We start from the raw sequence: 54,124 nt of genomic DNA on the forward strand, positions 1-54,124 counted from the left end.
CAACGTGCCGTAGCGGGCGATTTCATAGTGCTCGACGGCCTGGGCTGCGGAAATCAGACCGGCATCGACGGCCGATGTGCCTTTGAATTCCTCCATGATTTCCTCGCCCTCGGCGATGATGCCCTGGATCGCTTCACAGGTCTTGCCCTGGGCACGCTTGCCGATGATTTCGAAAACCTGCTGCAGTCGCTCGACATGGCCCTCTGTTTCTTCACGGTGCTTTTCGAAACCTGCCTTCAATTCCGTCGACTGGGCAGCGCGTGCCATCTTCGGCAAGGCGCGCAATATCTGCCGTTCGGCGAAATAGATGTCCTTCAGCGTATCGTAAAACAGATCTTCCAGTGTCTTTTCCTTGGCCATTGTTCCGTTCCTTTGTTGATGGATTTGCGCCCCGCGGGCGACATTTCTTAGAAGTTGGCACCGGGCTAATTGTTCCCACGCCTTTCGGGTGGAATCGCTACATCGTCCAGGCGAAGTATCGTCAGGAATCGGGAGGATCGTTTATGAAGAAACCGGGATCAATGAAGGCGCTCGAGGATCTCGGCCGGGTGCGGCTGTCGAAAAGCTTCTTCTTCCGCGATTTTCTCCACTCCGAGATCGCCGATTTCTATCGGATCCCGAACATCCCCGACGATCCCGATCTTGCAATCGAGACAGGCCGTCGCCTGTGCGAAGAACTTCTGGAGCCGCTGGAAGCGAGTTTCGGGCGCTTGCATATTCGCTCCGGCTACCGTTCGCCAGAGGTCAACCGCTTCGGCAACGAGAACAAGCTCAACTGTTCGACCAATACAGCCACCGCTGCCCATCACATCTGGGATGTCAGAGATTTTGACGGCTGCATGGGCGCTGCCGTCTGCATCGCCATCCCGTGGATGGTCGACCGCTACAGCGATGAAAGCGACTGGCAGAGGCTTGCCTGGTGGATCCATGACCACCTGCCTTATGCCTCGCTCTGCTTCTTCCCGAAGCTATGGGCCTTCAACATCCAGTGGCACGAGCGACCGAAGCGGGTGATCCAAAGCTATGTGCGTCCGCGCGGCATCCTGACCAAGCCGGGCATGGCCAATTGGGAAGGCGATCATTCCAAATGGTATGAGGGCTTTCCGCCGCTCAGAAATTGATGCGGTAGCGGATGTGGCCGTCACTCTCGACGTAAGTATCGTAGAGCGCTCGGGCCGTCTTGTTCTGCTCGCTCGTATGCCAGTAGAGCCGCGCCCAGCCATTCTTCCTGCAGAGGTCGACGAGGTCGTCCATCAGCGCGCGGCCGACGCCCTTGCCGCGCACCTTCTCCGATACGAACAGGTCTTCGAGATAGCAGTCCTTGCCGCGAATCCATGTGCCTTCGTGCGTCAGGCAGAGTGTGAAGCCGACGACTTCGCCGTCGAGTTCTGCCACCCGCATGAAGATTGCCGACGCCGGATCGAAGACCCGGCGCCAGGTGGAATCGGTGATGTCGGCATCGACGGTGACCTCATAGAAGGCGAGATAGTCCGCCCAGAGCGCACGCCAGCGTGTCTCGTCTTCGGGTTTGGCGTTACGGATCGTCACGGTCATGCCACTATCTCGTTTCAGGCGCCTGCTTTATCGAGCAGCGCCATCGCCTCGTCGGAAAGCTCAAGCGTTGCCGATTTCACCAGGCTTTCAAGCTGGGAAAGGCTCGTAGCACTGGCGATCGGCGCCGTCACGCCCTTCTTGCGCAAGAGCCACGCAAGCGAGATTTCCGCAGGCTTGGCACCCGTCTCGGCGGCGATCTTGTCGAGGGCGGCAAGAATGCGCATGCCCTTGTCGTCGAGATACTGTGCGACACGGCCTTCGCGTGCGCGGCCCTCCGTATCCGCCTTGTTGCGGTACTTGCCCGAGAGAAAGCCGGCCGCGAGGCTGAAATACGTGATGACGCCGATGTCTTCCTTGACGCAAAGCTCGGCGAGCGGACCTTCGAAGCTCGAACGTTCGTAGAGGTTATATTCGGGCTGCAGCGCCTGATAGCGCGGCAGGCCTGCCTTGTCGGCGGCGTCGAAGGAGGCCTGCAGCAGGCTTGCATCAAAATTCGAGCAGCCGAAGGAGCGGATCTTGCCCTGTTCCTGAAGCTTAGCATAGGCGCCAAGCGATTCCTCATGAGGCGTATCGGCATCTGGCCAGTGCGAGAGATAGAGGTCGATATAATCGGTCTGCAGGCGGCGCAGTGAATCCTCGACTGCCTTCAGGATATAGTTTGCCTTCAGCGTCTTGCCCTGGCCCATGTCCGAGCCGACCTTGGTGATGATGACGGCCTTGTCGCGGGAAACCTTTCCCTTTTTCAGCCACCTGCCGATGATCTCTTCGGAATCGCCGCCCTTGTTGCCCGGCACCCAGGCGGAATAGACGTCGGCCGTATCGATGGTGTTGAGGCCAGCGTCAAAGAATGCGTCGAGAATGTCGAAGGATGTTTTTTCATCGGCCGTCCAGCCGAATACATTGCCGCCGAAGACGATCGGCGAGACCGAAAGACCTGTTTTTCCAAGCCGGCGCATTTCCATGGCGCTCTCCCAAAATGCTGAAATGATTGAAATCTGAGGAAACGGCAGAACGCCGTTCGCAGGTAACCTAGCGCGGAGTATCCTCGAAGGAAACCAAACTTCCGTGATCGCCGGTCGCGCCATTGCGCCGCATGAGAGGGCTGCATAAAGTGCGCCGATCGATTTCAGGAGGACCTTTCATGTTGCGTTTCGGTATAATTTCAACGGCCAAAATCGGCCGGGACAATGTCGTTCCCGCCATTCAGGATGCAGAAAATTGCGTCATCACCGCGATCGCCAGCCGTGATTTTACACGTGCCCGTGACATGGCGGACCGTTTCTCCGTGCCGCACGCCTTCGGTTCCTATGAGGAAATGCTGGCCTCCGACACCATCGATGCCGTCTACATCCCGTTGCCGACCGCCCAGCATGTCGAGTGGTCGATCAAGGCCGCCGATGCGGGCAAGCATGTGCTCTGCGAAAAGCCGATTGCGCTGAAGGCCTCCGACATCGATGATCTCATCGCCGCGCGCGACCGCAACAAGGTCATCATCAGCGAAGCCTTCATGGTCACCTATTCGCCGGTCTGGCGGAAGGTTCGCTCGCTGCTGCAGGATGGTACGATCGGCGAGCTTCGTCACGTGCAGGGCGCCTTCACCTACTACAATCGCGACCCCGGCAACATGCGCAATATTCCCGAGCTCGGCGGCGGTGGCCTGCCTGATATCGGCGTCTATCCCGTCATCAGCACGCGCTTCTCCACTGGCAAGGAGCCGTCCTGGATCCAGGCGATCACCGAGCGCGATGCGGAATTCGGCACGGATATCTATTCCAGCGTGAAGGCCGATTTCGGCGATTTCGAGCTGAGCTTCTACATCTCCACCCAGATGGCAGGCCGCCAGATCATGGTGTTCCACGGCACCGACGGCTATATCGAGGTCAAGTCGCCCTTCAACGCCAACCGCTGGGGGCCTGAGGAGATCGAAGTGACCAATCGTGGCCACAACGAATCCCACATCATCCGCTTCCAGGATAGCCGCCAGTACAGGTGCCAGGTGGAAGCCTTCGCCCGCGCTGCGACAGGCGAAATGGAAGAAATCGTCACATTGGAAGATTCCAAACTCAATCAGAAGGTCATCGACGCCATCTATCGCGCCAGCGAGCAGGATGGCTGGGAAGCCGTCTAGAGTTTATTCGGCTTTTTCGCGGAAGACGAAGCGGGAATAGCCGAAGAAGCTGAAGAACATCGACGCTGCGGTCGCCAGCACCATTGCAACAAGCGGCTGCAGCGCCGGTAACGACAGAAGCAGCGCCGAATAAAGCGCGTAATTGACGAGAGCTGCCGTCACGCCGACGGAACCGTAGCGAAAGCCTTCCGCCGCCAGCGACCGGCCGGATCGATCGAAAGTGAAGGTCCGATTGAAGGCCCATGTCGTCGCCATCGCGAGCGCAATGGCAATCAGCCGGGCAATGAAGGGACCGAGCGGCGTCAGGTGCAGAAGGACAGCGAGCACGCTCGCATCGACGACGAAGCCAAGCCCGCCGGCGAGCGCGAAGCGAATGAGCTTCTTCATGCCGCTTCCGTCTTTTTGCCATCAAGCGTTATGGGCAAGGTCTTCTCCCTTGCTGAGACCGGTGCCGCCAGGCTCATATAATGGATGCGTAACTGCTCGGCGCGCGCCCGTGCAACGGAGTCGAGAATGACGCCAGCCGTAAACAGCATGATGGAGATCATCGCGAGCGCTGTCGAGAGCACCCAGGTCGGCATGCGGCTAACAAGGCCGGTCGCAAAGTACTCTGCCAGCACCGGGCCCATGAAGCCGAAACTTGCCAGCATGAAAAGCGCGCTGATCGTGCCGAAGAAAGCGAAGGGCCGGGTCTCCTTCATCAGCATGGCAAACATCCAGAGAATCTTGCCGCCATCGCGGAAGGTCGAGAGCTTCGAATGCGAGCCTTCCGGCCGCCTGCCGTAATGCAGTTCCAGTTCGCTCACCGGCAGCTTCAGCCGCGACGCATGCACCGACATTTCCGTCTCGATCTCGAAGCCGCCGGAAACCGCGGGGAAGCTCTTGACGAAACGCCGTGAGAAGGCCCGATAGCCGGAAAAGATATCGGTGAAGTCAGGTCCGAAGATCGCGCGATAGAGTATATTGAACAGCCGGTTGCCGAGGGCATGCCCCTGCCGGCCGGCATCGTCATGCACGCCACGCCGTGTGCCGACCACCATGTCGGCCCGTTCCGTCAGCAGCGTCCGTACCAACTCTTCTGCGTCCTCGGGCGCATAAGTCCCATCGCCGTCGGCGATGATGTAAATGTCGGCATCGATATCGGCGAACATGCGGCGCACCACATGGCCTTTGCCTTGGCGCCGCTCGCGCACGACCTGCGCGCCGGCGAGCATGGCGTGCAGTGCCGTGCCATCGGTGGAATTGTTGTCATAGACATGGATATGTGCATCGGGCAGTGCCGCCCGGAACCCCCCGACGACAGCACCGATTGTTGCCGCCTCGTTGTAGCAGGGGAGTAGAACGGCAATATCAGGACTTTCGCTGAGCGATCGCGCCATGGGGTATACTCGTTACAAAGAAACCGAGGCGAATTTACTGCATGCGGTGTTAACAAGCCCCTATGAGGAAATGAAAGCGCCATTTCCTGTGGTTTACACTTTCTTGACAAGCCAGGGCTAAGGTTTGCCCATCACACAACGACCCGGCTATGATGATGAACGCAGTGCAGCCGATCGCCAAGGCGCAATCCGCATCCGCTGGCATTGGATTCATCGGCAGGATCCGGCAGCTGCTCACTCGTCTCCTGCCATCCGCCCTCATCTACACGATTATCCTGATCGGCATTATCACCGTCATGAAATATGCCGGCGGTCCGGTCGACTATGTCGGCCCCGATAACGACGACGGCATGCGCCTCGTGGAGATCAGAGATTTCCTGAACGGGCAGGGCTGGTTCGACCTGATGCAGTACAGGCTCGGCCTCGGCGAAGGCACGCTCATGCACTGGTCGCGGCTGATCGACTTGCCGATCGCTATCCTGATCCGCCTTTTCGGCCTTTTCCTCGGACACGATGCCGCGGAAGCCGCTGCACTCGTGGTCTGGCCCCTGTCGCTCGTTTTTCCAGCCATGCTTGCCATGGGCCTTGCCGGCCAACGTGTCGGGGGGCTTGCCGGCATGCACCTGTCTTTCTGCCTTGCTGGCATGGCAATCTATACCGGCAATCGCTTTGCGCCCGGCGCCATCGATCATCATAATGTCCAGCTCGCACTTGTCGCGACCATGACGGCGATGCTCCTTGATGAAAAGCAGCGCGCTTGGAACTATGTGGCCGCAGGTGCTGTGGCTGCATTGGCGATCGCGATCGGCGCGGAAACCACGCCCTTCGTTGCCATCTATTGCCTGGTAGTGGCGCTGCTCTGGGTCTGGGGGGGCGAGCCGTTCGCTGCCGCTACCAAGGCTTTCGGCCTCAGCCTCGCAGTCACGATCAGCATCTTCTTCTTCGCGACAATACCGCCACACCAATATTCCGTGGTGACTTGCGACAATCTTTCGCTCGGCTTCTACAGCCTGGCGGCCATCGGTGGCGGCTTGCTGCTGGTTTCCGCAGCCTTTGCCAGCCGTCTCCGCCGTGGTCTGCGTGTTGCCGTGCTTGCAGCCGTCGCCGCTATTATTTTCGGTTCGGCAATGGTCATTGCCCCGCAATGCCTGCGCAATCCACTTGCCGATCTCGATCCTATGCTGGTCGAGCTCTGGCTTCGAAACGTCTCGGAAGCGCAATCCATTCTCGCGCTCAGTCGGACAGATCCTTTTTCCATTGGCGCATTCTATGCGCCTGGCCTGTTCGCGATCACCGTCTGCATTTTCCGCTCCGTGCAGGGCGATCGCGTGCAGGTCCATCTCGTCCTTCTGGCGCTCTTGAGCGTCAGCTGGGCCGTCGCCCTGGTCCAGGTCCGGGGAGCCGTCTTCGCAAACCTGCTGTCCATCCTGCCGCTTGCCTTGCTGATCATCGACGTGCGCCGCATGTCGAACGGCGATAGCGAGAATGCCGCGGCTGCCCTCGTCTATATCGTGACGGTTCTGGCAAGTGTACCGGCGGTATGGGCCGTCGGCGGCGCACTCGTCGAAATGCAGGTCAACAAGACGAAGAATACCGTGGACACGGATAGCCTCCCCTGTTCATCGAAACAGGCGCTCGCTCCGCTTGTCGATCTGCCGGCTGGCCTGATCTCGGCGCCGTCGGAAATGGGTGTGCCGATCTTGCGCTACACCGCCAATCGTGTCCTGTCAGCGCCCTATCATCGCAACCAGGGGGGCATGCTGACCGAGATGCATATCGGTCTGGCCGAGCCACAGGAGGCGGAAGCATTTCTGAGGGGAACAGGCGTCACGGTACTTGCGTTCTGCCCGGATGATCCGCAGACCAGTGAGATCGCCAGATTGAAGCCCGACGGGCTTTATGCGCAGCTCGGCAAGGGAAATATTCCGCCCTACCTCGATCCGCTGCCGAAAGCGGCCGACAGCGGTGTCCAGTTCTTCCGTTACCGGACGACGCTGGACTGACGCCCTATCTTTCAGGAATGGGCGAGTACGCCCCGCAGACGATCGGTCGTGAAGAGACCGCCGAGATAAAGCAACAGGCCGGCATTATAACCGATGATTGTGTAGAGAAGCGCCAGGAATGACACCGCACCGCCGGAGGCGATAGCTGCGAGTGCAAAGGTTGCGCCAATCAGCATGGCGACCAGTGCAATGACGCTGGCCGAGCGCATCAGGCCAGCGGTGAGGCCCAGTGTGGTTGCTGTCAGGATGATCATGTCGTCACCTCTTCTTCAGGTCGTTTGCGAGGAGCCTAGGAGCCCTCCGCTAACAAAAGTTTATTGGCTACCCTTAATGAAAGCTGCAATTGCAGCCATGGTTACGGATGCGTTCACCTGACGGCATTTCCTCCGGCTTGCGCCGGGTACCTGTTTCGATACAAGTCAACTCTGTTACAGACTGAAAAGTTCCGTTACTTTCTCATTTACGTAAACGGAACCCTCCAGGGCAACAACTGCGTTTGAACGAAGCAGCATCAAGCTGGCAATTCGGTCGACGCCTGATCGACTGGTTGTTCGGAAAGAGGGCGAGCCGATACCTATAACGGGTGAGCAATAGCGACGATGAAAGAAGCGACCGCTCTCGCGCCTTCCATAGGCGGAGAATTTTCACTGTCACCAGCATGCTATTTTTCGGGTCGGTGTTCGCCACTCCCTACGAACGTGAATGATACTAAGATTTTTTTTGAAGCAGCGATATCCCTATTTCTTGGGTTTTCCGCCGTTTTTTGATTAAAAATTCGCCCTTCTCCGGCTCCGACCTTTCAGTTTGAGGTCGATCAAAATAGAAAGAGGAGATGAGCAATGTCTTTGACGGCGATTCGCCTACCAATCTCGCGGAATATTCGGTCTCGGAGCTCTCCGGTTCCATCAAGCGGACCGTCGAGACAGCCTTCGATCAGGTGCGTGTGCGTGGCGAGATTTCGGGCTACCGTGGCCCCCATTCGTCCGGCCATGCCTATTTCTCGCTGAAGGACGATCGGGCTCGCATCGATGCGGTCATCTGGAAGGGCACCTTTTCCCGCCTGAAGTTCCGTCCGGAAGAGGGTATGGAAGTCATCGCGACCGGCAAGGTCACGACCTTCCCGGGCTCTTCCAAATACCAGATCGTCATCGAGACCCTGGAGCCTGCCGGCGCCGGCGCGCTGATGGCCCTGATCGAGGAGCGCAAGCGGCGCCTCGGTGCCGAGGGCCTTTTCGATCCCGCGCGCAAGAAACGCCTGCCGTTCATGCCCAGGGTGATCGGCGTCGTCACCTCGCCGACCGGCGCCGTCATTCGCGATATCCTGCACCGTATCTCGGATCGGTTTCCCGTGCATGTCGTCGTCTGGCCCGTAAAGGTGCAAGGGGAAGGCTCAGGCGAGGAGGTGGCAAACGCCATCAATGGCTTCAACGTTCTGGAACCTGGCGGTGAGATTCCGCGTCCGGATGTGCTGATCGTCGCCCGCGGCGGCGGCAGCCTCGAAGATCTTTGGAGCTTCAACGACGAAATCGTCGTGCGTGCCGCGGCCGATAGCCGGATTCCCTTGATCTCTGCCGTCGGCCACGAGACGGACTGGACGCTGATCGACTACGCCGCCGATGTTCGCGCGCCAACGCCGACGGGTGCCGCCGAAATGGCCGTGCCCGTCAAAGCTGAACTCGAAGCGCAGACCGCAGGTCTCACCGCCCGCCTGCAAGGCTGCATGAACCGCCAGATGGATCAGCGTCGCCAGTCCGTCCGCGCCTTGATGCGCGCCCTGCCGTCGCTCGACCAGCTGCTGGCACTGCCCCGCCGCCGCTTTGATGAGGCGGCCACTGGCCTTGGCCGCGGGCTGGAACTCAACACCATCAATAAGCGCCGCGGTTTCGAGCGTGTCGCCTCGCATCTGCGCCCGGACGTGCTGTCCAACCGCATCACCGAGCGTCGCCAGCTTCTGAACGAGCGCATGGTCCGCGCAGAACGCACCGTCGAGCGGCTGGTCGACCGCTCGAAGTCCCGCATCGAGCGCGCCGAGGCCATCCTCGCCTCGCTGCCCGCTCGGCTGAAAACCCAGACCGACCGCAGCCGCGAGCGGCTCGGCAATCTTTCGCGCCATGCCGATACCGCGATCCGCCATCAACTGACCCGTGCGCGCGCCGAGCTCTTCGCACAGGACCGTGTACTGCAATCACTTTCCTACAAGAACGTACTGAAACGCGGTTACGCCGTCATCCGCGACGAGGAAAACAGGCCGGTCTCGCAGGCCGCTGCTCTCTCCGCCGGCATGGGCATTGCCATCGAGTTCGCCGATGGCCGCGTCGGCGCCATGACGACGGAAGGCGGCACGCCGCCGGCAGGGTCGAAGAGGCGTACTGCCAAGGCAGGCGAGCCGCCGAAGCAGGGAAGCCTGTTTTAGCGATGCGGATCCTGCTGGTGCTTGCCCATCCGTTGCAGGAGAGCTTTGCCGCTTCGGTGGCGCTGACGGCCCGCGAAGCATTGGAAGCCTCTGGCCATGTCGTCGATCTGCTTGATCTCTATGCCGAGGATTTCGATCCGCGCCTGTCGAATACCGAACGAGGCGGTTATTTCGACGTGGCTTACGACACCTCTGCCGTTGCCGGTATCGTTGATCGACTGAAGGCGGCCGATGGGCTCGTCCTCGTCTTTCCGCAGTGGTGGTTCAATTTCCCCGCCATCCTGAAGGGCTTCTTCGATCGCGTCTTTGCGCCAGGTGTGGCCTTCACCCACGATGTCGCTGGCGGCCGCATCGTGCCGCAGCTTACCAATATCAGGTTCCTCTATGCGCTGACGACGACGGGTTCGCCCTGGTGGCTGGTGCATTTCTATATGGGCAATCCCGTTCGTCGCCTGCTCAAGCGCGGCATCGCCAATTTCTGCTCCAGGAAGCTCGTTTTCCGCATGATGAGCCTCCACGATATGGACCGCGCGACGGAGGCCAGGCGCAAGGCGCATCTGGAGCGTATCCGGAAGGCGCTTGCCGCCGTCTGACTATTCGAAATCCGACAGGAATTTCTTCAGCAGCCGATCAAGCTCCGCCTTGTCCTCGGTCGTCAGATTGCGTGTCAGCCGCTGCTGATTGGCGACATGGGCATCGACCGCCTCTTCCACGGTCGCCAACCCCTTCTCGGTGAGCGCGATCAGCACGCTGCGTCGGTCCTCGGGATTGAAGAGGCGCTCCACGAAACCAGCTTTTTCCAGCTGATCGATCCGGTTCGTCATCGTGCCGGAGCTCACCATGGTCATGCCGAGCAATTCTCCAGGCGACAGCCGGTAGGGCGCGCCCGAACGGCGAAGCGTCGCCAGCACGTCGAAGGCGGAGGACGATAACCCGTGCTTGAGAAGCACTGCCTCCACCTCGCGGCCTATATGCGTCGTCAGCCGCTTCAGCCGGCCGAAGATGCCCATGGGTTCGACATCCAGCTCCGGCCGCTCGCGCCGCCATTGCGCCAGGATCCTGTCGACGTGATCTTCTTTCGTTCCGCCCATGTCGCATCGATATCAGCAGATCTCTTGACGTCAAGATAAAAGATGCTATTCTGAATTTATCTTGAAGTAGAGATTCTTGAGATGAAGACAAGTTCGCGCTATGCCGCAGATGTGCTGATGACCGGGATCGCGCCTGCCATATGGGGCAGCACCTATTTCGTCACGACGTCTTTTCTGCCGCAGGGCTATCCGCTGACGGTCGCCATGCTGCGCGCATTGCCGGCCGGCCTGCTTCTGTTGCTGATTGTCTGGAAGCTGCCCACAGGCATCTGGTGGGGCCGCGCCTTCATTCTCGGCGCTCTGAATTTCTCATTCTTCTGGGCGATGCTCTTCGTTTCAGCCTACCGGCTGCCTGGCGGCGTGGCCGCTACCGTCGGCGCCGTACAGCCGTTGATCGTCATTGCACTGTCGCGCCTCTTCCTGGGCAAGCCGATCCGCTTCCTCACAGTCGTTGCCGGTCTGATCGGGATGGGTGGGGTGGCATTTCTAGTGCTGAGCCCCAAAGCGGCTCTCGATCCTGTCGGTGTTGCCGCAGGTCTCGCCGGCGCCGTCTCCATGGCTTTGGGCACGGTGCTGACCCGCCATTGGCAGCCGCCCGTCTCCAGCCTGACCTTTACCTCATGGCAATTGACCGCGGGCGGCATTGTGCTCGTGCCAATCGCATTGTTGCTGGAGCCCGCGCTTCCCGTACCGACGGCCGCCAATATCCTCGGCATCGCCTATCTTGGCCTCATTGGTGCCGCCTTCACCTATCTGCTTTGGTTCCGCGGTCTCTCGCGCATCGAGCCTTCGGCCGCGGCATCGCTCGGTTTCCTCAGCCCTGTTGTCGCGACCCTGCTCGGCTGGCTGGCGCTCGGCCAGAACCTGACGCCAACCCAGCTCTCGGGTTTTGTCATGGTTCTGGTCAGCGTCTGGCTCAGCCAGCGCAGCCTGATGCCGAAGGCGGGCGTTGTTACGCCCATTCCCCCTGGCGCATCACCGGCACGCGCGATCCGTCAGGCCTGATGCCGTCGATATCGACCTTGTCGGAGCCGATCATCCAGTCGATATGGATCAGGCTGGAATTGCCGCCCTGCGCCTTGATCTGTTCCTGGCTCAGCGAAGCGCCGTCGAGGAAGCATTTCGAATAGCATTGGCCGAGCGCGATATGGCAGGAGGCATTCTCATCGAACAAGGTATTGTAGAAGAGGATGCCGCTTGCCGAGATAGGCGAGGAATGCGGCACCAGCGCCACTTCGCCGAGCCGGCGTGCACCTTCATCCGTATCCAGCACCTTGTTCAGCACCTCCTCGCCGCGCGAGGCCTTGGCCTCGACGATGCGGCCGCCCTCGAAGCGAACCCGGATATTGTCGATCAGCGTGCCCTGATGCGAGAGCGGCTTGGTGCTCGACACATGGCCTTCCACGCGTAGCGCATGCGGCGTGGTGAAGACTTCTTCGGTCGGGATGTTCGGATTGCAGGTAACGCCGTTCTTTGCCGTCGAGGCGCCGCCATGCCATTCATGTCCATCAGCCAGGCCGACGGTGAGGTCCGTGCCCGGTCCGGTGAAATGCAGCGAGGCAAAACGCTGGCCGTTCAGCCAGGACGAACGCTTGGCGAGATTGGCATTGTGTTCGGCCCAGGCCGCGATCGGGTCGTCGAGATCGACGCGGGACGCCGCAAAGATCGCCTTGGCGAGCTTGGCGACGGCGATCGCTTCCGGATCGTCGGGGAAGACCACCTTTGCCCAGGAGGGGTTCGGGTAAGAGACTATGTTCCAGTTGATGTCGAAGTTGGAGATCTTCTCCAGCGCCGGCTTGTAGGCCGTGGAATTGGCGCGGTTGGCGCGGCCGACCTTGCTCGGGTCCTGCTCCGACAGCAGCATCGGATTGTCGCCTGCAATTGCAAGGCGCGCCGAGCCCTTCTCATAGGCCTTCGCCATGCCGTCATAGAGCCAGCCGGAAGCCCGGTCGAAGCTCTCGTCGCTGCCATACTGATAGCGCGCCAGCGTCGTCTCCTCGTCGGAATAGAAGGTCGAAACCAAGCCAGCGCCCGCGAGATAGGCATGTTTGGTGATCAGCCGCACCAGCGGCAGTGCCACGACAGGGGCGGTGATGACGAGATCCTGCCCGTGCTGAAGCTGCAGGCCGACCTTGATGGCGACTTCCGCGAGCTTCTCGAGTTTGATGGGATCGACGGAGCTGTGGCTCTGGGGCATGAACGTCATGGGATCAACCTGCCTTTTGATATCTGCGACGGGAGGTGAAAGACTTAGACCCCTTTACGGCGAAAATGAAGTGCTCGGGCCAATTCATCTCGTCTCAGGCGATCAGGGCTGCGGCCGTCGCTTTCGATGCTTTCAGTGCGTCCTTGGGGTCCAGCCGCACCTGCAGCCCGCGCTGTCCGCCGTTGATGTAGACCAGCGGCTCCGCAAGCGCCGTCTCCTCGAGTGCTGTCGGCACGATCTTCTTCTGCCCGAACGGGCTGATGCCGCCGACATGGTATCCCGTCAGCCGCTCCGCATCGGCAGGTTTCATCATATTGGCGGATTTGCCGCGAAAGGCGCTGGCGAGCTTCTTCATGCTGACCTCGCGATCGGACGGCACGACCACGCAGACCGGCTTTCCATCGACTTCCGCCATCAGCGTCTTCAGCACGCGATGCGGCTCCTCACCCAGCGCTTCGGCGGCCTGCAGCCCGACGCGCTCGGCATTCGGATCATAGTCATAGGTATGAACCGTAAAGGCGACGCCGGCCTGTGTGAGAACCTGGGTCGCGCGGGTGGTCTTGGACATGGCTCAGCCCTTGAACGTCTGCGCGTAGTTCTCCGGCTTGAAGCCGACCAGCAGCTTGCCGCCGGTTTCCAGCACCGGCCGCTTGATCATCGACGGCTGGTCGAGCATCAGGGCGATCGCCTTTTCGCGATCGAGATCTTCGCGCGCCGCATCCGGCAGCTTGCGGAAGGTCGTACCGGCCCGGTTCAGCACCGTTTCCCAGCCCGCCTCGTCGATCCAGCGTTCCAGATGCGCCCGGTCGATGCCGACGGCCTTGTAGTCGTGAAAATCATAGGCGACGTCATGACCGTCCAGCCAGCTGCGGGCCTTCTTCATCGTGTCGCAGTTCTTGATACCGTAGATGGTAACGGCCATGCCGATGGATCTCCCTGTTTCCGAGGGAGATATCACGCCCGGCGAGCGCTGCAAACGTCGTCTGTCCCTTATCCCTCAAGCTCTTCGATGAGCGCTGGCAGGTCGGCCACCGTCTCGATGACATAATCGGCGCCAGCAGCAATAAGCTTCTCGCCGATCCGCCTGTGCAGCTCGGCCCGCACCTCCGGCGAAAGCGCATCCGCCTCTTCAGGTGTCAGGCCGGCCTCGTTGCCGGAAAGCGTCAGGCCAACGGTCACGCAGCCTGCGGCGGCACCCTCGGCAATGCCGGGCGCGGTATCGTCGACCTTCAGAACGGCGGAGGCTGGATAGACCATCAGGTCGAGGAAACACTTATACATGCCGATCGGCGTCGGTCGGCCGAGCGGCAGATCGTCGGCGCAGATGAGGTTGTCGGGCGCGTAACCCTGCTCGGCGGCGAGCGGCAACACCCATTCCATGATCGAGCGCGTATAACCCGTCGTCGAGCCGATCTTCATCTGCCGCTCGCGCAGGTATTCGATCGTCTCGATCGCGCCCGGCACCAGCGTGCAGTAATCGACCACGACAGCTTCGTTCAGCGGCACGAAGAGCTCGTAGACCTTATCGATCGCCGCTTCGTTCGGAAGCGCGCCTTGCGCCGCCTGCCAGCGGGCAGCGATATGCGGCTCGGCCAGCATCGCGGCAATATGCGCCCGCTTCGGAAGCCCCATCGGCTTGCGGGCATCGGCGATCGTCACCTCGACGCCGAATTTGCCGAAGGTTTCCACAAAGGCGCCCATCGGTGCGAAGGAGCCGAAATCGATCATCGTGCCGGCCCAGTCGAAGATCACTGCCTTGAATTGCGTCATGCTGCGCTCCCGTAAAGATCCTCGATGGTTTCCTCGCCGATGCCGAAGGCGGTCGAAGCACCGCAGCCCGCCGTGACGACGACGATGCGCAATGCGTCAGAAGGCTTGTCCGTGAAGCGCCAGCGGTCCGGGGCGGAGGCATAGGTTCCGATCCAGCGCTCGGTGATGAAGCGTCCCGGCAGATTGAGCACGGCGTCCATCTCGTCGAGGGTCAGCCGATCGACCCGCTCCAGACCGAAAGGATCGGGCGTTTCGGAGTAATGATGACTGTCGCCGACGATCAGCGAGCCGTCCTCCGATTGCGTGACGATCAGGTGGATGCCGTTTTCCCGTTCCGGCTTGAATTCCCTGTCGAGCCGTGCCTTCAGGGCCGTCGCTTCAGGCAATTCGGCATAGCCGAGATAACGCCCAAGCCCGAGATCGGACATGACGGCAGTGCTCAGCGAAACCCGCTGAGCCGGCACGATACGCATCATCTGCAGCTTGCAGCGCGTGACGTTATAGGCAGCAATCCGGTCAGCAAACAGGCTCTTGAAATCGTCGCCGGGGCAGACGACCACGATCTCCGCTTCGATCACACCGGTTGAAGTCTCGATCCGTGGCGGTTCCACGGCGTTCACCGCTGTCGAGCGGCGGAAGTCGATGCCATATTTGACTTGGAGATAGCGGGCGAGCAGCGGAATGGCCGTGCGGGATTCGACGCGCAGTTCATGCGGGCTGTAGAGCGTGAAGCGGCTCGCTTCCTGCCGCAGCGCCGGCACAAGCCGCCGCGCCTCGTCGAGCGTCAGCCTTTCGCAGCCTTCGCCCATCGGTGTGCGCAGGAAGGCGTCGATCACGGCTTCGGATTCGTCGAGCCTTGCCGCGAGCAAAAGCCCGCGTTGCAGAACGTCGATGCCGGCATCGTCGACAATCTCGGCCCAGATATCACGGGCCCGGCGTGCCTTGTCCCAGCAGTCGCCGGCCTGCTGGCCGGTCACCGTCACAAAGCCGAAATTGCGCACCGAGGCGCCATTTGCCTGTGCGTCGCGGTCGATAACGACGACCCGTTTGCCGCGCTTTGCCGCCGCCAACGCATGCGCCAGCCCGACAATACCCGCGCCGACGATCGCAATGTCGTAATGCGGCATGAAAGCTCCTTCGCAACATGTCTGCCACGGCTTGGCGGATTTTTTTGAAGCCTGTGTGACAGTTGCGCGGCGCCTTACATGCGCATGTGGAAAAGAACGCCGGTCAGTCTTCCAGCGTACCGGCCTTTCGCGTTGCCTTGCTCGGTCGGTCGGCCGCGATCTTCATCAGGTCGCCACGCCGGCGTACGAGCCGATCGGACGTGCGGGTGAGCAGCAGCCCGTCCTGTGGCGCGCGGATATCGATATCGCCTTCGGCAAAGCCCGGGCGGGTGACGATCGTGGCCAGAAGCTCTCCTTCCGAAACACGCTCGCCGATATTGCGGTGAAACAGCACGGTGCCGCCCTGCGGCGCGCGAACAATCTCGACATTGTCGAGCGGCACGGCCGGCCCGGAGAAGGAAGCATCTCCGGCCGCTTTGCCGCTGACAACACCGCGCCCGATTAGGAACTGCAGAAGACCTTCGGCGTCTTTGTCGGCCATGCCAGGATAGACATCGCGCCGGCCGCGCAGTTCCACCGTCACGGAAAGCTTGCCCGGAAGCCTTGCTTTGCGCTCGCCCGGCACCTCATATTTCCAGGCGAAGCTAACCGCTTCTTCGAAGGCTGAGCTCTCACCATCCGAAAGCAGTACCGCTTCCATATCGAGCGCGCTCGCAAGATCCGCCGCCTCTGGCCAGAAAGCTTCGTCGATATAGGCATATTGCAGCGATTCATCGTCGCAATGCAGGTCGATCACAAGATCGGCGTCGAGCGCCATATGGATCAGCTCCCGCTTCAGCCGATCGGCAGCCGGATATTTATCAAGCTCGTCAATGAGTTCTGGCTGGTCACGGACGGAGATCAGCGGAAAGTCGCGGTTGAAATTGGTCCTCGAACCGAGATCGAACCGGCCTTGCAGTTCGCCGAAATGCGATTGTGCCGCTCCGATCGGGTTTGCCTGAGGCACGAGCGTGATATCACCGGTGATCCGCCCTTCGCTTTCGGCCTCCCGTAACTTGCCGCAGAGGAAATGCGCCAGCGCCGTTCCCGGCAGTTCGTTCGCATGCAGTGCGGCCTGGATATAGACCTTGGGCGCGGCAGGATCATTTCCCTTGAAACGCATGACTGGCAACCGCCATTCGACGCCGGGAGTATCGCCGGGGATGATGACCTCTGAAACGTCCACTGTCTTGCTCCGCATTTCGTATTGGGTGGGGAGTCTTATGCGAATCCCCCTCCAAGGCGCAAGCGCGACTCAGCCGAGCAGCGGCCAACGGCCGACGACCTTGTGCTCGCTCTTTCCATAGATACTGTGGATCAGCAGGAACTCCCGGATATTCCACTGCACTGGCCGGTTAAGCTTTTCAGGCAGAACGGTCTTGCGATCGTAGAGGAGTGTCATGTGCGGCGTCAGGTGGCCGCCGAGGTTATAGGGTAATCCAGCCTCGTATAAGCCCTCCTGGATCTGGCGACGAAGATCTAGCAGCGCCTCGTTTTCCTGCCTGCTGCAGATGACGAAGGCCTGCGGCTCGCCTGGATGGCTGAAGCTCATGACCTCATCGAGCACGAGATCGAACGGCCGGGCGCGCACTGTCGCAGCAACCTGTTCTGCGCCGAACACGATATCCTGCGGCAGCCTGCGGTAGGCGCCGATACCATTCAGCGTGACATGAAGCAACTCGCGGGGCCGGGGAGGTCCGGTCAGTGAGTGGGCGTTGCGATAGGCTTGAGCGATCTCCAGCGCTTCGCAAGCCGCTTCGATGGTCGGGCGAAGCATGAAGAATAGCCGGTGGTGACGTTCCCCGACGGGCGTGGATTTCTTCCGGGGATCTGAGCCATTCGGATCGAGTGGAAAGTGAGGCATTTGAACTACGGACTGCATCGCCCGCCTCCTTGTTGCACAAGAAGGAGCTTACCGAAGTCGATCTGTTTGTAAAGAACAAAACAAGAACATTTATCGCAGAAGTTATGCTCGAAACAGAAACGGCTACCGAAAGGCAGCCGCTTGCAGGCATCGAATGAACGGGGAATGGCGTCTTAAGCCGCGCTCTTGACGACGTCAGTTGCCTTCTTCGAAGACTTGGCGCGCGCGGACTTTGGCGGCACGAGACGAAGAATGTCCTCTGCCAAAAGACGAGCATTGCCCTGCGCCTTGTCGAGGTTGCTGACGCGTGCAGGATCCATCGTATAGAGGCTGCCGCCGGAGACGAACATGTCGCGGTAGGCGGCGCGTTCGATCAGTGCCGTATCGATGACGTTCACCTGCTGCTGCGCTAGCAGTCCCTTGACGGCCAGGAGCGCACGCGTGGTGATGATCGAGCTGATGCGGGTCAGGACGACCGAATGCGGGATGCGGATATCGTGCTGGGAAGCAAGCTGCTTCATGATTTCCAGCACCTGCGCGCCGCCGACGGCATCCATGGCGCAGCCCTGCACCGGAACCATGACATGATCGGAAAAGCCGATGGCCTTCGCCATCAATGGGCTCATGCCGGCCGGCAGGTCGACGATGATATAACCGCCGCGCTTCTTTAGGTCCTTGATCTGCTGTTCGATCGTATCTTCCGCGACATTGGAGATCACGGCGAATTCGGCTGCTTCACCGGACAGACGGTGCCAGCGGCTGGCCCACTGCTGCGGATCGGCATCCAGAACGGAAACGCGATGGCCACGGCGAGGCAGTTCTGTGGCAAGAACGAGAGCGACCGTCGTCTTGCCGGCGCCCCCTTTCGTATTCGCAAATGTAATGATTGGCATCGATTACCTCGGGTTGATGAGTTGACGGCGGTCATCCCTGGGAGAGGCCCGTCTCGGGCTTTAAGGAACAGCGGCTTTCGCAGTGATGAGATGAAAAGGTCAAACAGCAACCTTGCGTGGCGCTGTTTTTCCTTGCTTTCCGAGGTTGATTTTTTTGGGGTGCAATTCTTAGCCGACCAGTGGCAGCGAGCCGCGGTGCTTACCGAACTTTAGGGCGTTAAAATCACTCAGCAGCCTGGCGTGGCTATATTTTGTGGCAACGCGTCTACGATAAAAATAGTCAGTGACCTTTGGTGTGTGATGATGTCTGCAAGTGATGAAGAGGAAATTGAACTTTTGCATTGCTTGTTGAAGCGTTTCGAAACGCCACCAGCAATTTTGATTAGCGATGCCAAATGCTGGAGCATATGCTCGGGCGCGCAGTTGAACTGACTTCTATCTACCCGCCTTCGATAACCTTCCGATATTGGACCGAGCTGGATGGCTCCATTCGAATTGCTACGGAGTGCCTGGATTTACGGCGTCTTTACTTCGTGATCGAGGATTTTTCGAATTGGCTCACTGATCTCTCGATAGAAATCAACCTATATCAAAATTGAGATCGCCAAATTCATCGAAATGATAGCGCGCCCCCCTCACTCCCACTCGATCGTGCCCGGCGGTTTGCTCGTCACATCGTAGACCACGCGGTTGATACCGCGGACTTCGTTGATGATGCGGGTGGCGGCGCGGCCGAGGAATTCCATGTCGTAATGGTAGAAATCCGCCGTCATGCCGTCGACGGAGGTCACGGCGCGGAGCGCGCAGACGAATTCGTAGGTGCGGCCGTCGCCCATGACGCCGACGGTCTGGACGGGCAGCAGCACGGCGAAAGCCTGCCAGATCGCGTCATAGAGACCGGCCTTGCGGATCTCGTCGAGATAAATCGCATCGGCCTCACGCAGGATCTCGAGCTTCTCGCGGGTGATGCCGCCTGGGCAGCGGATGGCAAGGCCTGGACCCGGGAAGGGATGGCGGCCGATAAAGCTGTCCGGCAGGCCGAGTTCCTTGCCGAGCGTGCGTACTTCATCCTTGAAGAGTTCGCGCAGCGGCTCGACGAGCTGCATCTTCATGCGCTCCGGCAGGCCGCCGACATTGTGGTGCGACTTGATGGTGACCGACGGGCCGCCGGTGAAGGAAACGGACTCGATCACATCAGGATAGAGCGTGCCCTGGCCGAGGAAATCGGCGCCGCCGAGCTTCCTGGCTTCGTCCTCGAACGTCTCGATGAAGAGGCGGCCGATGATCTTGCGCTTGGTTTCCGGGTCGGAAACGCCTTCCAGTTCGCCGATGAAGCGGTCGGCGGCGTCGACATGGATCAGGTGCAGATTGTAGTGCTCGCGGAACATGGCGACGACGCCTGCGGCCTCGTCCTTGCGCATAAGGCCGTGGTCGACGAGGATGCAGGTCAGCTGGTCGCCGACGGCTTCGTGAATGAGCAAGGCTGCAACCGAGGAATCCACGCCGCCTGATAGCGCGCAGATGACGCGCTTGTCGCCGACTTGCTTGCGGATGTCCTCGACGGCCTTCTGGCGGTAGGCGGACATGGTCCAGTCGCCCTGGATGCCGGCGATGTTATGGATGAAATTCGCGATCAGCTTGGCGCCATCGGGCGTATGCACGACCTCCGGATGGAACTGCACGCCGTAATATTTGCGTTTCTCGTCGGCGATGAAGGCGTAAGGCGCGTTGGACGAGGTTGCGACAACCTCGAAGCCCTCGGGCAGTTTCGTCACGCGGTCGCCGTGGCTCATCCACACCTGATGGCGCGAACCCTTGGACCAGAGGCCTTCGAACAAGGCGCAGTCCTCATCGACCTCGAGGAAGGCACGGCCGAATTCGCGGTGATGACCGCTTTCCACCATGCCGCCGAGCTGCATGCACATCGTCTGCTGGCCATAGCAGATGCCGAAGACCGGGAGGCCGCTGTCGAAGATGATCTGCGGTGCCCGGGGCGAGCCTTCATCGACCGTCGAGGCCGGGCTGCCGGACAGGATCACGGCTTTCGGCTGAAGGCGCCTGAAGCCCTCTTCAGCGGACTGGAAGGGAACGATCTCGCAATAGACACCGGTTTCGCGCACGCGTCGTGCGATGAGCTGGGTCACCTGGCTGCCGAAATCGACGATGAGAACACTATCGGGATGTGCTGTCTGGGTCATGGCGAGCCTTTAATGAAAAGCGCCTCTTCTTGCAATGCGGGAAATCGGCCGCAGCGGGCTTTTATTGTCCCGATTGTCTCTGTTTTGCGGAGCTAGAACCAGAAAACGCCATCCTCCAGAGCGGTAAACAGGCTGTCGACGGCGTAGGAAAGCTTGCGGTCGACGATATGCAGATATTCGGTCCAGCCGGAAATGTGCTGCAGCTCCACCGCGCCGTCGGAAATGCCGCGAAGGCCGATCAGTGGCAGTTTATAGCCCTGGCAGGCGCGCAGCACGGCATAGGTCTCCATGTCGACCATGTCGGCTGCGATATTGGCGTAGGCGGAACCCGAGACGACGTTGCCGCCGGTGGAAAGGGTGGCCTCGGGAATACCGGGAATGCGCAGCGGCAGTTCGAGATCGGCCGGCAGGTCAAGAAAAGGCGTCTTGCCCTTTTCGAAGCCGAGCGGTGAGGCGTCCATGTCACGATAGGAGACGGCGGTGACCTGATAGACTTCGGTCTGCTGCAGGCGCGCCGAACCGGCAGAGCCGAGCGAGACGACGAGATCGGGCAGATCGTCGGACGCATCGAGACGGGAGAGCGACTTGGAGATCGCGATTGCAGCCTCGACAGGGCCGACGCCGGTCATCAGCGGCTCGATGCGCGAGCGCAGGAAGGGGCCATATTCGGCCTCCGCGGCCATGACGAACAGGATGGACTTGCCTGCGACCGACTTCAGTTCGAATTTCATCCCGTAATTCCCTCTCTTCCGCGAATGACCATCATCGTCCCGGTCATGGACGCGATGAGCTTGGCCGGCCCGTCGCTGATCGCATAACCTCGCCCATCGGCGACGATGATGTTGGAGCCGGGCTTGGTGATCTCGCCTCTGAAGAGGAAACGCTCGCCGCGCCCCGGCGACATGAGGTTGACCTTGAACTCGATCGTGAGGATCGAGGCATCGGCATCGATAACGCTGTAGGCAGCAAAACCGCAGGCCGAATCGAGCGCCGCGGAAATGATACCCGCGTGCAAAATGCCGTGCTGCTGTGTCAGTTTGACGTCGAAGGGAAGTTCGATTTCCACCATGCCGTGCTCGACGCGCGTCAGCTCCGCGCCGATCGTATGCATGGCCGCCTGGCGGGAAAAATTCTGGCGGATCCGTTCCCGGAAATCGCCCCTGTCGGTGTCGTTCATCGCAGTCCCTCTCACCGCCGCGAAAGTGGCATGGCCGGGCGGATTCGACAAGATTGCAATCCAGCTCACGATGTTTTTGTCTCAAGCTACGGCTTTTCGATCACGTGGCCTGTCGGATGTTTGTCCGCACAATTTCTTGCGGTTGAGAATCGCTTTTGCTTATTTTGCCACGGGATCTCTTCTGAATGACGCTCAATAGGATTATGATCAATTAAACCTGAGGGCGAGTTAATGAAAACGTTTCCTCAATCTGTGAGCGATTACGAGGCGTGGCTGGCAAACGAGCTGCATGGCGAGTTCGTGCGGGACGATATCGACGAAAAACACCGGAAGATGTGCGAGGACGCCTTCGTCTTCTTGCGCGCCACCTACTGGCGTTGGGCGGAAATCATCTACGACGTCAGGCCGGAGCTCGCCGACATGCCGCAAGTGCTGTCGATCGGCGACACGCATCTGGAGAATTTCGGCACCTGGCGGGATATTGAGGGGCGGCTCGTCTGGGGCGCCAATGATTTCGATGACGCGGCGATCATGCCCTACGGGCTGGATCTCGTGCGGCTGGTGGCGAGCGCCGTTCTGGCTCAGCCGGACGACGGGATTTCCGGCAGGGCAATCGCTGAGCTCCTCCTCGCCGGCTATGTGCGCGGCCTCGATCACCCGGCTCCGATCATCCTGGAGCGCGATCATCCTTGGCTCCGCGACAAGCTTTTGCTTTCGGAAGATGAGCGGAAAGATTTCTGGAAAAAATGCGACAAGCGTAAGCCCGGCAAAAAGCCGGCACCCGGCCGTTTTGTCGAGGCCTTGAAAAATGCTCTGCCGAAAGTTTCGGGAAGTGTCACGCCGGTGCCGGTGACGAAGGGGACGGGAAGTCTCGGGCGGCCGCGGTTCGTCGCCTATGTGAAGGAGTGGCGCGGCGGACCCGTGCTGCGTGAAGCCAAGGCGCTTGTGCCCTCCGCCTGGTCGCTGGGAAGGTCTGGGGATCACGTCATCAGAACCGGGGTCATCGCCGCCGGGCGGATACGCAGCCCCGATCCCCATTTCATGGTGACCGGTCGCATTCTCGTTCGCAGGCTTTCGCCGAACAGCCGCAAGATCGAAATCAAGACCGATGCGAACACCCTGTTGAACGGTTCAATGTTAGAATTGATGGGCTTCGAGATCGCCAACTGTCATTCGGATGACGCGGCAAGTGCTGCGGCAATTCGCAATGACCTGCGTTCGCGCGGCGAGGACTGGCTCTACGAGGCGGCACGGGCAGCCGCGGAAGCCACTGAAAGGGAGTGGAAGGCTTACCGCAGCAAAGCTTGTTGAGCGATGCGCACGATATGCTGGTCCCATGCGACGTCGCTATGGGTCGAAAGGAAGTCGCCGTCATAGGATGAAACGGCAAAGCCACTGGGAGCAGGTGCAATGCCGGCGGCATCGGGAATGCTCTCCTCGCGCAGCACCTCGCCCGTTTTCGCATCGATGGTGACGGACGCACCGGCGATCGGCGAGGTGACGCCGACGAGCCCGTCCTTCCGGTTGACCGCGATCGCACCGACATAGTTGGCAAGCCGCCGTGTCGTCTCCTCAGGCAGATCGATGAAAACAAGATCCTCGCCCTTGGCGAAATGGCCGACGAGCGGCGGCAGATCCTTGCGGTGCCCCTCGTACTGGCAGGCAAACCAGATGCGGCCGCTGGCATCGATATCGACATGCCGCGTCGAGACCGACGACCATTGCGACGGCAGGGCATGTTTTTCGATCAGTGCGCCTGTCGCCGCATCGATGAGCGCCAGCGACGGCTGCATATTGCCGAGATTGAGCTTGGTACGGCCGAAGTCCGGATGGGTCTCGATGCCGCCATTGGCAACGATCAACATGCGGCCGTCATCGGAAACCCTCATGTCGTGCGGTCCGACGCCATAGGTTTCATATTCGCCGATGCGGACGAAACGGTTCGTCGCATCGTAGAGGCCAATCATGCCCCTGTTGTTGTCGAAGTCGTTCTCGCTGGCATAGAGCAGCCGCCCATCCGGCGAAAAGGCACCGTGGCCGTAAAAATGCCGGCCTTCCGGCGAGGTGATGACGATGGGTTCGCCCTTATTCCAGGGATCGAAGATCATGGCGAAAGTGCCGGGCCGGCGGGCGAAGGCGACTGTGCGCCCAGTTGTACTGCTATGGGCCATGCCGTGGGCACGGGCGGGAAGCACCACCTGATCGACGATCTCGCCGCGCTCAGTAACCGTTGCCACAGCGAAGGAGCCGTTGGCGGCCCGGATGCCGGAGGCATAGACGGCATCGGCGCGGTCGAGCGCTAACAGCGCCTGCGGTTTCAGCGCGGCCAGGAAGCCGATGCCGGCGGCCTTGATGAAGCCGCGTCGGTCGATGGCGGCGCTGCGCCACATCGGCTCAGTCTCCGTCCGAAAAGGAGAAGCCCGCCGAAAGGCCGATCGCGGCGCCATACTGGTCGCTGATCGTGGTGATGAGGTCGCGGCTTTCGGAAAGCAGTGTATCGAGCTTGGCTTTTTCCGCATCGCTGACGGCGACTTCGATATCCGGGTTCAGCTTGGAGACGCTGTCGATGATCGTCTTGAGCTTGGTGTCGATCGCATCGGCAACCTGTTTCTTCTCTGGCGGAAGCAACTCGGCCATGCCGGCTTTCTGCCAGAGCGTCCGGATGCCCTCGAGATTGGCGGCCATGGACTTCCAGGTATTCTTCGAACGCCAGTAGATCGCCATGCGCGGGCGGGCAGGCGTATCCTTGCCCTTGTAGAACTGCTCCAGCCGCTGGTCGCGGACATTTTCAGCACCATGGACGAGGATACCGAGAAGGGCGGTGACGGCCTCCTTGTTATCCATGAAATCGTCGCTCTGCGGTCCGGGATGCTTCCAGCTCGCCTGCACACCGTCAGGCTTCTCCCAGGCCGCGACGACTTCGCCAGCCTCGCGCTGGATATTGCCGGCGACCGCCTGGCCGTAGAGGCAGCGGAAGCCGCCCTTCTGGTTGATCAGGTCGTCGGAACCGTTGCCGTAAAGCACATATTCCAGCGCGGTCAGTCCCTGTAAGGCCACACTCTTGCCGGCGATGGCATCGACGGTCGCGTCCTTCGGATCGGCCTTGGCGATCAGCGCCTGAACCTGCTTGAGGCCAACACCCTTGCGGTCGGGATAGAAGAGGATGTGCTCGAAGAGATTGTCGTGGATGACAGGGCCGGTCTGCACGATCTCGATCGTCGACCAGTAGCGGATCGTATCGTCGAAGGCGGACTTGGCGCGATCGAGCGTCTGCTGCGTACCGGAAGCGCAAAGGTCGTTCATGGCGGTCGTCAGGCGTGCGGCCGATTGCTGCATGTTGCGGTAGCCGGGACGAATGACCTCATCGACGGCACGCTGCATGACCGATGGCACGGCATCCTCATTGAGCCCTGACGCGGACGGCGCGGCGCCCTGGGCGGCAGCCGATGTGGCAAGGCCGGTCAAGGCGAGGCAAAGGAGGGTGTGCCAGGGACGCATCAGAGTGACTCCAGGAATGTAATCAGGGCCTCTCTATCGTCTTTTGACAGCGAGGAGAATGCGTTGCGGGCTTTTTCAGCTTCGCCGCCGTGCCAGAGAATTGCTTCGGTGAGATTTCTGGCGCGGCCGTCGTGCAGGAAGAAGCTGTGTCCGCTGACAGTCCGGGTCAGTCCTATACCCCATAGCGGTGGCGTGCGCCATTCACGTCCGCTTGCAAGTCCCACTTGCTGTCCGTCGGCCAGATCGCCGCCCATGTCGTGTAGCAGGAAATCGGAATAGGGCCAGATGAGCTGGAAGGCTTGCGCCTTCCCGGCCGTATCGCGTCGGGTGACGAACTTCGGAACATGGCAGGAAATGCAGCCCGAGTCGTAGAAAAGTTGCTTGCCGCGCAACGTATCGGCGAAGCTTGCCTTGCGGCGCGCCGGTACGGCAAGGTTCTCCGAATAGAAGGTGACGAGATCGAGCACCGGCCCGGGCGCCTCCTCGTTACCAAGCCGTTTCTGCACGCCATCAGGCATGGCGAGGCACTTTGTCTCAGCGGCGGTGCAGTCGCCATGTGCATCAGGTGCATCCGGTGTCGAAATGCCGATATCGTTGGAGAAGGCATCGGCGCTCTGGTCGCGCACATTGGCGTTCTGCGCCTTCCAGCCGAAACGACCGAGCGTGATCTCGCCGGTGCGATGGTCGCGTACGATGGCGGCCTTGCCGGATATGCCGTCGTGATCGAGATCATCGGGATCGGCATGCGCGAGAATATCCGCTGCGGGAATTGCCTCGATCAGCCCGAGGCCGATCATCGCCGGGGCGACACGCGCTGAGATCGTCGTTGCCGGGTCGAGCGACCCGTAGGCGAGATTCTTGGCGGAATAAGCGGGTTTACGCAGGCTGACCGTCTCCCCGCCCGCAAGCGTGACGGTCTCCTCGATATAGGTGACAGCGACCTTGCCTTCGGCGGCAAGCCCTGGAACCGCAAGATCCTGAAGTTGGTGGCCGTAAACAGGATCGGGGAAATTGATGACATCGGCGTCGGCGATTGCTTTTTCTTCCTCCGCGGTCTTCGCTGCACGGGCAATACGCAGGACCATCGAGGTAGCGCTTGGACCACCCTCCGGCGGTTTGCCGCGACCGTCATTGGCGTGGCAGCTCATGCAGGAACGGGCGTTGAAGAGCGGGCCGAGCCCATCGGAGGCTTGCGTAGAGGATGGCGCGGAAACCCAGAGCTTGCGGAAGAGCGCATTGCCAAGCCGGAAATTCTGTTCTTCCTCGAAAGGGATATTGGCAGAGATATGCGAGAAGCTGTCTTCGTTAACCGGATCGATGGATGTTGCCGCACCTGCCTGCATGGCCTCGTAGGGCTCTGCCTTGCTGAAATCATGCGCCGGCCTGACAATATCGGCGACGCGCTTCAAATCGGCATCGGAAATATCGGTCCGTCTGGTCGGAAGATCGAAGGCGCTCGCGATCGCAACGGGAAGCCCGGCAAGCGAGGCGCAGAAAGCTGCGCTGACAAGGAGACGGCGGGCCGGTTTATGCGACATTTCAAGGGTCCGGGCCGCTCCGGTTTCAAAGCGGCCCGCCTTTTTGCTTATTTGAAGACAGCGTTAGGATTATCCAGGCTGTCGGAACCTTCAAGCTCGACGGTGCCGAGGTCAAGTGCGGCAATAACGCGCTGGACCGACTTCGTCTGGTCGATGAGACCGTCGATCGCAGCCTGGACAACAGCGTTGCCTTCCTTGTTGCCCTCACCGATCATCTGGTCGTACTTCTCGACCGTCTCGCCGCGCTTGGCCATGGCGTGCATGGCATCCAGCGTTTTGTTGAGCTTGCCGGTCATCTCGGCGTCGAGAGCCTTATCCTTGGCGGCAACGAGATCGTGCAGCGACGGGCCGGTCATCTTGGTGCCGTCGACACGCGTATATTCGCCCGTATAGGCGGCGGCGATGCCGATCGCATCGTTCAGGTGCGAGTTGTAGGTGTTGTCGGAGAAGCAATCGTGCTCTTCTTCCGGATCGTGCAGCAACAGGCCGAGCTTCATGCGTTCGCCGGCGAGCTCGCCGTAGGAGAGCGAACCCATGCCCGTCAGGATGGCGACGAGGCCAGCCTTCGGATCGGCTTCGACATGCTTTGCGGCTTCGCCATCCGGCGCCCAATTGTCGGTCATTTCCTGCAGATCGGAAACGAGCAGCGTGGAGGCGGACTTCAGATATTCGGCGCGGCGGTCGCAATTGCCATGCGTGCAATTCTTCAGGTCGTAGTCGGTAGCAGGACGTTCACCCGCGCCCGGACCCGTGCCATGCAGATCCTGGCCCCAGAGCAGGAATTCGATGGCATGGTAGCCGGTCGCGACATTGGCTTCGATACCGCCGGCCTCGGCCAGAGTGCCGGAGAGGAATTCCGGCGTCAGCTTGGAAGCATCGACATCCTTGCCGTCGATCTTGATCGTCTTGTTGGCGATGACATTGGCGACATAGAGAGAGTTCTCGTCGCTTTCCGTGCCGTAGGAGGGATCCACGTAATCGATCAGGCCTTCATCGAGCGGCCACGCGTTGACCTTGCCTTCCCAGTCGTCGACAATAGGGTTGCCGAAACGGTAGACTTCGGTCTGCTGGTAGGGAACACGCGCCTTGATCCATGCGTCCTTGGCAGCCTTCAGCGTCTCATCATCGGGCGTCTTCAGAAACGCGTCGATGGCCGCGTCGAGCGCCTTGGCTGTCGTCAGCGAGTCTTCGTACTTGGCATGAGCGATTTCGGCATAGTGTTTCACGACAGCGGCTGCGTCGGTTGCCGCATGCGCGGGAAGGGCGAGCAGGGCGGCGGGGGCAATCGCCAGTGCAACTGCTCGGAATGTGCGGTTGAGCTTCATAATCCTCTCCTGTGACGGATTTCCGTCTGAATCCGGCTTTCGTCTCTTCGCCCAAAAGCAAACTGGTGTCAAACACTCTAGTTTGGAATGGTTTTAAGGATGAATTTCCGCGAACATTCTGTCTGTTTGAAAAGCATTTGCTTGAAAATTCGGCATGAAGCGCGCTATTTATCGCGCACTCTGCTCAATCCTTCATCTGACCTGCCGAATACTCCCTCATCCGACCGGCCTTCATGCGTCATCACATCAAGCATTTCATTCATCGCCACGAGCCGAAGGGCGCATTCCATGCGCACCTCAAGTCTGGAATTGGCGCCGTTATAGGCATGGTTTCAGTCGGTACACTTGCCATCACGACGGGCATTCCGCTGCTGATCGCGCCCTTCGGCGCAACGGCGGTGCTGATCTTCGGACAACCGAAGAGCCCCCTTGCCCAACCGGCCAATGTCATCGGCGGCTATGTCCTTGCTGCCGCAGTCGGTGCCGCAGCCGCTTTTTTCTTTCCGGGTCTATGGTGGGTCGCGGCAATCGCCGTCGGCATCGCGATCGCAGCCATGCTGGCGCTGAGGGTCACGCATCCGCCGGCAGGTGCCGTGCCGCTTGTTGCTCTCGGCTCGCATCTCGGCGGCTTGACGCTGTTTGCGGTCGTGCTGCTCGGTGGCGTTCTGCTGGTTGCGATCGCCGTCGTGCACCATCTCATCCCACCGCGGCATCAATATCCGCTGCGGGCGCCGTCGCCGTAAGGCTCAGCCTATCCTTTTGAGGCGGCAGAAAAAGAAGCCGTCGGTATCCGTCGAGGCCGGCGTCAGCGTGATCGTCTTACCGTCGGAAGAGCGCGGGCGTGTGCTCTCCTTGCCGAATAGGCTATCCCAGGCAGGCAGAGCACCGACGATTTCGAAGTCGCCGTGGTCGGCGGCAAAGCGCCGCACTTGCTCTTCGTTCTCCTGCGGCAGCACCGAGCAGGTAACGTAGATGAGTTCGCCGCCGGGGCGCACGAAGCCGCTTGCCTGTTTCAGCGCGTCCTGCTGCTGGGCCGTGCGTTCGTCGAGGTTCTTGACGGTCAGCCGCCATTTCGTATCCGGCCGACGGCGCCACGTGCCCGTGCCGGTGCAGGGCGCATCGACCAGCACCTTGTCGCAGCGGTCGCGCAGGCCGGAGAGGCCTCTGATATCGTCATGGACCTGAACGTTGCGTGTGCCGGCGCGCTTCAGCCGCTCGATGATCGGCGCAAGCCGCTTGCGGTCGGCATCATAGGCATGGACCTGGCCCTTGTTGTGCATGGCGGCCGCCATGGCGAGCGTCTTGCCGCCGCCGCCGGCGCAGTAATCCAGCACCTGATCGCCATCCCTAGGCAACACGAGATCGGCAACGATCTGCGATCCCTCGTCCTGAACCTCGAACCAACCTTTCTGGAACGAAAGTTCGGCCGTCACGTTGGGCAAGCGTGAGGCACCCTCGCCGGCGGGAATCCGGATGCCGTAGCGTGCGATCTTCGCTTCATTGGCGCCGGCGCGTTCCAGCGCCTTGGCAGCCTTTTCGCGGGTGGCTTTCAGGATATTGGCGCGCAGATCAAGCGTCGGGCGTCCGGCGAGCGCCTGCGCCTCGGAGAGCCATTCGCCGCCGAAGGCCTGTTCGAAGGAGGATTGCACCCATTCTGGAATATCGCCCTGCACATGCGGGGCTGCGTCGGAAAGAGAGCGGCTCGTAAAGGCCGCGAGTGAGTCGGCCGAAAGCGGCGCCGGCGCGAACTTGTCGTCGACAAGTTCCGCGGCCAGCTTTTCCGGCGTGAAACCCCATTGGCGGAACATGACGGCATGGGCAATGGCAACGGCGCTGTCGTCGTCCATCAGATAGGCATGGGAGAGCCGCATGCGCAGCGCGTCATAGACGATGTTGCCGATCGCCGCCCGGTCGCCGGAGCCGGCGAAACGGTGGGCGAGGCCCCAGTCCTTCAACGCATCGGCGACAGGCCTTTTACGGGCATCGATATCAGCCAGAACCGAAATCGCCCCTTCGAGGCGGCCGCCCAAACGCATTCAAACTTCTCCTGTTGCCTTGGCTGGTGAACGATCCGCGCAAAATGAGCACTAGGAAACCTAAGTGACTGGGTGGATTGTTCACAAGTCTCAACCGCGTGGTTACCCGCGATTGACGGCAAGAGCAAGCGCCGCATCCGGCGCAGGGATTGTGCGGAGGACTTGGGCCTCAGCTGATGACTTCGTAGCAGACCTTCGCAGTGCCCGAGGAGACCATGCCGATATTCTGTGCAGCAGCGCGCGACAGATCGAGCACGCGACCACGGATAAACGGACCACGATCATTGATGCGAACGACGACGCTGCGGCCGTTGTTGCGGTTGGTGACCTTCACCTTGGTGCCGAACGCCAGAGAGCGATGTGCGGCAGTATAGATGGCCGGGTTCATGCGTTCCCCGGAAGCAGTTTTGGAGCGAAGTGCGTACCACGAAGCACCGCCACATCCGTTGGCAGCAAACCCTTCCGCTGGAAGGACGAAAGAACAGGCTGCAATGGCTGCGGTGGTGATTAGAGAACGGCAGATTTTCTTCAAAACGGATTGTCCCTCAACTATTGAACTTGCGCCTTCGCAGGCGGTGGGGCTTCAATCCGGGGAAAAGTGGCGAAAAAGTGCCAATGACGATCACGGAACATTACGGTCTGTAATATTTGTGATTTCGATAACATTGCGGTAGCAGGACACCGCTTTGTCCAGCTGTGGAAAAAACCTAATAAAATCAGCTAAAATCCGAATGATTTTTTCGGAAAAAGGGTAAACAGTTGATAGCCGCTGGAAATCACAAAAATTTTTTTCTCCGATTGCCATATTCGACGCCACATTTGCGCAAATTTAGGGGCCGTTAACCATAATACAGAGCGAAATTCAGTTCCTCAAAATTAGAAAGTAGGAAATTTCTACTCTTTATGGGCTATAACCCACTCACCCGAATGGGAGGGTTTCTTCAACCTCTCCAATGACCATTTTGCCAGAGTTGGGCGAGCGACATCGGGTAGTTCGGGAAGGCAAAACGGAAGCCCGCAGCCTTCAATTTGGCGTTCGAAACCCGCTTGTTCTCACCATAGAAAGAGCGGGCCATAGCCGTCATCTCTGCCGTCTCGAAAGCCTGTTCCGGCGGGGGCTCGACGCCCATCAGGCGAGCCGCTTCGACGATGACTTCCTGTGGTGGGCCGGGCTGATCGTCGGTGACATTGTAGATGCCGCCGAGCGCGTGTTCCGACAGAAAGCGGGTGGAAGCGCCGATGTCCTCAACGCGGATGCGGTTGAAGACTTGCTCCTTCTTTATGATACGACGCGCCGTACCGCGATCGAGGTTGACGAAAGCGTTGCGTCCTGGCCCGTAAATGCCCGAGAGACGCAATATCGCAGCCGGCACGCCGCGGGCGCGACCGAGCGCAAGCCAGGCCTCCTCCGCTTCCAACCGCTCCTTCGAGCGGCCGGAGATCGGAACGCAAACGGTTTCTTCCGTCACCCAGCCGCCCTTATGGTCGCCATAGACGCCGACGGTGGAGAGATAGCCGATCCATTGCAGGTCAGGCAGACGTGCCGCGCCATCCTGACCAAGCAATGCAAGCAGCGGATCGGTGTCGCGCGGCGCAATCGACTGCACGAGATGAGTAACGTCTGCCATGGCAGCCTGCATCTCGGCGCTCAAGGTCTCGCCGTCAAAAAGGAAGGCTTCGATCCCGGCTTTCCGCAGTTCTTCGGCTTTTTCCGGAGAACGGGTCGTGCCGGAGGCGCGCACGCCGCTCTCGCCAAAGGCCTTGGCGATCGCTGTACCGGAATAACCGCAGCCAAAGATCATCACATGCATCAGCTCACTCCCGCCATTCGCCACTCGCCGAGGACATCCTCGTCCGACTCACTTTCCCTTTGTGCGGCAAAGGCGTCGAATTCGCCAGCCTTCATGAGCCGCGATAGCGCCCAGACTGCCATGCCGCGCACGGCAGGCGAGGCATCGGTGGTCAGAATGCGACATTGCTCGATGAGGCCGCGCTCGCCGGAATTGCCGGCGGCGATCAGCACATTGCGGATGAAGCGGTCGCGGCCGATGCGCTTGACCGGCGAGCCGCTGAAGAAGCTGCGAAAGGTCGGATCGTCAAGCGTGAGAAGGAAGGCGATGGACGGCTCCTTCAGATCTTCGCGTGCCTTCAGCTTCATTTCCGAGGCTTCGCTTGCGAACTTGTTCCACGGGCAGGCAGCAAGACAATCGTCGCAGCCGTAGATGCGATTGCCGATCAGCGGCCGGAATTCAGGATCGATCGGTCCCTTGTGCTCGATGGTCAGATACGAGATGCAGCGGCGCGCATCGATCTGGTAGGGCGCCGGAAAGGCGGCGGTCGGGCAGGCATCGAGGCAGGCGCGGCAGGAGCCGCAATGATCCGTCTCGGGCAAATCTATATTGAGATCGGCGGTCGTGAACATCGAGCCGAGGAAAAGCCACGAGCCATGCTCGCGGCTGAGAAGATTGGTGTGTTTACCCTGCCAGCCAAGCCCGGCTGCGGCCGCCAGCGGCTTTTCCATGACCGGCGCGGTATCGACGAAGACCTTCACATCTGCGCCCGCCCTGGCGGCAAAACGTGTGGCGATCTCCTTCAGCCGGCCTTTGATGACATCATGGTAATCGCGATTGCGGGCATAGACGGAGATCGCCGCCTTGTCCTTCTTGTCGAGAATGCCGCGTGGATCGTCCTCAGGCCCGTAATTGAGGCCGAAGACCGCGACCGAGCGCACATCGCTCCAGAGCGTGCGTGGATCGCCACGGCGCTCTCGCGTCTCGGCCATCCACTCCATCGTCCCATGCCGGCCGGCATCGATGAATTGACCGAGCCGCTCCTTTGCGTCAGGAATCGAATCCGGACGGGTGATGCGACAGAGATCAAAGCCGAGAGCGAGTGATTCCGCCTTCAGGAAGGTGGTCAAATTGTCGCGGCGCTTGCGCTCTTTTATATCATCGGTTTTCGCTTCGGGCATGAAAAGCCCTCGTCAGAAATCCAGGTCGGCATAATGGGAAACCGGCGTCAGGCCTCGCACGCGTTCAGTCAGAAGCGGGCGGAAGGAGGGGCGCGATTTCAGCCGCTGGTACCAGTCCTTGGCAAGCGGTGATTCCGACCAGTCGATCTCACCGAGATAATCAAGGATCGAGATAGAGGCGGCGGCGGCAAGATCGGCATAGCTCATCCGGTCGCCGGCCAGCCATTGGCGCGAGCCTGCAAGCCATGTGAGATAACGCATATGCTGGCGGATATTGGCGCGCGCCGTACGCAACATCTTGGAATCCGGGGCGCCGCCGCCCTGGTCGGCCGTCATTTGCAGCTTGTAGACGCGCTCGCGCGCCAGCGGCTTGGTGACGTCGTTTTCCATCTTCTGCATGAACCATTCCGTCAGGCGGCGGATTTCCGCGCGCTGGAATGGGTCCTCGGCGAGCAGTCGGCGGTCGCGCTTCAGCACGCCATGCGTCTCGTCGAGATATTCGGAAATGACGGTCGCGCCACAGAGCGCCCGCATGCTGTCATCGACATAGACAGGCAGCGTGCCCGCCGGATTGAGCGCCAGGAAGTCGCGGCGCTTCTCCCAGGTCTGTTCCTCGATCAGCTCCGCCTGATAGCCGTACTCCGCCAGAATGAGCCTGACGAAGCGAGATGCGGACGACATGGGATGATGATAAAGCGTGGGCATCGATACTCGGACTTTTGATTGTGGTGCATGGGTTCAAGGGCGCGCCACTTATACCGCCCTAGTCATGACTCATTAGTTGAAGCTATAGGAGCTTGGCCTCGCCAATACAAGCGAATCGGGCCTCCCCTGCCTGACGAGGGACAAAACATGGCTGCCTGAATCATCGCAACTCCCCGCTCGCCTTTTCTTGCCTCCCGCTCTGGCGAATGATGATTGTGCAGTGCAATATAAACCTGACCGCCATTCCAGTCCGACCGAACCCCAAACCGGAGACACTTTATGGACTATATAAGCTCTATAATCCTGGGTATTATAGAAGGGATCACCGAGTTCCTGCCGATTTCGAGCACCGGCCATCTGATCATTGCGGAACAGTGGCTCGGCGCACGCTCAGATACATTCAACATCGTCATTCAGGCCGGCGCCATCCTCGCCGTCACGATTATCTACTGGCGTCGCCTGCTGGATCTGCTGCTCGGCTGGCGCGATCCTGCGAACCGCGATTACGCCCTCAAGCTGATTGCCGCATTCTTGATCACCGCGGTTCTCGGCCTTATCGTTAAGAAAATGGGTTTCGAGCTGCCTGAGACAGCAACGCCGGTTGCATGGGCGCTGATCATTGGCGGTATCTGGATGATCTTTGCCGAATGGGCTGCCGCCCGCCGCCCGCCGAGCTCTCACATCACCTGGCTCGTTGCCATTCTGGTCGGTATCGCCCAGGTCGTTGCCGGTGTCTTCCCCGGAACGTCCCGCTCTGGCGCTACGATCTTCGTCGCCATGCTGGCCGGCACGGGCAACCGCGCTGCGGCAACCGAATTCGCCTTCCTCGTCGGCATTCCGACGATGTATGCAGCAAGCGCCTTCTCGCTTCTAGAAACCTTCAGGGATGGCGGTGCGGCAAACGAAGATTGGACCGCGCTCGGCATTGCCTTCGTCGTTTCGACGATCGTTGCCTTCATCGCCGTCAAGTGGTTGCTGGCCTACATCAGGAGCAACCGTTTTACGGTCTTCGCGGTCTATCGCATCATTTTGGGTGTTGTGCTGCTCGGCATGGCGATGACCGGCATGATCGCCTGAATCGCGAAACTTGCGAGCGATCGAATATGTTTCGCTCGCACCGAGATAAAAACTAAAGCCGGTTCGAAAGGACCGGCTTTCTGTTAGTGGGTAATGGAGGCCGTCGAGCAGGGATCGACGCCGTAGGCCGGCGAGCAACCGCCCTTCACCGCTGCGACGGAGCCCGGCGCAATGAAGGAGCCTGCGAGGATGACCAGTGCCGCACACGCAAAAAGAAGCGCGATTGACTTACCCATTAGAAATAGCCTTTCACAGTGATTGCCGCACGCCTGCGAGGCGCTTGAGTCTGTCTGAAGACGCGCGGGGGTGTTTAGTCAGTGGAATAGCAAATAGCAATAAATGTTCCTGCTAAATTTGGTGTTAACTCCACTAAATTTCCTATGCGTCTTTTATGCAACGTAACCCACTATGAAACGCGCCATAACACGCTGGGCTTGCGCCAGATTTGCATCTCACGAAAAGAAAAACGCCGCCCGTGAAACTTCACGAGCGGCGCTTGAACTGTCGACTATCTATTATCAGGCAGCCTTGCCGGAGCCGGTGTACTGGCCGTGCGGGCGGTACTGCACAAGGTAGGATTCGAGCACCGAAGTCGCCATCGTCGGCGTTATGCCGAGGCCCTTGAGCGTGCGGCCTTCAGCTTCGGCTTCCTTCGAAACGACATTGTCATGCTTCAGCAGCTTAACCTGATCCGGTGTGATCGGCGGTGTGATGAACGGCACCAGCGAAGCTATGCTGCCGATCAGCGATGCGATGCCGAAGGGAAGGGAAATGAGCGGGTTCTTGCGAGCCGTGACCTTCAGCATGGTCTCAAGACATTCACGGAAGCTCAGGACTTCAGGGCCGCCGAGCTCATAGATCTTTCCACCTTCGATCTTGCCGTCGACGGCGCGGGCAACGGCCTCGGCGACATCTTCGACGTAAACCGGCTGGAACTTCGTCTTGCCGCCGCCGACGAGCGGCAACACCGGGAACATGCGCGCCATGTTGGCGAACTTGTTGAAGAAGCTGTCTTCCGGGCCGAAGACGATAGACGGACGGAAGATCACTGCGTCCGTCTTAATAGACAGGATGGCTGCTTCCGCGCGGCCCTTGGTGCGGCCGTAACTGGACTGCGAGCCGGAGTTTGCGCCAATAGCCGAGAGGTGAGTGAGCGTCGCACCGGCATTGCGGGCGGCTTCAGCCACCGCACGGCCGCCAAATTCCTGCACGGCATCGAACGTGTTGCGGCCGCTCTCGAAGAGGATGCCGACGCAATTGATCACGTGGTCGGCACCTTCGACGGCGCGGTCGATCGAATTGCGGTAGCGCAGGTTGGCCTGAACGAAGGAGATCTGGCCGACATTGCCGAGCGGCTGCAGGAAGCCCGCGAGATCGGGGCGGCGAACGGCGACACGGATACGGTAGCCGCGCTTGGCCAGCACACGCACGACGTGTCTGCCGATGAAGCCGGACCCTCCGAACACGGTGACGAGCGGCGGCAGGTTGGCAAGGGTCATGGCAGGCTCCTCGAAAGGCTTTGGAATGCTGTGGTGGATTTCGTCTTAGCCGAATCCCGGCGCGACGAAAAGGGCCATCGCGCCGTAGTTCTTACCCGTTCGAAACTGGTTCAGATGCCTTCGACGACGACCATTTCGGCATCGGCCACCTCATGGCGGATTTTTGCGGCGATCTGGTATTCCGGCGAATTATAGCAGTCGACGGCATGCTGCATCGAGGGAAATTCGATGACGACGTTACGGGCGCGCGCCTTGCCTTCAAGCTCGGTGATTGCGCCGCCGCGGGCGAGAAAGTTCGCACCGTATTTTTCAAAGGCTGGCTTTGCAGCCGCGACATAATCCTTGTAGCGCTCGAGGTCGCGCACATCGACGCGGGCGATCCAGTATCCCTTGGCCATTGTTGTCCCTTTCAGCACATGTGTCAGCGGTTTGCCGGCCAGAGCGCGGCGACCATTTCATTGAGGATTGCACGCGCTGCTTCCCGCGGCTCTGGTGCCTTGACGATCGGGCGGGCGACGACGAGATGGGTGGACCCGGCCTTCAGTGCATCCTTAGGCGTCATGACCCGCTTCTGGTCGCCCTTTTCGGCGCCCGTCGGGCGGATGCCGGGTGTAACGATCGCCATATCAGGCCCGACGATCTCGCTAACAGCCGCGGATTCCTCGGCGGAGCAGACGATGCCGCCCATACCGGCAGCGCGCGCCTGTTCGGCGCGGCGCGCGACCAGTGCCTGCGGATCATATTGATAACCGGCCTCGACGAGGTCCTCGGCATCCATCGAGGTCAGCACGGTCACGCCCAGCAGGCAGAGGCCGGAGCCTTTCGCCGCCTCGACCGCGGCCCTCATCGCTTTCGGATAGGCATGCAGCGTCAGCATCGACATGCCCATCTTGGCGATGTTTTCGACGCCGGATGCGACCGTGTTGTCGATGTCGAGCAGTTTCATGTCCAGGAAGATCTTCTTGCCGCTGGCGGCAAGGTCGCGGGCAAATTCCAGCCCGCCGGCAAAGACGAGCTGGTAGCCGATCTTGTAGAAGAGAATGTCGTCGCCGAGCGTGGAAACCAATCTTTCCGCTTCGCCAATCGTTGGAACATCCAGCCCCACGATCAACCGCTCGCGTGCGTCCATCTCAATTCATCCCCGCCAGTCTTCGATGGGTGTCCAGTCGCATGATAAGCGGCGATCTGCAAGGCCGAAAGCATAGAGATTGCCACCGCCGCCCGGCTGATCTCCGTCGCGCGCTATCGGCGTGCCCATCAGATGGCACTTGAGCAGCGTTCCGACGCCGCCATGGCCAACGAAGGCAATCGGTGCATTTTGATCATGCGAAGAGAGGATCGCTTCGACCGCCGAGACGATGCGGGCTTGCGCATCGACAGCTCGTTCCCAGCCCCTGAAGCTCTCCTGCGGATGGGCGAAGAACCAGTTGGCAGCCTCTTCGAACTTGTCCGGCGGCAGGAAGCCGGTAGCAGTACGATCATTCTCGTGCATGCCATGCACGATCTCGATTTTCGCACCCGAAGCTTCGGCAAGGATTTCCGCAGTCTCGATCGCTTTCGTCTCGTCGCTGGAGACGATGCGGGTCAGCCGATTCGCCCAGTCGCTCGACGCAGCCTTGCGGGCACGTTCGGCACCGATGTCGGAAAGACCCCATTTGGGAACGGGAACCTGGGGGGCGATCTTGACCTGCGGGTGAGTGATATAAAGTCCAAACATTTATCCGCGCCGATAGATCCAGAGTTGGGCTGGAGGAATATTGCGCACGATGAAATCAAAATGATGAATGCTGTAGCGATCGGGATTGGCGACGATTGGCGACACCGCACCATAGGAGATCTGCACGAATGGCCGGCCCGCCGGCATGCGGTCGAGCAGGTTTTCGAGAAGCGAGATGCGCGCCTGCATCGGGAAGTTCAGGAGCGGTATGCATGAGATGGCGCAATCGAACCTCTGATCCCGAAGTGAGCCGAGCGTCCTGTCGAGATCGAAAGCATCGCCGTTGATGAAGGTCACGCCTGGATAGAGGCGAAGGAGATGCTGGTAAAAGTCTGTCGAATATTCGATGGCGACGAGCTTTTCCGGTTTCACGCCATGGGCAAGGATCGCCTTGGTGATGGCTCCGGTGCCAGGGCCGAGCTCGAGGACAGGCAGGTCCGAATGCGGATCTGCGACACTTGCCATCTTGCGGGCGGTGATCGAGGAGGTTGGAATGATGGAGCCGACAGTCTTCGGCCCCTGCATCATGCCCTTGAAGAAGCGGATCTCCTCGTCAAACTTCTTGCCGAGCCGTTCCTTGAGCCGCAATGCCATACAATCCTCCCGTACCTGCCGTTCAACTTTCCCTTAATTGCAGGAGGGTGATGCAAAAACAAGAGGCCATGTCGCGATCAGAAAAGTTTCGACAATAAATGCGACGCGCGCTTAGACGCGCATCGGCATCAACACGTAGAGGGCGTCGTCACCGGCGGTGTCGCGCACGAGTGTCGGTGAACCGGCGTCCGCCAGCAGGAAGATCGCTTCGTCGCCGGAAAGCTGCGCGGTGATATCGAGCAGATACTTGGCGTTGAAGCCGATTTCCATCGGATCCGTATCGTAGCCGACGGCGACTTCTTCCGTAGCGCTGCCGGAATCCGGGTTGTTGACGGTGAGCAGCAGCTGACCATCGGAGAGCGCGAGCTTCACGGCGCGGCCGCGCTCGGAGGAAATCGTCGAGACGCGGTCAACGGCCTGGGCGAAGCTCGTGCAGTCGACGCGCATTTCCTTGTCGTTGTTGGTCGGAATGACGCGCTGATAGTCCGGGAAGGTGCCGTCGATCAGCTTCGAGGTCATGACGATGGAGCCGATGGTGATGCGGATCTTGGCGTCGGAGACTTCGACGGTGACGATCGCATCCGGCACATCGACGAGCTTCTGCAATTCTCCGACCGTCTTGCGCGGAATGATGATACCCGGCATGCCTTCCGAGCCGGAAGGCGCATCCACATCGGCGCGGGCCAGACGGTGGCCGTCGGTCGCGACGGCGCGCAGCTTCAGGTCGCCATCGCTTTCGATCGTGTGGAAGAAGATGCCGTTCAGATAATAGCGGGTTTCTTCGGTGGAGATCGCAAACTGTGTCCGGTCGATCAGCATCTTCAGGTCGCTTGCCTTCAGCTTGAAGGAATGCGTGAAGGTACCGGCCGTCAGGTCAGGGAAATCGGATTCCGGCAGGCACTGCAGCGAGAACTTCGAGCGGCCCGACTGAACGTTCATCGAGCCCCCGTCCTGCGTGGTCGCGAGCAGGACTTCCGCGCCATCGGGAAGCTTGCGCACGATATCGTAAAGGAGATGGGCGGGAACGGTGGTGGCACCCGCCTGCTCGACATTGGCAGGCGTCGCTTCGGTAATTTCGAGATCGAGGTCGGTCGCCTTCATGTCGAGGCTCTGGCCGTCCGCCTTCAAAAGCACGTTGGACAGGATCGGGATCGTGTTGCGGCGTTCGACCACGCGATGCACGTGGTTCAGCGACTTCAAAAGGTTTGACCGCTCAATAGTAATACGCATGGGATGCTACCGCTTTCGACCTTTATTGTCCGGGCGCCTGCAAGCGCCGCGTCACTGCTTTCCCCTTTGGGAGAGGGGAGTGGACGGGCAAAATGGCAGAACTTTGCTGGCGATTGCAAGAGGTATGGCTGTCCACAGGCCTGCAAATGCCGTTTTGCAGTGCAATGCTCACAGAAATTGCGCCCCTTGTCGAAGTGACACCGCTCGCCCATAAAGGGCAGAGCCCGGCGGGACGAAAGTGAGTGACATGACGGAAGAGACGACAGCGGAAACCGGCGCCCGGCGCGGCTTTCGCCTGCACAATATTGCGGTGCCGGCGCGCCCGCTCGAATCGGCTCTCTATCTCGTCGCCACACCGATCGGCAATCTCGGTGACATCACGCTGCGGGCGCTGGAAACGCTCGCCGGTGCCGATGTCCTGGCCTGCGAAGATACCCGCGTTACCCGCGTTTTGCTTGATCGTTACGGCATCCAGAACCGCCCCTTCGCCTATCATGAGCACAATGCCGATGAGGCCGGGCCGCGATTGCTGCAGGCGCTCGAAGCCGGCAAGTCGGTGGCGCTTGTCTCCGATGCCGGCACGCCGCTCGTTTCCGACCCCGGCTATCGGCTGGCGCAGCAGGCGATCGAGATGGGCTACCGCGTTATCCCCATTCCCGGTGCTTCGGCGCCGCTTGCCGCCCTCGTCGGTTCAGGCCTGCCGAACGATGCCTTTCTCTTTGCCGGCTTCCTGCCGACCAAGGACAAGGCGCGCCGCGATCGGCTCGCGGAATTTTTAGCCGCACCAGCCACGTTGATTTTCTTTGAATCACCCCATCGCATTGGCGCGACGCTGCTGGCCGCTGCCGATGTGCTCGGCGCCGAACGCGAGGCGTCGGTCTGCCGCGAACTGACGAAGACCTATGAGGAATTCCGCCGTGGCACGCTTGCCGAGCTCGCAGCCCACTATGAAGAACATGACAATGTGAAGGGCGAGATCGTGCTGGTGATCGGCCCGCCGAAAAAGCGGGCCGCTACCGAAGCCGACGTTGACGCGGTTCTCGCCGATCTCTCAAAAGACCTGCCGACTGCGAAGGCCGCAACCGAGGCTGCTCGCTTGACTGGTCTGCCGCGCAAGGTGCTCTACCAGAAGCTCCTCGACATGAAGGCGGAAAATGGCTGACGGCGAGGCGACGCTCCGCAGAAGAAAGGCGCTGCGCCGCGGCTGGACGGCGGAATATATTGCCGCCATTTTCCTGATGCTGAAAGGCTACCGTATTCTCGCCCTGCGGCACCGGACAAAGCTCGGCGAGATCGATATTATCGCCCGCAAGGGGGATCTGGCCGTCTTTGTCGAGGTCAAGGCGCGCGTCGACGAAATGGGCGCGGTGGATGCCGTCACCTATGGCTCACAAAAGCGTATCCGGGCCGCAAGTGATCTCTGGCTTGCCCGTCAGCGGGACTATGCCCAGCTCTCACAGCGCTATGATATCGTTGCGATATTGCCGGGGAAGCTGCCCCGTCATTTCCCGGACGCTTTCTAGGGAGGCGCTAAATTCCGCAGGCGCCTAAAACTGGCGAACAAGCTTTCGTTAAAGTTTTAGCGTCTGCTTGAACGGGCTTTTATGACTCTTTTGCTATCCACAGCGCAGCTAGGGGTAGCAACTGGGGGTAATTCATGGCCTGGAAGATGATGCTTGCAACAGCCGCAGCGACGGCTGCGCGGTCGGTGCCTTATGCCGCGTTGAAGCCATCAGGCAAATCTTTCGTCGCGCAGGCAAGCGACCGGATGGTGCTGAAGCCGACGCCGATCAATCCGGATTGGATCATCAGCGGCAATCCGCAGGCGCGCACGGCGGAACACTCCCGCGGCCATGACGAGGCCTCGCTAACGGCGATCTGGGATTGCACATCAGGTGAATTCCGCTGGCGTTTCGGATGGGACGAGACGGTGATGATCCTCGAAGGCGAGGTGCACGTCACCACCGAAGACGGCCTAGAGCGTACACTGCAGGCGGGCGATGTCGCTTTCTTCGCCGGCGGCACCTGGGCGAACTGGCGGGTCGACAATTACGTCCGTAAGGTCGCCTTCCTGCGTAAGCCTTTCCCAAAGCCGCTCGCCATCGCCTACCGCCTGCGCAACCTCTTGCGCAACAGCGGCGGTACCGGCATCGCCGCCTGACAATAGCGCCCGCGGAAACATCCGAAGCCATTGATTGCCGTTGCGTTTGATGCCTGACCGACCTACATCTGGGCGGCATCAGCTCAAGGGACGGAAATGGCCAAGATTAAGAACGTAGCGGTCCAGATGGACCATGTCTCCGGCATCAATATCGCAGGTGATTCCACTTTCGCCATGAGCCTCGAAGCGCAGGCGCGTGGCTACAATCTCTTCCACTACACACCCGAACGCCTGAGCTTCCGCGACGGCAAGCTCTATGCTTCCGTCGAGCCGATGGTGCTGCGCGACGTCAAGGGTGACTACTATGAGCTCGGTGCGCCCGAACGCGTCGACCTCTCGACCATGGATGTCGTTCTGCTGCGCCAGGACCCGCCCTTCGACATGGCCTACATCACCGCGACGCATCTGCTCGAACGAATCCATCCGAAGACGCTCGTCGTCAACGATCCGGCCTGGGTGCGCAACTCGCCGGAAAAGATCTTCGTCACCGAATTTTCCGACCTGATGCCGAAGACACTGATCACCAAGGATCCGGGCGAGATCCGCCGCTTCCGCGACGAGATGGGCGACATCATCCTGAAGCCGCTCTACGGCAATGGTGGCGCCGGCGTCTTCCATTCCACCAGGGATGACCGCAACCTGTCCTCACTGCTTGAAATGTTCGGCCAGCTCTTCCGCGAGCCTTTCATCGCCCAGCAATACCTGCCTGACGTGCGCAAGGGCGACAAGCGCATCATCCTCGTCGACGGCGAATTTGCCGGCGCCATCAATCGCGTCCCCGCCGAGCATGACAGCCGCTCCAATATGCATGTCGGCGGTCGCGCCGAGCCGACCGAACTGACGGCGCGCGAAAAGGAAATCTGCGAGCGCATCGGCCCCGCTTTGCGCGAACGCGGCTTCCTGCTCGTCGGCATCGACGTGATCGGCGACTACATGACCGAAATCAACGTGACCTCGCCGACCGGCATCCGCGAGGTGAAGAAGTTCGGCGGCGCCGATATCGCAAGCCTGTTATGGGATGCCATCGAGCGCAAGCGCAGCTAGGGTAATTTTAGCAAAACCGTGCAGCGGTTATGCGCCCGGAGTTGTGTAGAAACAATGAGATAGAGAATTTCCGCGATTCGATGAAAACGGAAATGCGCTAAGTGTTCCGCCTTTGATCGCCTTCGTTCCGGCTTTACAACCGATCGCAATCTGATTGCAGCGGGTAGCTGAATTCGTTCGCTTATCGTTCTTGTTTTATTCCAAATTCCATGCCAGATTGTGACCGCCTTCATAGGTGGGGTGTAGAGGTTTCGGGGCAGGGCATGGTCGCACGCGTCAGCACGGTTGCGTTTCAGGGCATTGAAGGTGTGCCGGTCGAGGTCCAGGTCATGGTCGCTCCCGGCAAGATGGGAATCCAGATTGTCGGCCTGCCGGACAAGGCGGTTGCGGAAAGCCGCGAGCGGGTGCAGGCGGCCTTGCATGCCTCCGGCCTGGCGCTGCCGGCAAAACGCGTGACGGTCAATCTTGCGCCAGCCGATCTTCCCAAAGAGGGCAGCCATTTCGATTTGCCCATCGCTCTCGGCCTGATGGCCGCACTCGGTGCCATTCCGGCGGACGCTTTGTCCGACTATGTCGTTGTCGGTGAACTCAACCTCGACGGCACGATTGCCGCGATCGCCGGTGCGCTGCCGGCTGCAATCGGCGCCAATGCGACCGGAAAGGGCCTGATCTGCCCGGCTGAAAGCGGCTCGGAGGCCGCGTGGGCGGGTTCCGGGGTCGACATTCTGGCGCCGCGCAGCCTGATCGCACTCGCCAATCATTTCCGCGGCACGCAGATACTCTCACGCCCGGAGCCATCCATTCGCCCGAATGCAGCCAACCTTCCCGATCTCGCCGAGATCAAGGGGCAGGAAAGTGCCAAGCGGGCGCTGGAAGTGGCGGCCGCCGGCGGCCACAATCTGCTGATGGTCGGACCACCCGGCTCCGGCAAGTCGATGCTGGCGTCGAGGCTGCCCTCCATCCTGCCGCCGCTTTCGGCTGCGGAATTGCTGGAGGTCTCGATGATCCATTCCATCGCCGGCCAGCTTTCCGGCGGCAAGCTCTCGGACCGCAGGCCGTTTCGCACGCCGCACCATTCGGCGACCATGGCAGCCCTCATCGGCGGCGGCTTGCGCGCCCGGCCGGGCGAGGCTTCGCTTGCCCATCACGGCGTGCTTTTCCTCGATGAGTTTCCGGAATTTACGCCGCAGGCGCTCGATGCCCTGCGTCAGCCTCTGGAAAGCGGTGAATGCGTCATCGCACGCGCCAATCACCGGGTCTCCTATCCGGCGCGGATCCAGCTCATCGCAGCCATGAATCCTTGCCGTTGCGGCATGGCGGGCGAGCCCGGCCACACCTGTGCCCGAGGGCCGCGCTGCATGACGGATTATCAGGCCCGCATTTCCGGCCCGCTGATGGACCGCATCGATATCCGCATCGACGTACCGGCCGTTTCCGCCGCCGACCTCATCCGGCCGGCGGTGGCTGAAGCGAGTGCCGATGTCGCTCGGCGCGTTGCCCGCGCCCGTGACATCCAACGCGAACGCTATGCCGCTGCAGGTGCTACCGGTATTTCCACCAATGCCGGATGCTCCACCTCGATGATCGAGAAGTTCGCCGAGCCGGATGCGGCGGGATTGCAGTTGCTGCGCGATGCCGCCGACAAGATGAAGTTTTCGGCACGCGGCTATCACCGGGTGTTGAAGGTCGCCCGCACGCTTGCCGATCTCGACGGTGAGGAAACCGTGGGTCGGATCCATCTTGCGGAAGCGATCTCTTACCGCGTCGCCGGCGCGCGGCTGACAGCGGCGGCGTGAGGTTGGGTGATTAGTGAACGGTGATTAGTGAGTAGCGGCTCACAATCGGTGATTGGCCGGCCAAAGTGATTTGCGGCAGGCACTGAAGGCAGCCTCATTCATACTCACTACTCACGAATTCCCATCTCAGCTTCCCAACCCTTCAAACAACGCCGTCGAAAGATACCGCTCGGCAAAGGATGGGATGATGACGACGATGTTCTTGCCGGCATTTTCTGGACGGCGACCGACCTCGATTGCGGCCGTGAGCGCCGCACCTGAGGAAATACCGACGGGCACGCCTTCGAGCCTGGCGACGAGCCGCGCCAGCTGGAAGGCCTCGTCATTGCTGACCGTCACGACCTCGTCGTAGATGCTGGTATCGAGGATCTTCGGCGCGAAGCCGGCGCCGATACCCTGGATCTTGTGCGGGCCGGGCGTACCGCCTGACAGTACCGGTGAATCGCTGGGCTCGACCGCGACGACCCGGATATCCGGCTTGTGGCTCTTCAGCACTTGGCCGACGCCGGTGATCGTGCCGCCGGTGCCGATGCCGGCAACGAAGATATCGACCGTGCCATCGGTGTCGTTCCAGATTTCCTCGGCTGTCGTCTTACGGTGGATTTCCGGGTTGGCCGGGTTCTCGAACTGCTGCGGGATGACGGCATCGGGCAGCGAAGCGGCGAGTTCTTCGGCCTTGGCGATCGCCCCCTTCATGCCCTTCGGCCCCTCTGTCAGCACCAGCTCGGCACCGAGCAGCGCCAGCATCTTGCGGCGCTCGACAGACATCGTCTCCGGCATGGTGAGGATCAGCCGGTATCCCTTGGCAGCGGCGGCGAAGGCAAGCGCAATACCGGTATTGCCCGAGGTCGGTTCGATCAGCACGGTCTTGCCGGGCGAGATCTTGCCCTGCGTTTCCAGGCTCTCGATCATCGCGACGCCGATGCGGTCCTTCACCGAGGCGATCGGATTGAAGAACTCCAGCTTGGCGAGGATATTGGCAACCACGCCCTTTTCCTTGGCGAGCTTGTCGAGGCGAACGAGCGGCGTGTCGCCGATTGTATCGGTGATGGAGGAATAGATGCGGCCGCGGCCCGGTTTGTGCGACATGGGTGCTCTCCCTTTGAAATCCATTCTGAAATCTGCGGAGAGAATAGGGTCAAACTGGTGATGAGACCAGAGCGGCTTCATCCGTCGCTCGCTTAAGCCGGAGAAAAAATCCTTTGAAAACCGTCCGTTGCCGAATGTTTATTTCAGGCTGCACGAGTGGCGATGAAGGCTGCCGTGCCCGCCAGGATGCTGGCGGCGACGCGGTTCAGCGCCTGCAGTGCGCGTGGCCGCTTCAGCATCGTGCGGGCGCGCGATGCCAGCATCATGTAGGGAATGAGCACGATCATCAGCACTACGAAGGTGACGGCGAGCAGCATGAGATAGTCGCGCATGCCGATGCCGCCGAGATCGATCAGCGTCGGCACCAGCGCCACGTAGAACAGCATGGTCTTTGGATTGCCGAGCGTCACCAGCAGGCCGGATAGGAACGACATGCCGGCACTGCTGGATTTCTTCGCGGCGATATCCTGCGGCAGCAAGCCGGCGGTCCAAAGCTTCCAGGCGATATAGCCAAGATAGAGCGCGCCGGCGATTTTGATGACCAGGAAGATCTCCGTGAACGTCTGTGCCACGAAGGCGAGTCCAAGGATAACGGCGGTCAGGTAGCTCATGTCACCGAGCACGAGACCGAGGCCCATGAAGAAAGTCTCGCGGAAATTCGAGCCGAGCGCACGTGCGACGATCGCCGTGATCCCAGGGCCGGGAATGGCGGCGGCGATGAACAAGGCGCCGGCATACGCGATCAGGACGGTAAGACTCATCTTCAATCCACTGGCTTAAGGTAGTCTCTCTATAAGCGCGCGAAGGCGGCTCCATCAATCGCCTGACGCTGATCTGTCCATCACCATAAAGAATAGGTCGGCTGAACCATGATCTACTTGGAAACCGATCCGGCCTTGCTATTTTCCCCTTGCAAGCGGCCGCAGACACGGCCCGCCGCGGCTTCGCTGATGCCGTCGGAGCAGAAGGTTTTCATCACCAAGGAGAGAATACATGTCGCCTACCTCAGCCGAAGCCCGCAGACGTTTGCCGCTCAAGACCCCTTCCGACCTGCCGACCAACGCGATTACCGATATCTCGGCTGCGCTGACCGCGCTGCTCGCCGATGTATTTACGCTTTATGTGAAGACCAAGAACTTCCACTGGCACATGTCCGGGCCGCATTTCCGCGATTATCATCTGCTGCTCGACGAGCAGGCAGAACAGATTTTCGACATGACGGATGAGGTTGCCGAACGCGCCCGCAAGATCGGCGGCACGACGCTGCGTTCGATCGGCCAAATCGCCCGCCAGCAGCGTATCCCGGACAATGATGCGGACTATGTCTCTCCTGAGGACATGCTGTCGGAGCTGCGTGAAGACAACCTTCACCTCGTCTCCATCCTGCGTCAAGTGCATGAAGTCTGCGACGAACATAATGACGTTGCGACCGCCAGTCTGATCGAGAACTGGATCGACCAAAGCGAACGCCGCACCTGGTTCCTGTTCGAAACGACGCGCCAATCAAAGTAACGAGTAGGGCGAAGTAACAGCCTAGCTTCTTGTCGCCGGCAGGCGAACGAGCCTGCCCGGCGACCAGCCGAGATTCATACCGGCGGCGGCAAGCAGAATGACCGCCGCCCCGGCGATCTGCATCGGCTGCAATGCATGGCCGAAGGCGAAGCGGTCGACCAGGATGGCGGCGACCGGATAGATGAAGGACAGAGCGCCTGTCAGATGCGTCGGCAGCTTCTGGATTGCACCATAGAGCAGCACATACATGAGACCGGTGTGGATGACGCCGACGGTGATCAGGATCAGCCATGCTCCCATATCGACGGGCAGGTTCGTAAAATCGGTCATCGGCGCCAGCATGACGATGCCGGTCGAAACCTGGATCAGTGCGATCAGATGCGGCGGTGTACCTCGCAGCCATTTGGCGGCAAGTGCGGCCAGCGCATAGAAGAAAGCAGCACCCAGCGCCATTAGGATACCGAAACCATAGCTGCCGGAGACGGCATCGGCTTGCGGCTTCGTCTCGACGATAGCAGCCATGCCGGCGAAGGAAAGCCCGAGCCAGAAGAGCTTGGTGCCCGTGATTTTCTCGCCAAGAAAGAGCGCGCCGAGTGCAAGCAGCATGAAGGGCTGGGTGTTGTAGACCGTCGTCGCGATCGAGATCGAGGCGTGCGAATAGGAGGCGAAAAGCAGCAGCCAGTTGGAAACGATGGCGATGCCGCCGAAGATGGCGATGCCGAGCGAACGCAGGCTGATGACGCCGGGCCTCAGCAACCCAAGGGCGGTGCAGATGACAAGCAGGGTCAGGGCGCCGAAAAAGCAGCGCCAGAAGACGACGCCGCTGACGGGTTGGCCGGACATGACGACGAACCATCCGATCGTTCCCGAGATCAGCATCGCTGCCGTCATCTCCGCTGTGCCTCTTCTGATATCGCCTTGCATAGCCATCTCCGTTCGTTAGCGGAAATTGTATTGCGGCATCGCAGCATTTTCTATAAGATAAGAAAGGGAAAGGCTGGATAAACCTAATCTTGTTAGGAGTTTTTGCCATGTTGGCTAACGAGATGCAGGCAGTCGATGATATTGACCGCGCAATGATAGAGGCGCTGGCAGGAAATTCGCGTATTTCTCTAAAAGAGCTCGCTCAGGCTGTAGGCCTTTCCTCGCCGAGCGCAGCGGAGCGCCTGCGGCGGCTCGAGGAACGTGGGGTCGTGACGCTTTTCACCATCCATCTCGATCCGGCGGCGATTGGCTATCCCCTTCAAGCCATTGTGCGGGTGCGCCCCCTGCCCGGCCAGCTCCACATCGTCGAGCGCATCATCCAGGACACGCCCGAATTCATTGAATGCGACAAGGTCACGGGAGACGATTGTTTCATTGCCCGCCTCGTCGTCCGCTCTATGGGGGAGCTCGACAGCATTCTCGACAAGGTGGCCGAGCGGGCGGAAACCAATACGTCGATGATCAAGTCCTCGCCGGTCAAGCGCCGGCTTCCCCCGCTGATACGGAAAAAATAGCCTCAGAAATCCGCCATTGGCGAGAGCATTGCGGGGTGATCGAGGCTCACGACTTCCATCCCGCGCAGCATCAGCCGCGTTCCACCTTCGTAAGGCAATGCCCTGCCGGACCAGCCGAGCCTGTCCGGACGAAAGAGCGTTTCGACTGTCGTTGCCTCTACGCCGAGACCGGCAAGGATTGCGGCAAGCGGAGGGATTTCGGTCGCAATCACATCGAGAAGAACGAAGTGACCGGCTGCGGGCATCTTCCAGGCGATGACGGCCTTGCTCTCTTCCAGATAGCTAAGGCGGACATCGGGATCGAACTGCGTGTTGATGAGGAACATCGCCGGGCTGCTGGCGACGGCGAGCGTCTCCGAAATCGGCTTGCGGTTCGCCAGCAAGTCCTGAAGCAGAGCAAGATCACCGGCATCGCGCGGCTGCAGCGGTCGCGATGCTGCGGAGCCTGCAGGGGCGGGTGCAGGGCCGGCATATTTATGAAGAGGCAGCGAACGGAAACCGTAGGGCTCGTAGAGATCAGGCTTGTCCGTATAGAGGATGATCGCTTCGAAGCCCTGCGCCTCGCACCAGCCGAGAGCCTTGTGCGTCACATCGCGGTACAGGCCGCGGCCACGCCACGGCGGACGGACCGCGCCGGATTGAAGTCCGGCCGCGTTGACCAACCTGCCATTGAGGACGAAAGGCATGGCGAAAGCCGAGAGATTGGCGGCAAGCACGCCTCCCTCGGTAAACCAGCCGAAGGGCATGCTGGTCGGATCCGCGCCGCCGAGTTCGCGCAGCGGATCGATATCGATGCCGAATGTATCGTCGAGGAGGGAGACGAGAGCGGCCCAGCCCGCCGGATCGCTGAAATAGTCCTGTCGGAATCTGAGGCCGGTCGTCTCAGTGGCGCTCATACGCCGGTCGAGCCGAAGCCGCCGGCGCCGCGCGCGGTTTCGGTCGCCTCGGAGACTTCGGCGATGCGAGCCTGGATGAACGGCGCAATTACCATCTGCGCGATGCGCATGCCGCGCGTGATGGTGAAATCCTCCTCGCCATGATTGACGAGAATGACCTTCACTTCGCCGCGATAATCGCTGTCGACCGTGCCGGGCGCATTGAGGCAGGTGACGCCGTTCTTGGCCGCGAGGCCGGAACGCGGGCGAACCTGGCCCTCGAAACCTTCAGGGATTTCGAAGACGAAGCCGGTCGGAACGAGCGCGCGTTTGCCGGGCGCCAGCACCAGCGGTTTGTCCTCGTCGATGGCCGCGCGCAGGTCCATGCCGGCTGCACCGCGCGTTTCATAGGCGGGCAGATCGAGGCCATGGCCGTTCGGCAAACGGATCAGATTGAGGGTTGGGCGAGTATCGGTGTGAAGGATCATGCGGCATTACTTCGCGCCTCGTGTCGCAAGGTCAATTGCAATGGCGCGCTTTAATCGCTAGATACGCGGCAATTCCACAGGATTCACACTATGGCCGAAAGTCTCGCCGAGGCGGTCTCCCGCCGCCGCACATTCGCTATTATCGCTCACCCGGACGCGGGCAAGACGACGCTCACCGAAAAGTTGCTGCTGTTCGGCGGCGCCATCCAGCTTGCCGGTGAAGTGAAGGCGAAGAAGGACCGCATGCAGACCCGCTCGGACTGGATGAAGATCGAGCGCGAGCGCGGTATCTCGGTCGTCACCTCGGTCATGACCTTCGAATATGAAGGTAATGTCTTCAATATTCTCGATACGCCCGGTCACGAAGACTTCGCCGACGATACCTACCGCACGCTGACGGCGGTCGACGCCGCCGTCATGGTCATCGACGCCGCCAAGGGTATCGAGCCGCGCACGTTGAAGCTCTTCGAAGTCTGCCGCATGCGCGACATTCCGATCATCACCTTCATCAACAAGATGGACCGCGAAAGCCGGGATCCCTTCGAGATCCTGGATGAGGTCGAGGAGAAGCTGGCGCTGGACACGGCCCCGGTCACCTGGCCGATCGGCCGCTCCAAGACCTTCTGCGGCTCCTATCATCTCAAGGAAAACACGGTGCGCGGCTCCGATACGGAAGTCGAGGTCACCGCCGTCAACGGTCCGCAGAGTGTCGCCGGCCGGCTGCCGGAAAACGAGCGCGATGCCTTCATCGAAGAGGTCGAGCTGGCGATCGAAGCCTGCCGTCCCTTCGACCGGAAAGCCTTCCTCGAAGGCCATATGACGCCGGTCTTCTTCGGTTCGGCGCTGCGCAATTTCGGTGTGCGCGACCTTATTAACGCGCTCGGCGAGTTCGCGCCGCCACCGCGCGACCAGACGGCCGATATCCGCACCGTGCATGCCGCCGAAGACAAGATGACGGCCTTCGTCTTCAAGATCCAGGCGAACATGGACCCCAATCATCGCGACCGTATCGCCTTTGCCCGCATCTGCTCCGGCAAGCTGGAGCGCGGCATGAAGGCGCGCCTTGCGCGCACCGGCAAGCAGCTTGGTCTCACCGCGCCGCAATTCTTCTTCGCCTCGCAGCGCCAGCTCGCCGATACGGCTTTTGCCGGTGACGTGGTCGGCATTCCGAACCACGGCACGCTGCGTATCGGCGATACGCTGACGGAAGGCGAAAGCCTGGTTTTCCAGGGCGTGCCGAACTTCTCGCCGGAAATCCTGCGCCGCGTGCGTCTGGAAGATGCCATGAAGGCCAAGAAGCTGAAGGAAGCCCTGCAGCAGATGGCTGAAGAAGGCGTGGTCCAGCTCTTCCAGCCAGAGGATGGGTCGCCCGCCATCGTCGGCGTCGTCGGCGCGCTGCAACTCGACGTGCTGAAGGAACGCCTGATGGCCGAATACGGCCTGCCGGTCTCCTTCGAAATGTCGCGCTTCTCCGTCTGCCGATGGATTTCGTCCGACCAGGCTGCCGAACTCGACAAATTCCTGACCGTCAAGCGCGGTGATATCGCCCGCGATCTGGATGGCGACCCGGTCTTTCTGGCGCAGGATGGTTTCTCGCTGCGCTACGAGGCGGAGCGCTATCCGGCGATCAAGATGGTGGCGATCAAGGAATATCACGCGGCCAAGGCCGCCTGATCACCCGCCAGCCGTTCGGCGAGGAACTCGACGAACGCCCGCACGGACGGTAATTGTCCGCGCCGATGCGGCATGAGGATCGTCGTGCTGATGCTGCCCGCCGTCCAGCCGGGCAGAAGGCGCACCAGCCGGCCATCGCCCAGCGCGTCGTGGCAGACGGAGGTAGGCGGAATGGTAATGCCCTGCTGGCGCCGTCAAACGGGTGAGGCGGCCAGATCACCGAGGAAATCGTCGCACCAGCGCGAGACATCGTGCCTCAGAAGGTGGTCCATCATCCGCCGCCAGCGGTCGCGGCGCTCATCGAGCGGCATATTGAGCCCGCGCGCTAGAGCATTGGACGTGCCGACAATGTCGTAGGGATTGACGAGCAGGGCGCCGTTCAGTTCGCGCGCCGCGCCGGCAAAGCGGGAAAGAACCAGCACGCCCGGATCGTCGGGGTTTTGTGCGGCAACATATTCCTTGGCGACGAGGTTCATGCCGTCGCGCAGCGGCGTAACGAGGCCGACCTTGGCGAGCCGGTAGAGGCCGGCGAGCACCGGTCGGCTGACGGAGCGGTTGATATAGCGGATCGGCACCCAGTCGACCGTGCCGAGCGCGCCGTTGACGCGGCCGGCCTGTTCGGCGACCATCCGCTGCATCGCTTCATATTCCGGCACTTCCGAGCGGGATTTCGGGGTTATCTGCAGGTAGGTCACCTTGCGCCGATGCGCCGGATTGTTGGTGACGAAATGCTCGAACGCATCGATGCGCTGGGTGATGCCTTTTGAATAATCCAGCCGGTCCACGCCGATGATCAGGCTGCGATCCTCGATGCTATGGCGGGCCTTCAACACCATGCTATGGCTGTCGGCTCTCTTTGCAAATTCAGCGAAGGCGGCAGTCTCGATGCCGATCGGATAGGCCCCGCCGCGGAACAGGCGCTCGCCGGCGGTAAAACGCCCTTCGCCGATCATGTCGCCCATCCCCTCGCGGCGCAGGCAGCCTGCGAAGTTTTCCAGATCGTGATCGGTCTGGAAGCCAACGACGTCATAGGCAGCAAGCCCTCTCATGATTTCCTCGTGAACGGGCATGGCAAAGAGCACGTCTGCCGGCGGCCAGGGAATGTGCAGAAAAAAACCGATCCTGTTCCTCAGCCCCATCTGCCGAAGCTCGGCGGCGAGTGGAATGAGATGATAATCGTGGACCCAGATGACGTCGTCCGGCTCGATCAACGGCGCTAGCCGATGAGCGAAGAAGCGGTTGACGCGGAAATAGCCGGCCATCTCCGTGCGCCCGTATTCCGCAAGGTCCAGCCGGTAATGACAGATCGGCCAGAGCATGCGGTTGGCGAAGCCGAAGTAATATTCGTCGACATCCTTGGATGTCAGGTCAGTGAGCGCATAAGTAATGTTGCCGCGTTCCTCGATTGAAAGCGGACCGGGTTCACTCTCGTCGCTGATCTTTCCCGACCAGCCCATCCAGATGCCGCCGCGTTTCTCAAGTGCGGCTTCCAGCGCAACGGCAAGCCCACCAGCGGACGCGGCCCCTTTTTTCTCCGGAACAGGGACGCGGTTGGAGACGACGACAAGGCGGCTCATGACAAATTCCTTTCATTAGAAATAACTGCAATTCAGTCAGCTGGCAAAATGCGCGATGATTTTACGGACCGCTTCCGCGGAAGGCAGGGTGCCGCGCGCGGCAGTCCCTGCAGATGGTGGCCCGACGCGGACGGAATATCCGCCGAGCTGGTTCGCCACGCCGAACATCGCCTCGTCTGTCAGGTCATCGCCGATAGCGATCGGATGACGGCCATTGAATGGCGGAGTTGCGAGAAAGCTCTCCAATGCATCGCCCTTGTTGGCTCTGGCCGGACGGATTTCGAGAACCATCTTGCCGCGCTGCAGCGTCCAGTCCGGTCCCGCGCGGTTCATGAAACGCTGCATCACCTCCGCAAGTTCCGCCTGCCGCGCCGGCGCAAGGCGGAAATGGGCGGCGACGGCCGCGCCCTTGTCCTCGATGAGAATGCCGGTCCAGC

58 protein-coding genes and 1 pseudogene (2 of these 59 running past the window's edge) are annotated in these 54,124 nt (G+C 60.6%); 17 read left to right on the forward strand and 42 right to left on the reverse strand.

The annotated features are described in order from the left end of the window. Nucleotides 1-360: the 5' portion of a ferritin-like domain-containing protein gene (locus tag ACK9YZ_RS22215; RefSeq protein ID WP_416065195.1), read on the reverse strand. The gene continues 141 nt to the left of window position 1, outside the view; the window shows 360 of its 501 coding nt (coding positions 1-360); it begins with the start codon at nt 358-360; its stop codon lies beyond the left edge, outside the window. Between the two features lie 143 nt (nt 361-503). Here ACK9YZ_RS22215 and ACK9YZ_RS22220 point away from each other — a divergent pair, with 143 nt between their 5' ends. Then, nucleotides 504-1,121: a hypothetical protein gene (locus ACK9YZ_RS22220; protein ID WP_416065196.1), complete on the forward strand. Its 618-nt coding sequence runs from the start codon at nt 504-506 to the stop codon at nt 1,119-1,121. On the opposite strand, the gene ACK9YZ_RS22225 is transcribed toward ACK9YZ_RS22220, so the two are convergent. Further along, nucleotides 1,111-1,554 (reverse strand): GNAT family N-acetyltransferase, encoded by a 444-nt coding sequence (locus tag ACK9YZ_RS22225; protein ID WP_416065197.1) that lies wholly within the window; start codon nt 1,552-1,554, stop codon nt 1,111-1,113. The two genes, ACK9YZ_RS22220 and ACK9YZ_RS22225, sit on opposite strands and share 11 nt — an antisense overlap. A 14-nt stretch (nt 1,555-1,568) precedes the next feature. After that, nucleotides 1,569-2,516 carry an aldo/keto reductase gene (locus ACK9YZ_RS22230; RefSeq protein ID WP_216756729.1) on the reverse strand — a complete coding sequence of 316 codons (948 nt, stop codon included), beginning with the start codon at nt 2,514-2,516 and terminating at the stop codon, nt 1,569-1,571. Nucleotides 2,517-2,695: 179 nt separating this feature from the next. Between ACK9YZ_RS22230 and ACK9YZ_RS22235 the strand changes: the two genes are divergently transcribed. Further along, entirely contained in the window at nt 2,696-3,682 is a 987-nt protein-coding gene (locus ACK9YZ_RS22235) for a Gfo/Idh/MocA family protein (protein WP_416065198.1), read from the forward strand. Nucleotides 3,683-3,685: 3 nt separating this feature from the next. Here the strand turns inward: ACK9YZ_RS22235 and ACK9YZ_RS22240 are convergent, their stop codons facing one another. Together ACK9YZ_RS22240 and ACK9YZ_RS22245 are read right to left on the reverse strand one after the other, a co-directional pair. Continuing rightward, nucleotides 3,686-4,069: a GtrA family protein gene (locus ACK9YZ_RS22240; protein WP_216756732.1), complete on the reverse strand. Its 384-nt coding sequence runs from the start codon at nt 4,067-4,069 to the stop codon at nt 3,686-3,688. After that, on the reverse strand, nt 4,066-5,061 hold the full coding sequence (locus tag ACK9YZ_RS22245) for a glycosyltransferase (protein ID WP_416065199.1): 996 nt from the start codon (nt 5,059-5,061) through the stop codon (nt 4,066-4,068). The genes ACK9YZ_RS22240 and ACK9YZ_RS22245 overlap by 4 nt, the downstream gene beginning before the upstream one ends. A 155-nt stretch (nt 5,062-5,216) precedes the next feature. On the opposite strand from ACK9YZ_RS22245, the gene ACK9YZ_RS22250 reads away from it, so the two are divergent. Further along, a complete protein-coding gene (locus ACK9YZ_RS22250) occupies nt 5,217-7,064 on the forward strand; it encodes a hypothetical protein (protein WP_416066790.1) in 1,848 nt (615 codons plus the stop codon). 11 nt (nt 7,065-7,075) lie between these two features. On the opposite strand, the gene ACK9YZ_RS22255 is transcribed toward ACK9YZ_RS22250, so the two are convergent. Further along, on the reverse strand, nt 7,076-7,318 hold the full coding sequence (locus tag ACK9YZ_RS22255) for a hypothetical protein (RefSeq protein WP_216756735.1): 243 nt from the start codon (nt 7,316-7,318) through the stop codon (nt 7,076-7,078). Nucleotides 7,319-7,896: 578 nt separating this feature from the next. On the opposite strand from ACK9YZ_RS22255, the gene xseA reads away from it, so the two are divergent. Both xseA and ACK9YZ_RS22265 read left to right on the forward strand, forming a co-directional pair. After that, a complete protein-coding gene (xseA, locus tag ACK9YZ_RS22260; protein WP_416065200.1) occupies nt 7,897-9,477 on the forward strand; it encodes an exodeoxyribonuclease VII large subunit in 1,581 nt (526 codons plus the stop codon). A gap of 2 nt (nt 9,478-9,479) precedes the next feature. Beyond that, nucleotides 9,480-10,070, forward strand: a complete 591-nt coding sequence (locus tag ACK9YZ_RS22265; RefSeq protein WP_416065201.1) for an NAD(P)H-dependent oxidoreductase — start codon at nt 9,480-9,482, stop codon at nt 10,068-10,070. Here the strand turns inward: ACK9YZ_RS22265 and ACK9YZ_RS22270 are convergent, their stop codons facing one another. Next, nucleotides 10,071-10,568: a MarR family winged helix-turn-helix transcriptional regulator gene (locus ACK9YZ_RS22270; protein WP_416065202.1), complete on the reverse strand. Its 498-nt coding sequence runs from the start codon at nt 10,566-10,568 to the stop codon at nt 10,071-10,073. A gap of 81 nt (nt 10,569-10,649) precedes the next feature. Between ACK9YZ_RS22270 and ACK9YZ_RS22275 the strand changes: the two genes are divergently transcribed. After that, nucleotides 10,650-11,573, forward strand: coding sequence for an EamA family transporter (locus tag ACK9YZ_RS22275; protein ID WP_416065203.1), 924 nt, complete (start codon nt 10,650-10,652; stop codon nt 11,571-11,573). Here the strand turns inward: ACK9YZ_RS22275 and ACK9YZ_RS22280 are convergent. The 11 genes from ACK9YZ_RS22280 to ACK9YZ_RS22330 all read right to left on the reverse strand — a co-directional run bounded on the left by ACK9YZ_RS22280 (nt 11,521) and on the right by ACK9YZ_RS22330 (nt 21,782). Next, entirely contained in the window at nt 11,521-12,774 is a 1,254-nt protein-coding gene (locus tag ACK9YZ_RS22280) for an aminopeptidase (protein ID WP_416065204.1), read from the reverse strand. The genes ACK9YZ_RS22275 and ACK9YZ_RS22280 overlap by 53 nt on opposite strands. 94 nt (nt 12,775-12,868) lie before the next feature. After that, nucleotides 12,869-13,342 (reverse strand): Cys-tRNA(Pro) deacylase, encoded by a 474-nt coding sequence (gene ybaK / locus ACK9YZ_RS22285; protein ID WP_416065205.1) that lies wholly within the window; start codon nt 13,340-13,342, stop codon nt 12,869-12,871. Nucleotides 13,343-13,345: 3 nt separating this feature from the next. Further along, nucleotides 13,346-13,696 carry an ArsC family reductase gene (locus tag ACK9YZ_RS22290; RefSeq protein ID WP_216756749.1) on the reverse strand — a complete coding sequence of 117 codons (351 nt, stop codon included), beginning with the start codon at nt 13,694-13,696 and terminating at the stop codon, nt 13,346-13,348. A 68-nt stretch (nt 13,697-13,764) separates the two neighbouring features. After that, a complete protein-coding gene (phnX, locus tag ACK9YZ_RS22295) occupies nt 13,765-14,544 on the reverse strand; it encodes a phosphonoacetaldehyde hydrolase (protein WP_416065206.1) in 780 nt (259 codons plus the stop codon). Further along, nucleotides 14,541-15,671, reverse strand: coding sequence for a TIGR03364 family FAD-dependent oxidoreductase (locus ACK9YZ_RS22300; protein ID WP_416065207.1), 1,131 nt, complete (start codon nt 15,669-15,671; stop codon nt 14,541-14,543). The genes phnX and ACK9YZ_RS22300 overlap by 4 nt, the downstream gene beginning before the upstream one ends. A 103-nt stretch (nt 15,672-15,774) precedes the next feature. After that, entirely contained in the window at nt 15,775-16,836 is a 1,062-nt protein-coding gene (locus ACK9YZ_RS22305; protein WP_416065208.1) for a succinylglutamate desuccinylase/aspartoacylase family protein, read from the reverse strand. Between the two features lie 69 nt (nt 16,837-16,905). Beyond that, nucleotides 16,906-17,532, reverse strand: a complete 627-nt coding sequence (locus tag ACK9YZ_RS22310; protein ID WP_416065209.1) for a 2'-5' RNA ligase family protein — start codon at nt 17,530-17,532, stop codon at nt 16,906-16,908. A gap of 155 nt (nt 17,533-17,687) precedes the next feature. Then, nucleotides 17,688-18,407, reverse strand: coding sequence for an AAA family ATPase (locus ACK9YZ_RS22315; RefSeq protein ID WP_416065210.1), 720 nt, complete (start codon nt 18,405-18,407; stop codon nt 17,688-17,690). A gap of 635 nt (nt 18,408-19,042) precedes the next feature. Continuing rightward, nucleotides 19,043-20,605, reverse strand: coding sequence for a glutamine-hydrolyzing GMP synthase (gene guaA / locus ACK9YZ_RS22320; RefSeq protein ID WP_216756757.1), 1,563 nt, complete (start codon nt 20,603-20,605; stop codon nt 19,043-19,045). Between the two features lie 92 nt (nt 20,606-20,697). Then, a complete protein-coding gene (locus ACK9YZ_RS22325; RefSeq protein ID WP_216756758.1) occupies nt 20,698-21,336 on the reverse strand; it encodes a 5'-methylthioadenosine/S-adenosylhomocysteine nucleosidase in 639 nt (212 codons plus the stop codon). Next, the gene (locus tag ACK9YZ_RS22330) at nt 21,333-21,782 is read right to left on the reverse strand and encodes a PaaI family thioesterase (protein ID WP_183802656.1); all 450 of its coding nucleotides are present in this window, start codon (nt 21,780-21,782) and stop codon (nt 21,333-21,335) included. The genes ACK9YZ_RS22325 and ACK9YZ_RS22330 overlap by 4 nt, the downstream gene beginning before the upstream one ends. Before the next feature lie 231 nt (nt 21,783-22,013). On the opposite strand from ACK9YZ_RS22330, the gene ACK9YZ_RS22335 reads away from it, so the two are divergent. Beyond that, on the forward strand, nt 22,014-23,093 hold the full coding sequence (locus tag ACK9YZ_RS22335) for a DUF2252 family protein (RefSeq protein ID WP_416065211.1): 1,080 nt from the start codon (nt 22,014-22,016) through the stop codon (nt 23,091-23,093). Here ACK9YZ_RS22335 and ACK9YZ_RS22340 read toward each other — a convergent pair. Genes ACK9YZ_RS22340 through ACK9YZ_RS22355 form a run of 4 tightly spaced genes read right to left on the reverse strand, consistent with a single transcriptional unit; the run spans nt 23,072 to nt 28,143 of the window. After that, nucleotides 23,072-24,172, reverse strand: a complete 1,101-nt coding sequence (locus ACK9YZ_RS22340) for a DUF1513 domain-containing protein (protein WP_416065212.1) — start codon at nt 24,170-24,172, stop codon at nt 23,072-23,074. The genes ACK9YZ_RS22335 and ACK9YZ_RS22340 overlap by 22 nt on opposite strands. A 4-nt stretch (nt 24,173-24,176) precedes the next feature. Continuing rightward, nucleotides 24,177-25,280, reverse strand: a complete 1,104-nt coding sequence (locus ACK9YZ_RS22345; protein ID WP_416065213.1) for an imelysin family protein — start codon at nt 25,278-25,280, stop codon at nt 24,177-24,179. Then, nucleotides 25,280-26,818, reverse strand: a complete 1,539-nt coding sequence (locus tag ACK9YZ_RS22350) for a di-heme oxidoredictase family protein (RefSeq protein WP_416065214.1) — start codon at nt 26,816-26,818, stop codon at nt 25,280-25,282. Before ACK9YZ_RS22350 ends, ACK9YZ_RS22345 begins: the two co-directional genes overlap by 1 nt. Nucleotides 26,819-26,865: 47 nt before the next feature. Then, nucleotides 26,866-28,143 carry an imelysin family protein gene (locus tag ACK9YZ_RS22355; protein ID WP_216756763.1) on the reverse strand — a complete coding sequence of 426 codons (1,278 nt, stop codon included), beginning with the start codon at nt 28,141-28,143 and terminating at the stop codon, nt 26,866-26,868. A 233-nt stretch (nt 28,144-28,376) separates the two neighbouring features. Between ACK9YZ_RS22355 and ACK9YZ_RS22360 the strand changes: the two genes are divergently transcribed. Next, nucleotides 28,377-28,886, forward strand: coding sequence for an HPP family protein (locus ACK9YZ_RS22360; protein WP_416065215.1), 510 nt, complete (start codon nt 28,377-28,379; stop codon nt 28,884-28,886). Between the two features lie 3 nt (nt 28,887-28,889). Here ACK9YZ_RS22360 and ACK9YZ_RS22365 read toward each other — a convergent pair whose 3' ends face one another. The 5 genes from ACK9YZ_RS22365 to ACK9YZ_RS22385 all read right to left on the reverse strand — a co-directional run bounded on the left by ACK9YZ_RS22365 (nt 28,890) and on the right by ACK9YZ_RS22385 (nt 33,855). Beyond that, nucleotides 28,890-30,179, reverse strand: a complete 1,290-nt coding sequence (locus ACK9YZ_RS22365; protein WP_416065216.1) for an RsmB/NOP family class I SAM-dependent RNA methyltransferase — start codon at nt 30,177-30,179, stop codon at nt 28,890-28,892. A gap of 169 nt (nt 30,180-30,348) precedes the next feature. After that, a complete protein-coding gene (locus tag ACK9YZ_RS22370; RefSeq protein ID WP_183727787.1) occupies nt 30,349-30,711 on the reverse strand; it encodes a septal ring lytic transglycosylase RlpA family protein in 363 nt (120 codons plus the stop codon). 409 nt (nt 30,712-31,120) lie between these two features. Further along, nucleotides 31,121-31,990 (reverse strand): SDR family oxidoreductase, encoded by an 870-nt coding sequence (locus ACK9YZ_RS22375; RefSeq protein WP_416065217.1) that lies wholly within the window; start codon nt 31,988-31,990, stop codon nt 31,121-31,123. Beyond that, nucleotides 31,990-33,150 carry a tRNA epoxyqueuosine(34) reductase QueG gene (gene queG / locus ACK9YZ_RS22380; RefSeq protein WP_416065218.1) on the reverse strand — a complete coding sequence of 387 codons (1,161 nt, stop codon included), beginning with the start codon at nt 33,148-33,150 and terminating at the stop codon, nt 31,990-31,992. Before queG ends, ACK9YZ_RS22375 begins: the two co-directional genes overlap by 1 nt. Nucleotides 33,151-33,162: 12 nt before the next feature. After that, the gene (locus tag ACK9YZ_RS22385; protein ID WP_113298271.1) at nt 33,163-33,855 is read right to left on the reverse strand and encodes a glutathione S-transferase family protein; all 693 of its coding nucleotides are present in this window, start codon (nt 33,853-33,855) and stop codon (nt 33,163-33,165) included. A 279-nt stretch (nt 33,856-34,134) separates the two neighbouring features. Here ACK9YZ_RS22385 and ACK9YZ_RS22390 point away from each other — a divergent pair, with 279 nt between their 5' ends. Further along, nucleotides 34,135-34,932, forward strand: a complete 798-nt coding sequence (locus ACK9YZ_RS22390; protein WP_416065219.1) for an undecaprenyl-diphosphate phosphatase — start codon at nt 34,135-34,137, stop codon at nt 34,930-34,932. Nucleotides 34,933-35,015: 83 nt separating this feature from the next. Here ACK9YZ_RS22390 and ACK9YZ_RS22395 read toward each other — a convergent pair whose 3' ends face one another. The 7 genes from ACK9YZ_RS22395 to dnaN form a co-directional block, all read right to left on the reverse strand. Then, nucleotides 35,016-35,168 (reverse strand): hypothetical protein, encoded by a 153-nt coding sequence (locus ACK9YZ_RS22395; RefSeq protein ID WP_165911864.1) that lies wholly within the window; start codon nt 35,166-35,168, stop codon nt 35,016-35,018. Nucleotides 35,169-35,450: 282 nt separating this feature from the next. Beyond that, entirely contained in the window at nt 35,451-36,431 is a 981-nt protein-coding gene (locus ACK9YZ_RS22400) for a complex I NDUFA9 subunit family protein (RefSeq protein ID WP_216756769.1), read from the reverse strand. 110 nt (nt 36,432-36,541) lie between these two features. After that, nucleotides 36,542-36,829 (reverse strand): DUF1330 domain-containing protein, encoded by a 288-nt coding sequence (locus tag ACK9YZ_RS22405; RefSeq protein WP_113307715.1) that lies wholly within the window; start codon nt 36,827-36,829, stop codon nt 36,542-36,544. Nucleotides 36,830-36,852: 23 nt separating this feature from the next. Continuing rightward, nucleotides 36,853-37,560 (reverse strand): orotidine-5'-phosphate decarboxylase, encoded by a 708-nt coding sequence (gene pyrF / locus ACK9YZ_RS22410; protein WP_416065220.1) that lies wholly within the window; start codon nt 37,558-37,560, stop codon nt 36,853-36,855. A gap of 6 nt (nt 37,561-37,566) precedes the next feature. After that, nucleotides 37,567-38,148: a histidine phosphatase family protein gene (locus ACK9YZ_RS22415; protein WP_416065221.1), complete on the reverse strand. Its 582-nt coding sequence runs from the start codon at nt 38,146-38,148 to the stop codon at nt 37,567-37,569. Continuing rightward, nucleotides 38,149-38,742, reverse strand: coding sequence for a phospholipid N-methyltransferase PmtA (gene pmtA, locus ACK9YZ_RS22420; RefSeq protein ID WP_183727802.1), 594 nt, complete (start codon nt 38,740-38,742; stop codon nt 38,149-38,151). It abuts the gene before it with no gap. 111 nt (nt 38,743-38,853) lie between these two features. After that, nucleotides 38,854-39,972, reverse strand: coding sequence for a DNA polymerase III subunit beta (gene dnaN / locus ACK9YZ_RS22425; RefSeq protein ID WP_416065222.1), 1,119 nt, complete (start codon nt 39,970-39,972; stop codon nt 38,854-38,856). A 247-nt stretch (nt 39,973-40,219) separates the two neighbouring features. On the opposite strand from dnaN, the gene rsmI reads away from it, so the two are divergent. The 5 genes from rsmI (at nt 40,220) to ACK9YZ_RS22450 (ending at nt 44,973) form a co-directional block, all read left to right on the forward strand. Further along, nucleotides 40,220-41,134, forward strand: a complete 915-nt coding sequence (gene rsmI, locus ACK9YZ_RS22430; protein ID WP_416066791.1) for a 16S rRNA (cytidine(1402)-2'-O)-methyltransferase — start codon at nt 40,220-40,222, stop codon at nt 41,132-41,134. Then, nucleotides 41,127-41,495, forward strand: a complete 369-nt coding sequence (locus tag ACK9YZ_RS22435; protein WP_416065223.1) for a YraN family protein — start codon at nt 41,127-41,129, stop codon at nt 41,493-41,495. The genes rsmI and ACK9YZ_RS22435 overlap by 8 nt, the downstream gene beginning before the upstream one ends. Before the next feature lie 134 nt (nt 41,496-41,629). Next, nucleotides 41,630-42,133, forward strand: coding sequence for a cupin domain-containing protein (locus ACK9YZ_RS22440; protein WP_183727810.1), 504 nt, complete (start codon nt 41,630-41,632; stop codon nt 42,131-42,133). Nucleotides 42,134-42,229: 96 nt separating this feature from the next. Next, the gene (gene gshB, locus ACK9YZ_RS22445) at nt 42,230-43,177 is read left to right on the forward strand and encodes a glutathione synthase (protein WP_416065224.1); all 948 of its coding nucleotides are present in this window, start codon (nt 42,230-42,232) and stop codon (nt 43,175-43,177) included. 263 nt (nt 43,178-43,440) lie between these two features. Next, nucleotides 43,441-44,973 (forward strand): YifB family Mg chelatase-like AAA ATPase, encoded by a 1,533-nt coding sequence (locus ACK9YZ_RS22450; protein WP_216756776.1) that lies wholly within the window; start codon nt 43,441-43,443, stop codon nt 44,971-44,973. 126 nt (nt 44,974-45,099) lie between these two features. Here the strand turns inward: ACK9YZ_RS22450 and cysK are convergent, their stop codons facing one another. Together cysK and ACK9YZ_RS22460 are read right to left on the reverse strand one after the other, a co-directional pair. After that, on the reverse strand, nt 45,100-46,062 hold the full coding sequence (gene cysK / locus ACK9YZ_RS22455; RefSeq protein ID WP_216756777.1) for a cysteine synthase A: 963 nt from the start codon (nt 46,060-46,062) through the stop codon (nt 45,100-45,102). 143 nt (nt 46,063-46,205) lie between these two features. Beyond that, nucleotides 46,206-46,823: a LysE family translocator gene (locus ACK9YZ_RS22460; protein ID WP_416065225.1), complete on the reverse strand. Its 618-nt coding sequence runs from the start codon at nt 46,821-46,823 to the stop codon at nt 46,206-46,208. Between the two features lie 232 nt (nt 46,824-47,055). On the opposite strand from ACK9YZ_RS22460, the gene ACK9YZ_RS22465 reads away from it, so the two are divergent. Then, the gene (locus ACK9YZ_RS22465) at nt 47,056-47,574 is read left to right on the forward strand and encodes a Dps family protein (RefSeq protein WP_416065226.1); all 519 of its coding nucleotides are present in this window, start codon (nt 47,056-47,058) and stop codon (nt 47,572-47,574) included. 21 nt (nt 47,575-47,595) lie between these two features. On the opposite strand, the gene ACK9YZ_RS22470 is transcribed toward ACK9YZ_RS22465, so the two are convergent. After that, a complete protein-coding gene (locus tag ACK9YZ_RS22470) occupies nt 47,596-48,498 on the reverse strand; it encodes a DMT family transporter (RefSeq protein WP_416065227.1) in 903 nt (300 codons plus the stop codon). Between the two features lie 107 nt (nt 48,499-48,605). Here ACK9YZ_RS22470 and ACK9YZ_RS22475 point away from each other — a divergent pair, with 107 nt between their 5' ends. After that, a complete protein-coding gene (locus tag ACK9YZ_RS22475) occupies nt 48,606-49,073 on the forward strand; it encodes an Lrp/AsnC family transcriptional regulator (RefSeq protein WP_416065228.1) in 468 nt (155 codons plus the stop codon). Nucleotides 49,074-49,075: 2 nt separating this feature from the next. On the opposite strand, the gene ACK9YZ_RS22480 is transcribed toward ACK9YZ_RS22475, so the two are convergent. Both ACK9YZ_RS22480 and dut read right to left on the reverse strand, forming a co-directional pair. Then, nucleotides 49,076-49,969, reverse strand: a complete 894-nt coding sequence (locus tag ACK9YZ_RS22480; protein WP_416065229.1) for a GNAT family N-acetyltransferase — start codon at nt 49,967-49,969, stop codon at nt 49,076-49,078. Next, nucleotides 49,966-50,436 (reverse strand): dUTP diphosphatase, encoded by a 471-nt coding sequence (gene dut, locus ACK9YZ_RS22485; RefSeq protein ID WP_416065230.1) that lies wholly within the window; start codon nt 50,434-50,436, stop codon nt 49,966-49,968. The genes ACK9YZ_RS22480 and dut overlap by 4 nt, the downstream gene beginning before the upstream one ends. A gap of 90 nt (nt 50,437-50,526) precedes the next feature. Between dut and ACK9YZ_RS22490 the strand changes: the two genes are divergently transcribed. Then, the gene (locus ACK9YZ_RS22490; protein WP_216756783.1) at nt 50,527-52,110 is read left to right on the forward strand and encodes a peptide chain release factor 3; all 1,584 of its coding nucleotides are present in this window, start codon (nt 50,527-50,529) and stop codon (nt 52,108-52,110) included. Here the strand turns inward: ACK9YZ_RS22490 and ACK9YZ_RS22495 are convergent. The 3 genes and pseudogenes from ACK9YZ_RS22495 to otsB all read right to left on the reverse strand — a co-directional run. Continuing rightward, a pseudogene (locus tag ACK9YZ_RS22495) lies at nt 52,089-52,292 on the reverse strand (LysR substrate-binding domain-containing protein); the annotation flags it as partial. The gene ACK9YZ_RS22490 and the pseudogene ACK9YZ_RS22495 overlap by 22 nt on opposite strands. 12 nt (nt 52,293-52,304) lie before the next feature. Next, a complete protein-coding gene (otsA, locus tag ACK9YZ_RS22500) occupies nt 52,305-53,687 on the reverse strand; it encodes an alpha,alpha-trehalose-phosphate synthase (UDP-forming) (protein WP_416065231.1) in 1,383 nt (460 codons plus the stop codon). Between the two features lie 36 nt (nt 53,688-53,723). Next, nucleotides 53,724-54,124: the 3' portion of a trehalose-phosphatase gene (gene otsB / locus ACK9YZ_RS22505; protein WP_416065232.1), read on the reverse strand. 400 nt of this gene lie beyond the right edge of the window; 401 of the gene's 801 nt are visible here — the last part of the coding sequence; its start codon lies off the right edge, out of view; the stop codon is at nt 53,724-53,726.

It is taken from the genome of Rhizobium sp. ZK1 (assembly GCF_047782645.1).
GTDB lineage: Bacteria > Pseudomonadota > Alphaproteobacteria > Rhizobiales > Rhizobiaceae > Rhizobium.

Excerpts from the sequence above, each read along its gene's own strand:
- ACK9YZ_RS22220 (WP_416065196.1), top strand. The coding sequence starts at position 504 with ATGAAGAAACCGGGATCAATGAAGGCGCTCGAGGATCTCGGCCGGGTG.
- ACK9YZ_RS22225 (WP_416065197.1), bottom strand. The coding sequence starts at position 1,554 with ATGACCGTGACGATCCGTAACGCCAAACCCGAAGACGAGACACGCTGG.
- ACK9YZ_RS22230 (WP_216756729.1), bottom strand. The coding sequence starts at position 2,516 with ATGGAAATGCGCCGGCTTGGAAAAACAGGTCTTTCGGTCTCGCCGATC.
- ACK9YZ_RS22235 (WP_416065198.1), top strand. The coding sequence starts at position 2,696 with ATGTTGCGTTTCGGTATAATTTCAACGGCCAAAATCGGCCGGGACAAT.
- ACK9YZ_RS22240 (WP_216756732.1), bottom strand. The coding sequence starts at position 4,069 with ATGAAGAAGCTCATTCGCTTCGCGCTCGCCGGCGGGCTTGGCTTCGTC.
- ACK9YZ_RS22245 (WP_416065199.1), bottom strand. The coding sequence starts at position 5,061 with ATGGCGCGATCGCTCAGCGAAAGTCCTGATATTGCCGTTCTACTCCCC.
- ACK9YZ_RS22250 (WP_416066790.1), top strand. The coding sequence starts at position 5,217 with ATGAACGCAGTGCAGCCGATCGCCAAGGCGCAATCCGCATCCGCTGGC.
- ACK9YZ_RS22255 (WP_216756735.1), bottom strand. The coding sequence starts at position 7,318 with ATGATCATCCTGACAGCAACCACACTGGGCCTCACCGCTGGCCTGATG.
- xseA (WP_416065200.1), top strand. The coding sequence starts at position 7,897 with ATGAGCAATGTCTTTGACGGCGATTCGCCTACCAATCTCGCGGAATAT.
- ACK9YZ_RS22265 (WP_416065201.1), top strand. The coding sequence starts at position 9,480 with ATGCGGATCCTGCTGGTGCTTGCCCATCCGTTGCAGGAGAGCTTTGCC.
- ACK9YZ_RS22270 (WP_416065202.1), bottom strand. The coding sequence starts at position 10,568 with ATGGGCGGAACGAAAGAAGATCACGTCGACAGGATCCTGGCGCAATGG.
- ACK9YZ_RS22275 (WP_416065203.1), top strand. The coding sequence starts at position 10,650 with ATGAAGACAAGTTCGCGCTATGCCGCAGATGTGCTGATGACCGGGATC.
- ACK9YZ_RS22280 (WP_416065204.1), bottom strand. The coding sequence starts at position 12,774 with ATGACGTTCATGCCCCAGAGCCACAGCTCCGTCGATCCCATCAAACTC.
- ybaK (WP_416065205.1), bottom strand. The coding sequence starts at position 13,342 with ATGTCCAAGACCACCCGCGCGACCCAGGTTCTCACACAGGCCGGCGTC.
- ACK9YZ_RS22290 (WP_216756749.1), bottom strand. The coding sequence starts at position 13,696 with ATGGCCGTTACCATCTACGGTATCAAGAACTGCGACACGATGAAGAAG.
- phnX (WP_416065206.1), bottom strand. The coding sequence starts at position 14,544 with ATGACGCAATTCAAGGCAGTGATCTTCGACTGGGCCGGCACGATGATC.
- ACK9YZ_RS22300 (WP_416065207.1), bottom strand. The coding sequence starts at position 15,671 with ATGCCGCATTACGACATTGCGATCGTCGGCGCGGGTATTGTCGGGCTG.
- ACK9YZ_RS22310 (WP_416065209.1), bottom strand. The coding sequence starts at position 17,532 with ATGCAGTCCGTAGTTCAAATGCCTCACTTTCCACTCGATCCGAATGGC.
- ACK9YZ_RS22315 (WP_416065210.1), bottom strand. The coding sequence starts at position 18,407 with ATGCCAATCATTACATTTGCGAATACGAAAGGGGGCGCCGGCAAGACG.
- guaA (WP_216756757.1), bottom strand. The coding sequence starts at position 20,605 with ATGACCCAGACAGCACATCCCGATAGTGTTCTCATCGTCGATTTCGGC.
- ACK9YZ_RS22325 (WP_216756758.1), bottom strand. The coding sequence starts at position 21,336 with ATGAAATTCGAACTGAAGTCGGTCGCAGGCAAGTCCATCCTGTTCGTC.
- ACK9YZ_RS22330 (WP_183802656.1), bottom strand. The coding sequence starts at position 21,782 with ATGAACGACACCGACAGGGGCGATTTCCGGGAACGGATCCGCCAGAAT.
- ACK9YZ_RS22335 (WP_416065211.1), top strand. The coding sequence starts at position 22,014 with ATGAAAACGTTTCCTCAATCTGTGAGCGATTACGAGGCGTGGCTGGCA.
- ACK9YZ_RS22340 (WP_416065212.1), bottom strand. The coding sequence starts at position 24,172 with ATGTGGCGCAGCGCCGCCATCGACCGACGCGGCTTCATCAAGGCCGCC.
- ACK9YZ_RS22345 (WP_416065213.1), bottom strand. The coding sequence starts at position 25,280 with ATGCGTCCCTGGCACACCCTCCTTTGCCTCGCCTTGACCGGCCTTGCC.
- ACK9YZ_RS22350 (WP_416065214.1), bottom strand. The coding sequence starts at position 26,818 with ATGTCGCATAAACCGGCCCGCCGTCTCCTTGTCAGCGCAGCTTTCTGC.
- ACK9YZ_RS22355 (WP_216756763.1), bottom strand. The coding sequence starts at position 28,143 with ATGAAGCTCAACCGCACATTCCGAGCAGTTGCACTGGCGATTGCCCCC.
- ACK9YZ_RS22360 (WP_416065215.1), top strand. The coding sequence starts at position 28,377 with ATGCGTCATCACATCAAGCATTTCATTCATCGCCACGAGCCGAAGGGC.
- ACK9YZ_RS22365 (WP_416065216.1), bottom strand. The coding sequence starts at position 30,179 with ATGCGTTTGGGCGGCCGCCTCGAAGGGGCGATTTCGGTTCTGGCTGAT.
- ACK9YZ_RS22375 (WP_416065217.1), bottom strand. The coding sequence starts at position 31,990 with ATGCATGTGATGATCTTTGGCTGCGGTTATTCCGGTACAGCGATCGCC.
- queG (WP_416065218.1), bottom strand. The coding sequence starts at position 33,150 with ATGCCCGAAGCGAAAACCGATGATATAAAAGAGCGCAAGCGCCGCGAC.
- ACK9YZ_RS22385 (WP_113298271.1), bottom strand. The coding sequence starts at position 33,855 with ATGCCCACGCTTTATCATCATCCCATGTCGTCCGCATCTCGCTTCGTC.
- ACK9YZ_RS22390 (WP_416065219.1), top strand. The coding sequence starts at position 34,135 with ATGGACTATATAAGCTCTATAATCCTGGGTATTATAGAAGGGATCACC.
- ACK9YZ_RS22395 (WP_165911864.1), bottom strand. The coding sequence starts at position 35,168 with ATGGGTAAGTCAATCGCGCTTCTTTTTGCGTGTGCGGCACTGGTCATC.
- ACK9YZ_RS22400 (WP_216756769.1), bottom strand. The coding sequence starts at position 36,431 with ATGACCCTTGCCAACCTGCCGCCGCTCGTCACCGTGTTCGGAGGGTCC.
- ACK9YZ_RS22405 (WP_113307715.1), bottom strand. The coding sequence starts at position 36,829 with ATGGCCAAGGGATACTGGATCGCCCGCGTCGATGTGCGCGACCTCGAG.
- pyrF (WP_416065220.1), bottom strand. The coding sequence starts at position 37,560 with ATGGACGCACGCGAGCGGTTGATCGTGGGGCTGGATGTTCCAACGATT.
- ACK9YZ_RS22415 (WP_416065221.1), bottom strand. The coding sequence starts at position 38,148 with ATGTTTGGACTTTATATCACTCACCCGCAGGTCAAGATCGCCCCCCAG.
- pmtA (WP_183727802.1), bottom strand. The coding sequence starts at position 38,742 with ATGGCATTGCGGCTCAAGGAACGGCTCGGCAAGAAGTTTGACGAGGAG.
- dnaN (WP_416065222.1), bottom strand. The coding sequence starts at position 39,972 with ATGCGTATTACTATTGAGCGGTCAAACCTTTTGAAGTCGCTGAACCAC.
- rsmI (WP_416066791.1), top strand. The coding sequence starts at position 40,220 with ATGACGGAAGAGACGACAGCGGAAACCGGCGCCCGGCGCGGCTTTCGC.
- ACK9YZ_RS22435 (WP_416065223.1), top strand. The coding sequence starts at position 41,127 with ATGGCTGACGGCGAGGCGACGCTCCGCAGAAGAAAGGCGCTGCGCCGC.
- ACK9YZ_RS22440 (WP_183727810.1), top strand. The coding sequence starts at position 41,630 with ATGGCCTGGAAGATGATGCTTGCAACAGCCGCAGCGACGGCTGCGCGG.
- gshB (WP_416065224.1), top strand. The coding sequence starts at position 42,230 with ATGGCCAAGATTAAGAACGTAGCGGTCCAGATGGACCATGTCTCCGGC.
- ACK9YZ_RS22450 (WP_216756776.1), top strand. The coding sequence starts at position 43,441 with ATGGTCGCACGCGTCAGCACGGTTGCGTTTCAGGGCATTGAAGGTGTG.
- cysK (WP_216756777.1), bottom strand. The coding sequence starts at position 46,062 with ATGTCGCACAAACCGGGCCGCGGCCGCATCTATTCCTCCATCACCGAT.
- ACK9YZ_RS22460 (WP_416065225.1), bottom strand. The coding sequence starts at position 46,823 with ATGAGTCTTACCGTCCTGATCGCGTATGCCGGCGCCTTGTTCATCGCC.
- ACK9YZ_RS22465 (WP_416065226.1), top strand. The coding sequence starts at position 47,056 with ATGTCGCCTACCTCAGCCGAAGCCCGCAGACGTTTGCCGCTCAAGACC.
- ACK9YZ_RS22470 (WP_416065227.1), bottom strand. The coding sequence starts at position 48,498 with ATGCAAGGCGATATCAGAAGAGGCACAGCGGAGATGACGGCAGCGATG.
- ACK9YZ_RS22475 (WP_416065228.1), top strand. The coding sequence starts at position 48,606 with ATGTTGGCTAACGAGATGCAGGCAGTCGATGATATTGACCGCGCAATG.
- ACK9YZ_RS22480 (WP_416065229.1), bottom strand. The coding sequence starts at position 49,969 with ATGAGCGCCACTGAGACGACCGGCCTCAGATTCCGACAGGACTATTTC.
- dut (WP_416065230.1), bottom strand. The coding sequence starts at position 50,436 with ATGATCCTTCACACCGATACTCGCCCAACCCTCAATCTGATCCGTTTG.
- ACK9YZ_RS22490 (WP_216756783.1), top strand. The coding sequence starts at position 50,527 with ATGGCCGAAAGTCTCGCCGAGGCGGTCTCCCGCCGCCGCACATTCGCT.
- otsA (WP_416065231.1), bottom strand. The coding sequence starts at position 53,687 with ATGAGCCGCCTTGTCGTCGTCTCCAACCGCGTCCCTGTTCCGGAGAAA.